The following is a 57,671-nucleotide window of genomic DNA, read 5'->3' as shown; positions in this document are numbered from 1 at the left end:
GGCTCCGTCTTTCTTTTTTTAAAACTTCAACCTGTGATATGATAAATAAGCGATTGTGACCTGTCAGAATACCTTATGTCACGACGGAACTCTTAAAAGCGAGGAAATTCACGAATGAGCCAAATTGTGATTTTAACGGATAGCACTGCCTATCTGCCAACTACCTATTGTGAAGAAAACAATGTTCACGTTGCACCGCTTAGTGTCATCTTCGACGGAGATGCGTATCGTGAAGGACTCGATATTTCCGTACCTGATTTTTATCAACGCATTCAGACAGGAAGTTTACCGACGACATCACAGCCGAACATCGGCGATCTTGTTGAATCGTTTGAACAGTTGCCGCAGGGGACGGATATCATCGGCATCACGCTATCGAGCGGAATCAGCGGGACGTACCAGGCACTACATACGATCAACATGATGGTCGAACACGTCGAAGTGCATCCGATTGATTCGCGGATCTCCTGCATGCCGCAGGCTTTCCTGGTCAAGGAAGCAGTTCGGATGCGTGACGCCGGCGCGACGGCACTTGAAATCGTCGCCCGTCTTGAAGCATTAAAAGAAGTCATCCGTGCCTATTTCGTGGTCGATGACTTGGAACACCTCCAACGCGGCGGACGTCTCAGCATGACACAAGCTGTCGTCGGTTCTTTCCTTAAAATCAAACCGGTGCTTCATTTCGTTGACGGGAAAATCGTGCCGTTCGAAAAAATCCGGACGTTCAAACGGGCCGTCAAACGGATTGAGGAAATGATGGATGAGACGATTCAAGGAACCGGTGCCGGTCAAGTCATCGGTGTCATCCATGCGGAAGACTCTTCAAAAGCGGAAGCGGAAATTGCCGTCCTGCAAGAACGGTTCCCGGACGCCCGGATTGAGATGAGTGTGTTTGGTCCTGTCATCGGGACCCACTTAGGACCCGGTGCGATCGGCATCACCTGGTATCAAGAAGCGTAACCCTGTATTATCCATAGGACATACAATGAACAACGGCGTATCTGCGAAAGCAGGTACGCTTTTTTCGTCCCGTTATGCTAAATGGATGCTTCCAGGCGGCGGCAGGAAGTCCGTTCGACTTGCCGAAAAGGAGAGTCAGTCAACGAAAGGAAGTGACTTATGGATTTACGTGGACGATTGATTCCCGACTACCGACTCGACATGTCGGTCGATGCTCCTCTTGAATACCGGCCGGCTGTCACGTGGCGTTGCGAGCGGTGCGGAAAATTACCGACCCGCGGACCGTGTACGTGCGGGAAACGCTGTTATTACTGCCGCCATTGTTTGATTTTCGGCAAACTGCGGACGTGTGACCGCCTTGTCACGGATCCGCGCCCGCTTGACCCCGTCCGTCCCGATTATCATACGGAACTGAATTTGACGAGTGATCAGCAACGGATTGCCGATGCGATTATCCGGACGATTGATCAACAAGAGAAGATGCTTGTCCATGCCGTCTGCGGCGCCGGAAAAACGCCGATGTTGTTTCCGGGCATCGAACGGGCACTTTGTACGAATCGCCGTGTCCTGATTACGACGCCGCGCGCGGACGTCGTCCGGGAATTGACAGGGCATCTGAGACGGGCGTTTCAACAGGCAACCATCGTTTCGTTGTTTGGAGGGTCCGCTGACCGGTTGGGACTCGGCGACATCACAATCAGTACGACCCATCAATTGATTCATTACCGCGCGTGTTTTGACGTCGTCTTCATTGATGAGGTCGATGCCTTTCCGTACCGGACCGATCGGACGTTACACCGCTATGTCCGTCAGGCGACAGCTCCCGGTTCTTCTTTGATTTTACTCAGTGCGACACCTTCGTTGCGCGATCAACGCCTGCCAACGGTTCGTTTGATGCGCCGCTATCATGGTTTTCCGTTGCCGATTCCCCGCCTGCAGATTCCCTATACGAAACAGGATATCGTAGACTGGCTTCGGACGCATGCGACTAAACCACGTCTGTTGTTCGTGCCGCAAGTCGCGGCGCTTGAGACATGGCAGACCTTTTTGCATCAGCAGGGGATCGAGTGCGAAACCGTCCATGCTGCCGATCCGGAGCGGGTCACAAAGGTCGCCCGTTTCCGTCAGACGACCGGTATTTTGTTGACAACGACGATCCTCGAACGGGGCGTGACGTTAGTCGACGTTCAAGTGGCAGTTCTCGATGCCGATCAATCTTTCAGCAGTGCGGCCTTGATTCAAATCAGCGGACGGGTCGGACGAAATGCTGATTTTCCGGAAGGGGACGTCGTATTGTTTGCGAATGACCGGTCCGATGCGATGTACCAAGCGATTCATCACATTAAACGAGCGAACCGGGAGGGATTTCGATGAACTGTTACCTGTGCAGGCAGGACTTTTTACCCGGCTGGACGTTATCAAATGTCTGGACTAGTCAAACCCTGTGTCCGACCTGTAAAATAGAATTTGTAAAAAGAGGGGAATGCGGAGGGTGTGAGGATTGCGGAAAACCGGGACTGCCGCTCTGTTCGGATTGTCAGAACTGGCGCAACCATGGACGACGATTGGTCACGCACCCGCTATTTCTTTATCAGACACAAGCAAAGGCGTTCATGAAACGGTATAAGTTTCTCGGGGACACGGCTTTGCTCGACGTGTTTAAAACAGAGCTCAAAAAGGTAAAAGTCAAACAGGATTGGATTGTCCCGATTCCGCTCAGTCCGGAACGTTTGCGCGAACGCCGATTCAATCAGGCGGAACTGATCGCCCGGATGATGCGGGGACGGGTCCGGCTTGTGCTGGAACGGACGGACGGAGTCGCATTCAGTCATCAGACGAGGCACGAACGACTGGAACGGGACAATCCGTATCACGTCATTCAGCCGGTGACCGGAAAAACGATTTTGCTGGTCGATGACGTCTATACGACCGGAATCACCTTGCACCAAGCGGCTTCACGGCTTTATGAAGCCGGCGCCAAAGAAATTTCTGCGGTAACTTTATTTCGAAGTGTTTAAAAAATCTTCATTCCTGCCGATATTCAATATGAGGTGAAGGAAATGGATGTATTAAACTGCAAAACTTGCGGGAAGTTATTTGTTCGTCAATCTTCTGATCTGTGTGTCGATTGTATCAGAAAAGATCATACTGATTTTGAGAAGGTGCGTGAGTTCCTGCGAGAACGGCGAAAAGTCCGAACCTCACCTAAAGATGTTGAGATGGCTATCGGAGTAAAGAGAGAAACGGTCTTCCGTTACATTAAAGAAGGGCGATTGTTGATCTCTGAAATTTCTCAGATGGAGATCATGTGTGAGAGTTGCGGGAAGCCCTCCCGTGATGGCACGATTTGTGCCGAATGTCGCGAAAAATTGCGACGTGAACTCGCTCAAGCGATGCTTGATTCTTCTGCCCCTTCGAAACCGCGAACGTATCGAACTTGAATTAAGAATCTTGTAGTCTAGAAAGCAGGTGTTCACATGCGAATTGATTCTACGAAGTGGGTTAACATGCCTAAGACGTACGAAAAAAATCAAAAAGTAGAAGGAACAGAACCAACACGCACGAATCGGCCGGATGAAGTGACGATTTCAAGCGAAGCGCGGTTGCGCTTTAACGAAACGACGCCTTCACGGACCGAAAAAATCGAATCCCTTCGACAAGCCATTCAGGATGGAACCTATAAACCGGATGCGAAGAAAATCGCGGAACGTTTCTTGAACTTGTAAGAAGACTAACTTAAACAATAGAGGCGACTCGGGGCACGGATGCGCGGGTCGCTTTTTATATGAACGAACATAGACGGAGGAGGACAGGACGGATGGAACTCATCGATCAGCTGACGGCGGAACATGCCGCACTACTGGAACTGGCGGAAGAAAAAAAACAGGTCTTGATTCAAAATGATATGCCGCGTCTTTCGCAGCTCGTCAAGGAAGAACCGATTCATTTAAAACGAATCGAACAGTTGGAGCAGCAGCGTCTCGCTCAGATGGGGACGATGACGATGACGGAGTGGCTGCAAGCGCACCCGGAGGATGTCGATTCCATGCGTCGGTTGCTTCAAACGATTGGTCAGTTGAAGGTACTGAACGAGTTGAACGCTGACTTACTCACTCAATCGTTACACTATTTAAACTGGCATCTGGAATTGCTGATACCAGAAGCAGATGATTTTACATATGGTCAGTCCGCGCTTGATCGCGCACATTTCAATCGAAATGCTTAAGGAGGCAAATACATGGGTTCAACATTCATGGGGCTTGAAACCGGTCGTCGTGCACTGACGACGAATCAGTGGGCGCTCCAGTCGACCGGAAACAATATCGCCAATGCAGGAACGGCCGGCTTTTCACGGCAACGTCTTGTCATGGCGACGACAGAGCAATTGTCGATGGCAATCGGTACAGGTAAAATGGGACAAATCGGTACGGGTGTAAAAGGTGAACTCCTCGAACGTGTCCGCGATGTCATGCTCGATAAACAATATCGAGACGAGGCGACGAAGACATCTTACTATGGTACAAAAGAAGCAGCATTCGGTCGTATGGAAGATGTCATCAATGAACCGTCGGATACAGGCTTGTCTAAAGCATTTGACGGGTTTTGGGAATCCCTTCAGACCTTATCAACGAATCCCCAGGATTCAGGTGCCCGGAGTGTCGTCCGTCAAAAAGCGGAGACATTGACACAAACGTTTAATTACATGGCGAAGGCACTTAATCAAGTACAAGGTGACCTGAAAAGTGAAATTGAGGTCTCGACTAAAAAAGTAAATGATCTGTTCAAAAAGATTCATAATATCAATGCTGAAATCCATACAGTCGAACCGCTTGGTGTGTTACCAAATGCACTTTATGATGAACGAGACCGTTATTTCGATGAACTCGCAGAGTACGTTGATTTTGAAAAAGTATCAGTCGACGGTGATGCGATTCAGCAAGGAACACTTGGGAATACGGTTAAAACGGCAGAAGGTCGGATTGATGTTCGAATCAAATTACCGAATGGTGATAAGTTGCTTGCAGTGGATTCAGATTTACCAAAAGCAGGAACGTTGACCTTTACAACAGATGACAATGGTCTCTATACAGGATTCAAAACAGATTCACAAACGATCTCATTTGACGCAGCCGGTGGTTTTTCATCAGGTCGATTAATTGGTCTGATTGAGATGTACGGACACGTTGAGGATGGTCAAGCAACGGGTGAGTATGTCAATATGCAGGGACACCTGGATGAGATGGCAGCAACGTTTGCGACAGCATTCAACGAAGCTCATGCGACGAATGTAAAAAAAGACAAAACAGCGGGTACAAGTGAATTTTTTGTTTCTTCCAACGGAGGAGTAATCACAGCAAAGTCGATTACGCTTGGAGCAGACATTAAAAAGAGCCTGGATAACATTGCTACCTCGACAGACGGAAACATCGGTGATAGTGCCGGTGCCTTGAAACTGGCCAACATGAAAACGGCAAACATTCGTTTTGAACGATCCGATACGACGACGACAATCGGTTCGTTTTATCAAAATGTCATTGGAGATATGGCAGTCGCGACGGATCAGGTCGCTCGGCTCGGTCAGAGTTCTGCCGTTTTGATGGAAAGTGCGGAACAGCGCCGTATGTCGGTTTCGGCTGTTTCAATCGATGAAGAGATGACGATGATGATTCAGTACCAACATGCATACAACGCGGCAGCGCGTAATATTACTACGGTTGATGAGATGCTTGATAAAATCATCAATGGTATGGGAATCGTAGGACGGTGATGACTAAATGCGCGTAACACAAACGATGCTGACGAAAACAAATATCGGACATCTTTCCGCCAGTTATCAAAAACTGAGTGCGATGCAGGAACAATTAATCAGTGGAAAAAAGATTCAGCGACCATCTGAAGATCCGGTCGTCGCAATGCAAGGGATTCGTTACCGGACAGAAGTGCGTGAAGTCGAACAGTTCAAAAAAAATGTCAATGAAGCGACAGGTTGGATGGACTTGACGGACTCGGCGCTCAACGAAGTGACATCCGCCATGAGTCGGGTCCGCGAATTGACGACACAAGCTGCGACGGATACGTATGATGCTACGCAACGGAAAGCAATTCAGAGCGAAGTGGGTCAGCTGATTGAACATATCGGGACACTGGCGAACACGAAATATAATGAAAAAGCCATTTTTAATGGAACAAAGACGGATCAACCCTTCATTTCGATGGAAGGTCTGAAAGAATATTTAACAACACCGGGTAAGGCGGTTAATACCGTATTTACAGACGGTGATCCAACTCTAAAAGAAGAAGAAGTCATCCGTTATGAAATCTCTTCCGGAATTGAAGTTCAAGTCAACGTTTCACCGACAAATGTATTTAGTCCGGAAACGTTCACGACGCTCAAAAAATTATACGATGCTCTTGGTGGGGTTTCAGACGCAGGTGCCGTTGATAGTTCAAATAATGGAGCCGAATTATCAGGGATGTTAAAAGATCTTGATAGTATGCTCAATCAGACGGTCGAAACGCGTGCTGACCTTGGGGCGCGGGTCAACCGACTTGAACTGAACGCATCTCGTCTGGAAGATCAAGAAATTATCGCAAAATCGGTCATGTCGGATAACGAAGACATCGAAGCCGAAAAAGTCATCATGGAACTGAAGTCGTATGAAACGTTACATCGTGCGGCACTCAGCGCGGGGGCGCGGATCATTCAGCCAACCTTGCTTGATTTCTTACGTTAAGAAGGAGATGACGGACGGTGAATCTGCCACATCTTGAGATGCGTCAAACGTCAGCGAAGATTGGAATCAACACCACCCGTGCGACACTTGAGCAACATCAGGCACCGGCGACATTATCGATTGAACAACCAAAAGGGAATCTGTCGATTGAAACCGTCGCAGCACGACTCGAAATTGATTCGACCCAAGCGATGATTGAAACGGGACGACTTCCAGCTTTTGAGTCAGTCCAGCGTTATGCAGAATATGGTCGTCAGATGGGGCAACAGGCAGTTGGCCGGGCAGCGTCTGAAGGCGATCAATTGATGCGAATCGAGCAAGGGGGAAATGCGGTATCCCGCGTCGCAAAATCGCGGGACACACCGCCTGCTGAAGTGACGACACTCGGCTTTTCGCCACGCAGTCTCGAACGCGTCAAAATCAATTATACACCGGCGGAAGTGCAACTCAATTACACAGCAGAACGACCGCGAATCGAGGTTCAGGTCAATCGACCGGAGTTGAATGTGACGGAAGGTACGGTCGAAATTTATCTGCGGGAACAAAATCAACTGGATATGTGGCCGGTCGGCGGCATGTTCGATGGGGAAGGATAATCATATGCAAATCATGACTGATTTTTTTGGTCCGGTTCAAGTCGACGAAAGTGAAATCATCACCTTCGCCTCGGAAGTACCGGGTTTTCCGGAAGCACGACGCTTTATCCTCTTACCGTTCGGAGAAGGGATTCCTTTTTGGTCATTCCAATCGATTGACCAGCCGGAGTGTGCGTTTGTCGTGACGAATCCATTTTGGATTGATCCGGATTACGTGTTTGAATTACCGGAATCGGCGAAGGAACAACTTGGGATTCAGGAAACGGCACAAGTCGCCGTCTATACGACGGTCACGTTACGTGAACCGTTCCAGGAATCGACGACGAACTTACGGGCACCATTCGTCATGGAGACGAAACGCCGTCAAGCGAAACAGATCATTCTCGATGAAACGTACGCGAATCGTCGGATGATCGGCAGTTTGACCGAAGTAGGTGGCCGCTGATGCTCGTCTTAAAACGAAAAACGGGAGAAGCGATTCAAATCGGGGATGATATTGAGTTGACGATTCTCGCGATCGAAGGGGATCAAGTCAAACTCGGTATCAATGCGCCCCGGCAAATCGATATCCACCGCAAAGAAATCTATCTGGCGATTCAGGATGAAAATGCGGAAGCTTCGCAAAGTACCGGTCTGATGAGCCAATTATTAAAACAACGAACAGATACATGACCAGGACGGGACGGACTTCAATGTCGGTCCTGTTTTTTCGTTCAACAAAAAAATGCTCAATTCTTTTGAATCGTGTATAGTAATGTAGAGAAAAGAAACCTTTTTGACTAAAGAGGGAGTGTAATGGATGAATGAGACGAAGCAGCTGAAGAAAGATGCGAATCGTGTATTAAAAGCGACGAGCCGGACCTTTTATATACCGATCAGCCGTCTGTCACAGGAACTACAGGAAGCCGTCGGAGCGGCTTACTTATGTATGCGGGCCATCGATGAAATCGAGGACCACGAAGAATTGCCGACCGGGGTCAAGACGACATTATTGCGCGAAACGGCGTTAATGATGCGGGGAACATTCGACGAGCAGACATACCGGACGATGATTGCCCCTTACGCGAATCAATTGCCGGAAGTGACACTGCGCCTGTCAGAGTGGATTGCGTATTGTCCGGCGGGTATTCGAACGAAAGTCCTGGAATCGACAGCCGAGATGGCAGAAGGCATGGCCACTTGGGCAGAACGGGACTGGACGGTCAAAACGGCAGCAGATCTTGACGAGTACACGTATTACGTTGCGGGACTGGTCGGTGTCATGTTATCCGACATCTGGTACTGGAAAGCCGGTATCGTGACGGACAAGCAGCAGGCGATCGGATTCGGACGGGGACTGCAGGCCGTCAACATCCTGCGCAATCAACAGGAGGACGCCGAACGCGGTGTCGGCTATTTCCCACCGGGTTGGACGACGGAGACGATGTTCGAGTATGCCCGGGAGAATCTGGCGGAAGCCGATGCATATCTCGCCTCGATTCCAAGAGAGACGACGATCTATGAGTTCTGCAAGATTCCGCTTGCACTCGCCCACGGAACACTGGATGCGCTCGCGCGGGGAAAAGAAAAACTCAGCCGGCCGGAAGTCCTGAAGATTGTCGGGAGTGCCGTTCTAAAACGATAATGGATAGACGAAAGGAGACATTGTTCCTCGGAACAATGTCTCTTTTTTTAGCGGATATCTTCGAGATACGATAAAATTTTTTCTTCATAGGCTTGCCGGTCATGTTTGTACGACTGGACGTGCCCGCCGTTTTCCGTCACATACAATTCAGACCGTGGAGCCGCTTTTTGCAGCCGCATACTTTCCGTGACCGGAATCGCATCATCGTCCTTCCCGTGAATCATCAAAATCGGATAATCAATCCGGCGGATGGCTTCGAGCGGTTGGACGCGTTCCGGGTTCAGTCCCGTTAAAGGCGGTGTCACCTGGAGGATGACCGGCGTGAACGGGAAGTTCGGCAGACCGCTCCAGACCGGCAGATTCGTCGCAAGATAGTTCTTGAGATCACTGAACGGACTGTCCGCGATGACACCCGCGACTTCGGCTTTCGGTGCCGTGACGAGAGACGTTGCGGCGCCCATCGAGATTCCGTAGAGGACGACGGGTTCTGATGCCCGGGACTTCGCATAGCGGACGGCGGTCAATAAATCATCCTGTTCCTTCGCTCCGACCGTGACGCGTTTGCCTTCCGATTGACCGGAGCCGCGGAAATCAAACGTCAGGACGTTATAACCGGCTTGATGGAACTTTTTGAACAGCGGCAACACCGGGACATCGTTTTGTTCCCGGTTTTTTCCGTACCCGTGGGCAAAGACGATCGTCAACTTGGCGTCTTCACTCGGAATCCACCAGCCGGACAGACGGGTCCGGTCTTTGTAAGAGCGGAACGAGATATTTTCGTACGCCAGATCCTCCGCCTTTTTCGGATTAGTCGTCAACGGTTCCCGGGGCGGCTCCGTTAAGGAAGAACCGACATAAGCAGAAATGCCGACGATGGCAATCAACACTAAGACGATGAGGATAATCAGTCCGGCAATCAATTTCTTGCGATGTTTTTTCAAAAACGACACGGCGATTCTTCCTCTCTGCAGTAGGATACGTTAATGAATATCTTTTTTCTTGAAACGACCGCCATGGACATCATGGATGTTGCCGATCGCGATAAAGGCTTCTTCGTCAAAATCGCGGACGATTTCCTTCAGCTTTGTTTCCTCCAACCGGCTGATGACACAAAAAATGATTTTTTTGTCGTCGCCGGAAAAAGCGCCTTCCCCGTTCAGGTACGTCATCGTCCGGCCGAGCCGGTCCATGATGGCAAGACCGATCTCTTCATGGTTTTCCGAAATGATCCAGACACTCTTCGACTGATCGAGCCCGTCGATGACGACATCAATCGTCTTGAAGGCGATGAAGTAGGTAATTAAGGAATACATGGCTCTGTCCCAACCGAAGACGAAACCGGCAGCCCCTAAAATAAAGACGTTGAAGAACATGACGATTTCGCCGACGGAAAACGGGGTCGAGCGGCTGAACGAGACTGCTAAAATTTCGGTCCCGTCGAGTGAACCACTCGCCCGGATGACGATCCCGACCCCGATTCCGAGAATCAAACCGCCGAAGACGGTTGCGAGGAGATCGACCCGTGTCATCGGACCGATGTCTTCCAGTAACTTCGTCGCAATCGCCATGACGGAAATGGCATAAAGCGTTGATAAGGCAAACGTCTTCCCGATTTGTTTATAACCGAAGAAGATGAACGGGATGTTGAGAAAGAATAACCACAATGCGAGTGTCGAATCGGTCAGTTTCGATCCGATGATGGAAATGCCGACAATCCCTCCATCGATGATACTGTTCGGAACAAGGAATCCTTTGAGTCCGATGGCGAAAATCACGGCACCGATCGTAAGCAACAACAAACGACGGACCAGTTGCCATTTCGTTGAACGGCGGTGTCGTTTGGCCTGTTCAGCTGTGGGCATCGAACCCCTCCTTTTACATACACTTTTCATTACTATAACAAAAAAGCACTAAGGCACGCGAGAACGACCTTAGTGCTTATTTCACCCGTTGTAGCGTAATGTCTGGAAAAACCGTAAGACCAGTTCCGCTTCCTGCGTCGTCGTATAGCGTCCGGCATATTGTCCGTCCTCAAAAGCAGTGACAGTCAAGGTGCAGGAGACCAGCTGCAGACCTTCCGACAACCGGACTTCAAACGTCGCGGTTTGCAGAGGTAAGGGAGTATCGGTCGTAAAGTAGAGGTGACGTGTACTCGTCCGGTGGGCTTGAATCTCGGAAAAACTAAAGTCGAATGTCTGATTTTGATGTTGTAGCATCTTAATTTTGCCTTGGACCGTAAAGCTCGGGACATTATCCGAGGCAAGCGAACAGGCTTCGATCGGATACAAGACTTCCCGGATCAGAAAACTTTCCATGACGGCCGCGGACACCGGTCGGCTGAATAAATACCCTTGGATGTTCGGACATTCAAGCGACCGGAACATCTCCAACTGTTGAATCGTTTCAATGCCTTCCGCGATGACGGCAAGATTAAACTCCTTCGCCATGTAGAGAATACTTTTAACGATCGCTTGTGCTTTCGTGTCTTCCGCGATATGCGTTGCAAACTGACGATCGATCTTGACGACATCAATCGGATAACGTTGCAGGTAGACCATTGATGAATATCCTTTTCCGAAATCATCGAGCGCAATCCGGACACCGAGCCGGCTGACATGTTCCAGCGTCCGGCTGATATTCGGATCATCCATGATCAATGCCGCTTCGGTGATTTCCAGTTCCAACAGCTCGGCCGGCAATTGATACGTAGCCAGTATCTGTTCAATCTGGTGTTCGAACCCGGGAATCAAAAACCGTTTCGGCGAGACGTTGACGGATACCGGGACAAGATCGGCACCGGCACTGGACCAGTCAAGCATCGCCTGGCACGCTGTCTCGACGACCCAGTCGCCGATTGCGATATGCAGGGCACTTTCCTCGGCGAGCGGGATGAAATCATTGGGCGGAATCCGTCCCCATTCCGGGTGTTGCCAGCGGATTAACGCTTCGAGACCGATGATTTTCCCCGTCCAGCTGTCGACTTTCGGTTGGTACTCAAGAAACAGTTGCTTCCGTTCAATCGCATAGTGTAAATCCTGTTCGAGCCGGTAACGGCGGTAATAATCGATATCGAGATTGGACGCATAATGATGGACGGTACTCTGATTTTCACGTCGTGACCGCCGGAGCGCCGTATACGAATGTTTCATCAATTCGACCGGATCGCTGCTGTCGTCCGGAAAACGGCTGATGCCGATCGAAACGCGGGTGAATAAGGCGTACGGATCAATTAAAATCGGTTCGACGGATAAAGACAATAACGTTTCTGCATACGACGTGACATCGTCCTTGAGGCTCGACGGAACGAGGATTGCATATTCGTCGCCTCCGAGGTGTCCGAAAAAGACACCCTCCGGTTTTGAGGTGTTGAGGAGTGCACTTGTCGCCTGAATCCACTGGTCACCGGAAGCATGACCAAACGCATTGTTGATATCCGAAATCCGGTTAAACGAAATCGACAGAATCGAAAATGCCGTGTTCGCCTGCATCCAGTCACGGATCGTCTCCGTCAACGAAAGACGGTTCGGCAGACCGGTGATCGAGTCATACATCGCCAGCTGTTGCAAACGTTCCTCATACTCTTTTTGAAGTGTAATGTCGTGCATGATGCTGTTCGTGTAGGCAATCGAACCGTCCAGCTGGAAGACCGGAATCTGCTGGTCCTCAATCCATTTCATACGCCCATCCGGGAACAGCAGACGATACTGGATCGTACTTGCTTTACCAGACTGCAACTGTAAGATGAAGCGTTTCATTGCCGGTACGTCACGCGGATCGAGTCGCTCGAACAGCCAGTCCTGACTGAGGATCAGATCGTGCGGCAACTCTTCGAAAATCTGGAAAAATCCTTTGGAATGAAACAACAGGCGTCCGGTTGATAAGTCGATTTGTGAAATAGCGGCTTCGAGTGCTTCATAGATTTCACGCGTCTGTTCCCGTTCGCGTGCCAGTTCACGGCGCGCTTCGCTGACTTCTGACAAATCATAAAGAATCAGAGAAATCAATCCGGTCGGACCGTCGCGTCGTAATGCCTTCAGGCGTAACAGTTGATATTCGTAGTCGGCATTCAGGACGGACACTTCCTGTTCGAATGTATCGATTTCTCCGTCAAGCAGGCGAATCATCTGAAAACGGAGCGGATCAAAATCACGCGGATGGATCCGTTGATGCACCTGTTCGTTTGACAGCTGTTTCGGTTTCACCGGATCAAGACCGAGATAGTTGATCAACGACGGCGAATACTCGATTGTTCGGGTTGCTGGATCGTAATGAAAGACGACCAGTTCCGGAATCTGTTCCGTCAGCTCCAGTTGTGACCGGATGTGGACGACGTCATCCTCCAACTGTTTTTCGCGGGTGATGTCCCGTGCAATCCCGTACACCCCGACGATTTGTCCCTCCTGTTCGATCGGCATGTTCGTAATTTTGAGCGTCACCCGGTGTTGATCGGCATGCAGACCTTGTGCCGTATAGTGGACCGTCTCACCGGCCAGGGCCCGCTCGAAAAACGCCGTGACGGACGCATGCTGTTCCGGTGGATTAAAGACGGCGAAATGATTATATAAAGTTTCCTTCGAATAACCGAGCATCCGTGGAAGTTGTTCGTTGAAATAGATGATTTCACCAAGATGATTAAAGAAAAAGACAGCATCTGTACTTTGCTGAAAAAAAGGTTCCACACGTTCTGGGCGTGACAGTTCTAACCCGCCAATCAGCAGAGGGGATGTAGATGAACGGCTCAGCCGTTGCATCGCGTCGAAAAAAGTCATAGACAAATCTCCTCACTCGAATTTTTTCTCTCACTCTTAGTATCGGAGTAAACGAAGAGCAATTGCAATCAAAGTTCGAAGAATAGACTTTTTTTCAAAAAAAGCGAATCATTTTTTGGAGAATGAGAGGAAGTGGAATGGAAAAGAAGAGGGGGGGATTGGAAGTCTGCTTTCTTTCGCTCGCTTTTCTCGGGCGGAACGGAAGCCGCGGTCATCGTGACCGTCGACCGGGTCTTCCTTGTTCCTGTCGGAAGCAAAGCTTCCTTTTCCCGTAGAAATCGAGCTTCGAAAGCAGACGTACCCGAATCATTCGATCGGGCAAAAAAATATAAAAAATCATCAACGAAGGAAACGTACAAAAAGACAGAAAGACAAAAAGACAAAAAGACAAAAAGACAAAAAGACAAAAAGACAAAAAGACAAAAAGACAAAAAGACAAAAAGACAAACCCCGCCGATGCCTGTTGAATGGCATATGCTGGAGTTTGTCCGTGCTTTACATATTAAATGGCAAGATCAACAGAAGTCTCGCTGGCATTGGGATCAGCCTGATCCGGTCGGTCGGCATCGTTCATGCCATGATGGCGTCCCGGTCCATGTCCGCGCGGTCCTTGTTGTAAGTCGTCATAGCTTGAGACTTCATCGGCCCGTTCCTGCATCCGTTCCTTGATCGCCGTCGCTTGTTTTTTCGTGATGGCACCGCTTTTGACTTTCGCATCGATTGCTTTCGTTTGTTCGGCAAGGACAGCCTTCTCAAAAGCAGCGAAGGAGATGTTGTTCGCTTCCGCAAATTCCGGTAACGGTTGGTTCGCTGCCTTGAACTTCGTCGCATCGAGATTCAGCCGTTTCAAGATAGCGGACGTTGTATCACCGAAGACGTCATGACCGGGTCCACCGTGTTCGCCTGGTCCATGTTGACCGCGGTCCGGTAAGTCATCGTAACTGTTAGCATCCGAGAACTCTTCTGTCAGGCGGGCTTTGATCTCAGTCGCCTGCTTTTTCGTCATCTTCCCGTCTTTGACGAATTGATCGAGCTGTGTCGTCTGCGCCGCAAGCAATGCTTTTTTGTAATCTGCGAACTTGATGGACTGGGCTTTCGCATAAGCAGCGAGCGATTGGTTGGCTGCATCGAATTTATCTTGGCTCAGACCGAGTGCCTTCAAGACGTCGGCAATCAACGATTCGTTGAAGAAGCCGCCTTTGTCACCGCGATGTCCTTTTGGCATCTGTTCTTTTAAATCGGCATAACTCGAAACCCCGCTAAAACGTTCTGTATGATGTTTTAACATATCCGCTGCCTGCGACTTCGTTAAGTCACCTGATTTGACGAGTGAAGCGAGCTGTTCTTTTGCGGCGGCGAGTTCCGCCTTTTTATAGTCACTGAACGAAATTCCTTTTTGTTTGGCCAAATCTGCGATCGATAAACCTTTTTCATGGGCCGCATCGACCTGCTTTTCCGTCAGATTCAATTTTTTGAGCAGTAATGTAAAATCGAGTCGTTTCATCCCTTCGAAATGCGGACGTTCTGATTTCGTTTCTGTTGAGCTGTCGTCATTGGTTGCAGCATAAGCAGAAGCTCCTCCTACTGTTAAGGCGCTGATTGTCAGTGCGGTGATCCATTGTTTTTTGAATTGCATGGGTGATCACTCCTTTCACCCTTTATGTTAGCGGGACACGCCTGCGAAGTTGTGAGGAAGTTGCAAGGAAATCGCAAAGAAACGTCAACCGTTCAAAAAAGACGGTACACTACAAGTGGAGGGATGAAGATGCACATATTAGTGATAGAAGATGAACTAAAGCTGGCACAGGTGACGGAACGGTTCCTTCGTCATCACGGCTATACAGTCACACTCGCGGCATCGCTTGCGGAGGCTAAAACAAAACTTGCGGGTACGTCGTTTGACGCTGCCCTCGTTGATGTCCGCCTGCCGGACGGGGACGGCTGGTCGCTTGTCCCGGATATCAAAGCGACCGTCCCGGCTCCTGTCGTCTTCATGCTGACGTCACGCGGGGAAGCGGACGATCGGGTGTTCGGACTGGAACTGGGAGCAGATGATTATCTCGTCAAACCGATTGTCCTCAAGGAATTGATCATCCGACTCGAGCGGGCGTTGAAGCAACGGTTGCCGGTCGGTCGGCAGTTAGGTGACGTGACGATTGATGAGAAGGCGCGCCGTGTCCAAAGTGGACCGGACACCGTCAGTCTCGCGAAGATGGAATTCGAACTGTTGGTCTATTTCTTTGAGCACATGGGCGAAGCACTAACGCGCGATCAAATTCTCGATGAAGTCTGGGGCTATACGTTCGGAGGCGATACGCGGACGGTCGATACACACGTCAAACAGTTGCGGGATAAGATGCCGACGATAAAACAACAGTTGAAGACGGTCCACCGGGTCGGCTACCGGTTGGAGGCAATCGAATGAGTAAGTTGATGCGAAAGTTTTTGCTGGCTGTCATTGCGCCGTTATTGATTATGGGTATACTCAGTTTCGGTCTGACGGCGTTCCTCGTCAACCGGTTTGCGGAAGATGAACGTTACAGTCAGTTGATGCGGGAAGCAAATATCATCGAGGAAGCACTGGCGGAAAATCGTCCGGTCCCGCGGGAAATCCAAGGGTTTATCACGCGTGACGGGGGGACGGAACGAATCGGGGGACGGGGACGGCAAGTCATCGAACTGCCGATTCTTGACGATCTCAAACAAAAAGACATCATCGAAGTCCAAGGGAACAGGCTGTTGACGTATCAGTTGAAGAGCGGCGATACGGTCATCACGACGATTCGCGAAGCACCGCTCGCAAGCAGTGCCCTCGATGGCGTCTATCTGGCGATTGGTGTTGCGTTACTTGCCGCCTTACTGCTGGCAACCGGGCTGGCCTATTACATGGGACGGCAATTCATCCGACCGATCATGGAACTGCGGACGGTCGCCAAACAGATTGGCGACGGACAAAAAGACGTGCTTTTACCTGACCGCCCGAATGATGAAGTCGGTGATCTGATTCATGCGGTCGATGAGATGCAGGAACAGCTTGTCCAAAAAGAAGCATTACAAAAATCGTTTATTGCCGGAATCACGCACGATTTACGGACACCGCTCGCCATCATCCGCAACGAGACGGAAGCTCTGGCGGCCGGAGTGATTCCAGTCGACGAACTGCCGGACGTCACAACCAGTATCATCGAAGAAACGGATCGGCTTGGGCTGTTGATTGACGAGACGCTGGTCTATTCGAAACTCGCCGGCGGAATGATGCCGCTGGACCGGACGGAGGTGGCCGTGGATCAATTAGTCGAAGAAACGGCGGAACGGTTACGATCGACGTTCAAAAAAGACGGTCTTCGTTTAACGGTCGAGACAGCACCGGTCCTGTTCTCGCTTGATCGGCGGATGTTCGAACGGGTTCTCGTCAATTTTCTGATGAACGCCCATGTCGCTGCCCCGAGCGGAAGTGAAGTGTTCGTCCGGCTGACAGCAACCGAATTGACGGTGGAGGACGCCGGAAGCGGTGTCGCAGAAAACGACCGGTCAACGATCTGGGATTTGTATGTCAAACAGACCGGCGGCTCCGGGCATGGTCTCGGTCTTGCGATCAGCCGGTTGATTCTCGACAGCCACGGGCTGAAGTACGGTGTCCGGGACAGCGCGCTTGGCGGTGCCTGCTTTTATATCCGGTTCAAATAGGGCGAAAAAAGGTCCCGTCCTTCACCTGAGTGAAGAGCGGAACCTGTTGGTTATTCAGAATCGTTGGCTTGAACGAGACTCGGTTTGACGAGCGTATAGAACTCATCGCTCATCCCGACGCGGCTGCCCATCTGACAGGCGAGCTCAAGTGTCTCCTGGTAGAATTTCGCGACCAGACTATGATTTTTGATGTGCATGTCCTTCATTGCCTTTTCGACACCAAGGACGACTTTCGCAATCTGGTCATCGGCGTCATTGCGAACCGGGACAACGTTTTCCGGCAGATCCACTTCTTTGTCGTGTCCGTTAAAGCGGAACGACGCCCCGAAACCGAGATGCTCGAGGAAGAAGTGCGGTAACAATTTACCGGCGAAGAACTGGTGCCACTCTGATTCTTTCATCGTATCCATGTCGCGTTTGAACGATGTCGTTGCAAGTGCATAGCGGTCATGTGTATCTTTCATGAACTTCTCGAGGATTGGTACCTGCATCGCAAACGAATTCTTCAGCAGATTATCGAGCTGTTCTTGCGTTAATAGTTCTTGTTCAGCCATCAGTTTAACCCCATTTCGTTTCGTTAGTTCTATCGTAAGAAATTTAGACAATTCCGTCAAATCTTTTTCAAGAATAGAGTTTACCTATTTCGCAAAAGGGAATTCCTCTACTATCGAAGAGTTAAGGGGGAGTTAGCATGAAACGAGTAGCAATGACAGGGGTATTAATCGGAGCATGTCTAATTCCGGTGACAGCTTTCGGCGCAAGTAACGTAACGTACAAAACAGGTACGATTCAAAACAAGGACTTCGGCTATTCCGTCAAGGCGACGACCGCCTTGCAGACAGCAATCAAGCAGGATAAGGTCGATGTCGTCAAAAACAAAACCGTCAAGACGAAATACGGCACCGTGACACGCAGCGGGACGTTTTCGCTCTACTATAAAGTAAAGGGCAAAGATCAAATGCTCGTCAACTTGAACTTTGAACCGAAAAAATTAACGAAAAAACAATTTGAGAAGCAGGTCGGGTTTGGAACGTATCTCGGCACAAAAGGCAATAAAACATACTATTATGTGCAACCGACGGAAGCTGTCAAAGGTGCAGCCGGAAAGCAAAAGATTGCCGACCTGATCACACGCGACGTTCCGGCGATGATGAAGACATTCAAATTAAAATGAGGAAACTGCAAGGAGCACTAGCTTTTGCTAGTGCTTCTTTTGATGGTCCGATATAGTAAAGGTTGAGGTGAAGTGAAATGGAATGGACAGTAACAGAAGTTAAACAAACAACAGAAGTCTTGCAACTTGAGAAATGTGTCAACGATCACGATGGCATTGAATTGAAAGTCGCCGCGGATTGGGTCGGGCAAAATGATTTCGCGATTTATGACGATACGAAATTGATCGGTTATCTGCAAGCCTTTGCCTACTTACCGACGGAATGGGAAATCAATGTCTTCGTCGATCCGGATTACCGAAAGCAAGGTGTCTTTAAGACACTTGTCGAAGCGGCGAAAGAAGCAGCTCGTCCGCAAGGCGTCGAAGCGTTTACGTTCGTCATTGATGATGAAAGTAAATCTGGCCAAGCCGTCCTGGGTCAGCTCGGTGCCGAGTATCGGATGACGGAATACAACATGGTCTTGAAAAAAGCGCAATTGTTCCTAAAAGCGGACCCGGATTTTGAACTGCGGGAAGCGACAGCGGACGATCGTCCGTTCATCGTCGAGACACTAGGTTCGTCATTCGGCAATACAGCCGATGAAGCGGAATCGATCTATCAGGCGATTGAGTCGAATGATCGTGTCACCTATATCGGTGTCGCAAACGGCAAACCGGTTGGTGTCATTCGGGCGTACTTGGCGTCTGAGACACAAGCGAGCATCCATGCGTTTGCCGTTCGTCCGGAAGCGCAAGGCAACGGATACGGCAAAAAGATGCTGAAGCTGATGGTCCAGGCGATGTTCCGCACAGGTCGGACGCAGCTTGAACTGGATGTCGAGACAGATAATGCCCGGGCACTTGATTTGTATAAAGAGGCCGGGTTCGTCGTCGGACGCGGTTACCAGTTCCATGTACTCGGCTTATAATTGTTTTGCAGAAAGTCCACGCGAGTGGGCTTTTTTTGTAGAATTCAAAGACCACAGGTCTGTCCGCTATTTAAAGAAATATGATATCGTTTCCTGTCGTCCGTTGGCGCGCTTTCCTCGGGCGGAACGCAAGCCGCAATCGTCCTCTTCGGACGACCGGGTCTTGCCTGTTTCTGACGGAAGGGACAAGCCCTTCCTTTTCCCGCAGAAGTCGCGCCTGGACGACGGACACTTTTGGGAGATTCCATAACATAAAAACAAGTTCACATTCTAAAAGAAATCTGAAACCTTCTCGATGTTTTGTCGTATACTAAGCATATGGAAAAAAAGAGGAGGCGACGTCATGGACGGTCGACAGGATTCATTACGGACGTTGAAGTGGGTATCAGGTGGTTTAGAGGCAGTGCTCGGAATTCCAATTTTAGGCGGATTGATTGTTCTCGGGACAGGTTATAATGCGCTTTGGTTGATGCTCGCATTCCATATCGTGGTCGTCGTCTTGACGGCGCGAGCGGGTCGGGTCTCAAAAGGAAACATCGTCGGAATCGTCGCGTCGACAGTCGGCGTCATCCCGGTCGTCGGCATGTTGTTGCATATGGCAGCCGCCATTACGATCTTGCTGGATGCGGCATTCGGGAACCGGGTTATCACGCGGACACACGTCGAACGCGTTGAACCGATTCGCCCCCGTCCGGTCCGAAAAGAACAGGAACGCAAAGAGGATCATCCGTTCTAAGTTTTTTTCGTTGACAGGACAAAACAAGCCGTGTAAAGTAAACAACAAGTTAAGCCATATCAAACAAATCAACGACGCGGAGTAAGTACCGTCAACACTGCCGACAAAGCGAGTCAGGAAAGGTGAGAGCCTGACGCGGTAAGCTGATCAGGGAATGGACCGCTGAGAGCCTGTTGAACGATTCAGTAGACAGGACGGTTGCCCCCGTTACCGGGCTAGCTGGTTGTTGGACCAGCGACAAGAGGAGATTTTTAATCTCAACTAGAGGTGGCACCGCGCGGATACAGGCGTCCTCTATGCATTAGCTTTTGCTATGCATAGAGGGCGTCTTTTGTTTACGTCAAGGAACGCCGAATCATCCAACGCACATTATCTTTAGGAGGAATTTTTGATGAAAAAGACATTGATCGCGGCGGCAAGTACGGCGTTCCTGCTTGCAGGATGCTCCACAACGGATACGGAAACAGCAGCACCAAATAAAAACGAAAAGAAAGTTTTACACACGATGGAAAGTTATGATCTCCTGTCGGTCGACCCGGCAGATGCTATCACATCAAATATCTTTAACCAGATTTATGAAGGACTCTACCGCTTTGATGCAAACAATGAACTGGTCCCGGCAGCAGCGAAGTCGCACAGCGTGTCGGAAGATGGCAAAGTCTATACGTTTAAGTTGGACAAAAACGCTAAATGGTCTGACGGCAAACCGGTCACAGCGGAAAACTTCCGTTATGCCTACGAGCGCGTCATCGAAACGAATTCACCGTTCGCGTACCTGCTTGAGCCGGTTAAAGAAACAAAGGTCATCGACGATCAGACGTTACAAATTGAACTCAAACGTCCGACACCATACTTCCTCAGCATGACGACGTTTGGTACGTATATGCCGGTCCGGGAAGACATCGTCAAAGCACAAGGCGAAAAGTTTGGAACAGATCCAAAAACAAACGTCTACAACGGACCGTTCACGTTCAAGAAATATCAGGCGGAGCAAGGCTACACGCTGGCGAAAAACGCAGACTACGCCGACCGAAAAAACGTCAAGATTGACGAAGTCGATGTCAAAATCATCAAGGACCCGATGCTCGCGATCAACCTGTTTGAAACAGGCGAACTCGACGTTGCACCACTCAACTCAGAAAACGTCGTCACGTACAAAAATAAAAAAGAGTACAACACGTTCAGCGACTCACGGATGTTCTTCATCCGGATGAATCAAAAAACGGACGCGCTGAAAGATCAGAAAACACGCCAGGCGATTGACGCGGCGTACGATAAAAAAGCACTGACGGAAACGTTACTCGGAAATGGTTCATTGCCGGCCGATTACATCGTCCCGCAGGACCTTGATCCGAAGTACGACAAGACCCGTCAGATTGAATTGTCGTTTGACGCAACTCAAGCAAAACAAGTGCTCGCTGATCAAAACCTCGAGCTGACGATGATCATTGAAGACGACGATGTCTCGAAAAAAATCGGTGAGTACATCCAAGGCTCATTGAAACAACAAAACGTCGACGTTAAACTGCTGTCACTGCCGAAAAAAGAACGATTGGCGCGTGAAGGTCGAGGGGATTACGACCTGTCACTCGCGAGCTGGGCTCCAGATTATCAAGATGCAACAACGTACCTGAACTTGTTCATGACAGGAAATCCGTTTAACATGATGGACTACTCGAACAAGAAGTATGATACTCTCCTGAAACAGGCGGAAAATGAACTCGATCAGGACAAACGCCTTGCGCTGTTAAGCAAAGCGGAAACGATGTTGCTCGATGATCAAGCCATCTCACCGGTTTACCAACGGAAAAATGCCTTCCTTCAAAACACGGAAGTCAAAAATCTCGCCCGTCACAATGTCGGAACAGATATTTCATATAAATATGTTGAGATTGACCGCAATTAAGGTGAAACCATCAGGCATCCAATCAGCTGTCTTCTTCTATAAGAAGCGTTGATTGGGTGTTTTTTTTGTTATGTCTATTATCGATGTGGCGAAAGTATGAAGGCGTGAACTACAAAATCAGGTCAATTCTATTAAAGCGTTCTCAGAAGTGACCGATAAAGAGGGTGATGAGATTTGAAACAGGAAAGGGAGTTTCGAAGATGAGTATGCTACGGAAAAATTTAAAAATGCGGTTGTTTGTCTGGGTCTTGGCGATTTCAGTCATTACCGGTGGGATTTCAGCACAGTTGACGTTGTTTTTAAACCGAGGACTTGATGTCGCGGACGGACCGTCGATTTGGTTAGGTGCCGGGATTGGCTTAGTTTTATCCATCATTGGTTCAGCATTGATCCAATTGATTCTCCGTCAACCAATCAAAGCGATTGAAAAAGCGACGGAAACAGCACGTGAAGTCGCAAACGGTAATTTCAACGTCGATTTCGAAGAAGCAAAACGCGGCGACGAAGTTGATCAGTTGATGCATGAACTCGAAGTCATGGTCTTACATATCCGCAAACAGGCAACACAGATGGGCAATTCCAGTGATAAATTGACGGCGTCAGCGCAGGAAATCGCGGCTGCTGTTCAGGAAGGTAATGCATCAGGCGAAAGCATCCGCTCTGCGATGGCAGAGCTCTCAACGAAGATGAATGAAAACGTCGATCAAGCTTATCTGTCGATGGATGCGCTCGGCGCCGTCAAACGGACGATGGACGAAGTCGCCAAAGAAATGAACGAAGCATTGAAATCAGCAACGGTCATGCAGACGGAAGCGGAGAACGGGAAGACGCTGGCGACAGACTCGGTCGAAGCGATGCATATGATTTCAAGTAAGATGGAACAATCAGCGACATTGAACAGTCGACTGACCGGTATGACAGGTGAAATCTCACGGATTACCGATGTTATCAGTGACATCTCAGCCCAGACGAACTTACTCAGTCTTAATGCCTCGATTGAAGCAGCACGGGCCGGTGACGCCGGGCGTGGATTTGCCGTTGTTGCAGCGGAAGTTAAGAAACTCGCCGAACAGACCGCAACGTCGGCAAAAGAAATCACCGATTTGATTTCCGGTGTTAAACGTCTTGTTAACGATACAGCTAATGCGATGACGGACGTCCAAAAAGAAGTTGCAACCGGTGTCGGACTCGTCGAACAAGCCGGTTCGTCGTTTGAAGAGATTCACCAGTCGACAGAAAGTGTTTATTCACGTGTCCAGTCGGTTGATCAACTTGTCATTAAGTCAGACAAGGAAATCGATCAGGTTGGTTTAACGACGGCGAATATTCTCGCGATGGTCGAAGAAGCATCGAAACATGCGGAACAGGTCTTGCAGGCATCAAGCCATCAAGCGGCTTCACTTGGTGAGGTTAACGGCGCGATGGAAGAGTTGGTTGCAGTTGCAGAACAATTACAGGAAGAGACAGGTGCGACGCGTCTGTAAATCAGAAATCATAGACGGAAGTAGCGTCTGCGATTTTTGTTTGAAGTTTTTTATTTTTTTTGAGAGAAACTGTTAAACATTTCGGTACGGCGACGATATATAGAGTGGAAGCAGTCATCGACTACAACCATCGTGCTACTCTTGGGCCGGCCAGGGGGCACATCTCGGAGAAGAAGGATCTTCAAAGAGACAAAAAAATTATTCCTATGGAGGGAAATTACAATGATTATCAATCACAACATTACAGCACTCAACACACACAATAAACTTTCGAGCGCAACTGCAGCTCAAGGTAAATCAATGGAGAAACTGGCTTCAGGTCTTCGCATCAACAAAGCGGGTGACGATGCAGCTGGTCTTGCAATCTCTGAAAAAATGCGTGGACAAGTTCGCGGACTTGATCAAGCGTCGCGTAACTCGCAAGACGGTATTTCATTGATTCAAACAGCTGAAGGTGCATTAAACGAAACACATGATATCTTGCAACGTATGCGCGAGCTTGGTAACCAAGCTGCCAATGATACAAATACATCTTCTGACCGTGGGGAAATTCAGAAAGAAATTAACTCGTTAACTTCTGAAATCAACCGTATCGGAAACACAACTGAGTTCAACACACAAAAACTTCTTGATGGCGGAAAAAATGGTGCTGGAAGCGCGGCAGTCGCTGCTGTAGCTGGTAAGTTTACTGTTGGTGTTACAGATACAGTTAGTGCTGGTATTACAGTTGATGGTACTAATTTCAAAGGTGCAACCTTAGCAGATGTTGAAACTGCAATGAATGCTGAAACAGATTTCACTGATAAATACTCAGTAGCTGTAGTCAGTGGTAAGCTTGAAATTACTCAAAAAGCAGGAGAAGAGTCTTCGACGAACCCTACTATCGCTGGTGGAACGATGACTGTTGATAACGCTGGAGTTGCAGCTAAGGCAGAAGTGATTGCAGATTCTTCGAAAAGCTTGAAATTCCAAATCGGTGCTAACGAAAATCAAAGCCTTACTCTTGATATCGCTGATATGCGTGCGTCTGCTCTTGGAATCACAACTGCAGGAACAAGCGACAAATTAGCAGTTACTGATGGAACAAACAACACAACTACTGAGCAAGCATTAGATGTCTCAACACATGCTAACGCTGCAAGTGCAGTTACAAAAATTCAATCAGCAATCGATACAGTTTCTGCTGAACGTTCAAAACTCGGTGCGAATCAAAACCGTCTTGAGCACACAATCAACAACCTTAAAACTTCTTCTGAAAACCTAACAGCAGCTGAATCACGTGTACGTGATGTCGACATGGCAAAAGAAATGATGAACCAAACTAAGAGTTCAATTCTTGCACAAGCAGCACAAGCTATGCTTGCACAAGCGAACCAACAGCCACAAGGTGTTCTTCAATTACTTCGTTAATCATATTTTTTACTTAAAGGTCATGGACTTGTTCCATGGCCTTTTTCTATTGAATTTTAAAAACAGGTATTACAAGTTACTCGAATATGCCGATATACTACATAGAGAACAAAAAGGAGTGTTTGTCCATGAATTCCATCAATACGGAAATCCGGCTTCACCTGCCTGAAAATGTCTTGCCTTACGAAGCGACACGAAATATCTTTGTCGAAGCGAATCAAGAGGATTTGGCAGAGGATGGCATCGTCATTTTACCAACGCCGCAACATATCACGAAGCTTGAAACCGCTATTGAAAAGGCAAACGTGCAGCTCGAAGCGCAACGCACTGGTTTAAAGTTTGTTAAGCATGAGAAATTGAATGAGTTTTATATTCAAGTTGTCGATACAAATAATAATGTCGTTCAAGAAATTCCAAGCAAAAAGGAACTCGATTTTTTTGCAGCTTTCATGGAATTTAATCAACTGATCGATAAACGAATTTAAGGGAAAGGACTGGTTGGATGGCAGGAATACGTCTTAGTGGTCTCGCAAGTGGAATTGATACAGAAACGATGATTAAACAATTGATGCAAGCAGAACGTGCACCTGTTGACCGTCTGTCACAAAAGAAACAAACGTTGACATGGCAACGGGATGCTTACCGCGAAATGAACCGTGGTTTACTCGATTTACGAACGGCAGCAAGTGATATGTTGCTATCCAAAAACTATACCGCGAAAACTGCCACTAGTTCGGATACATCGAAAGTCGTCGTTACAGCAAGTACAGTCGCAACAGCAGGGAGTGTAACGATTGATAAGGTTGGTCATTTGGCGTCAGCTGCCTCTGTAACAATGACGACAACAGCAGGAAAGTTATCCGATACAACGCTTGCTGACAGTGGTATGTTTACAGTGACGGATGGAAAAATAAACATTCAAATCAACAGCTTTTCTGCTGACGGAACAGCAGTCAGTGAAACCATTTCGCTAGATGCAACACAAAAAATATCGGATTTAACATTAGCCATCAATGCTAAATCAAGCCTCGGAATGAGCACAGTCTATAACGACATTACAGGTAAGCTGGTTTTCACGAAAACAAGTACCGGAAAACTGAATTCAAGTGGGGCAGATATAACGATTCGTGATGCGAATGCCAATGTTGATATTGTAAATTCACAGTCATCGACGATGGGGCAAGACGGTAAAAATGCCAAGTACACGATTGGTGGGCAAGAGCTTGAACAACGGACGAATACGTTCACCCAAAATGGTCTGACGATTACGTTGAATGGAACGTCTACAACTGCCACAACAATCAATACAAAACTCGATACGCAAGCAAATTTTGATTCGATTAAGAAGTTTGTTGATAAATATAATGATTTAATCGACAAGATGAATAAGAAAGTACGTGAAGAAAAATATCGTGATTTTCAACCATTGACGGATGCGCAACGTAAAGATTTAAGTGAAGACGAAGTCAAGAAGTGGGAAGAAAAAGCGATGAGCGGTGTACTCAAAAATGACACTTTCCTTCGTGACGGGATGAACTCGTTCCGAAGTGCGATTTCTGCGAAAATTGATACAGGCTATTCGTATATATCAGGTGCGGATACGATTCAATTGCAGTATATGTCACAAATCGGCATCACTTCAACAAGTGACTTCCGGGATGGTGGAAAGCTGAAAATTGACGAAACGAAACTCAAAAAGATGCTTGAGGAACAGCCGGAAGGGGTCTATAAACTGTTTACGGCGGATGCACCGGAACCGGTAAAAGATGCTCAAGGAAATCCAATCCCGAGTACAGCTGGACTAGACGGATTTGTTCGTCAAATCCAAGGTTTCGCGACAACGATGCGCGATAAAATTTCGAAGGTCGCAGGACTTGATGGGGCCGTCGCGACGACATACCGTCTCGGAAAATCATTAGCTGATCTAGATAAAAGTATGCTGACGTGGGAAGATAAGTTAACAAAAAAAGAAAATGCTTATTACCGTCGCTTTGCAGCGATGGAACAGGCAATGAATCAGGCGAACAGCCAATCAGCGACACTCGCTTCATACTTAGGACAATAAGGAGGACTTCAGATGGCGAACCCATACGCAACGTACCAAACGAACTCTGTGACAACCGCTTTACCTCAAGATTTAACGTTAATGCTGTATGAAGGACTGATCAAGTTCTCGATGCTTGCGAAACGCGCGATTGAACAAGGGTTGATTGAACAAAAAAACATGAATATTCAAAAAGCTCAAGCAATCATTCTAGAGCTTCAATTAACACTTAACCAATCGATTTCCTTGTCAAAAGACTTGAATAATCTCTATGACTATATGCAGGGACGTCTGATTGACGCTAATGTCAAAAATGATGTTGTTGCAATCGATGAAGTGATTGGTTTTGCAGAAGAGTTTCGTGAAACCTGGAAAGAAGCGATGAAGCTCGCGCGTCAACGATGAGTCCGCTCGATCCGCTTCTTCTGAAAACGAAACACTTGATGGAACTGCTTGAGCAGACGCCGGACGAAGACATTTATGACGAATGGTTACTGAAAATCCAGAACTTGTTGAACGAACGGGAAGCGTTCATCGCCGCTCATTCGAACTTACTAGCCGGCGCCAATCAAGCCGTCATTCAAGAGCTGGTTGCAGAAAGTCAAAAAATCGACTTGAAATTATCGTCAGAAACCGCTAAATTAGGGGTACAAATCAATCAATTGCGTCAGACGAAAACAAGTCGGAAATCGTATATCGATCCGTACGAAGAAGTCGAAGGTAGTTTTTCACCGTATTTTGATTCTCGTCAGTAACTTTCTAGACGTAGGGAGGGATCTCGCGTGCCAAAACGTGAAGACAAGAAACGAAAGGTCGTCAAACCATTTTACCGTTCCGATGGATCGTACGATCAGTTCATCGAACCGGATGTCGAGTCGGAATCCTGGGAAGAAGCCGAACGTCCGATTTCCGATTTACCGGATGCGTATGAAGAAGAAAAATATCGGCGCGAGTCGTTGTAACGAAAAAGACTTTCCATCGCGGAAAGTCCTTTTTCATTTAAAGCGATAAGCATTTTTCTCATGCTGTTTGACGCTGTACATCGCTTCGTCCGCTTGAATCAGTAACAAAATTGTCGTTACGCCGTCTTCCGGGTAACGGGCAATCCCGATCGACGGCGTGACCGATATTGCTGTCCCGTGGAACAAAAACGGCTGATTGAGCTGATTGATCAAGTCTTCAGTATAGTGAACTGTCTCAGATTTCGAACGGGGTAAGAAAACAATGAACTCGTCTCCGCCGAGCCGGGCAGCAACTTCATCTTCCCTGAGATGAAGCCTGAGCCGGTTCGCCGTCTCCTGCAGGACATAATCGCCGGCGTCATGTCCGTACCTGTCGTTGACTTGTTTGAACCCGTCGAGATCAATGAACAGCAACGAACCGGCTTCAATCTGCGTCAACCGGTCCTGCAGGAAGTCTTCGAAATACCGACGGTTCGGTAACCGCGTTAAGGCGTCATGATAGCCAAGTTCTTCGAGCCACTGTTGCTGTTCGAGCGTTTCAGTAATATCCGACAGCAGGACGTAGACATATTCGTGATCCGGAACGGGAATCAGCGTCGTATCGTATGTTCTGGTTCCTTCATGCAACAACAGCTTCCTGCTTGTCTCCAGGCGCACGACTTCTCGACGGAGTTGTGACGACAGGTATTCCGGGAGTTGCTGACCGAAATGCTGCAAGGCCGGCGGATTCATCGTTTGGAGGGTCCCCATCCGGTTGACTTGAAGAATCGGTTCCGGATGATCGAGAAACAATCGCCGGTACTCTTCTTTCCGCAGTTCGAGGAGGGATGTCTGTTCCTTGACCTGCTGCGCGAGATCAAGCTGGATGACTTCGTATTCTTCTAATAAACGCCGGTTTAGCCGTTCTGAAAAGTACTGACGAATTAAAAACAACGAAAACAATAAGGCGATTGACAAAATGTAAACGAGAAGCGGAACTTGGAAAAAGGAAATCCAGACGAGCAACAGCATCAGGCTGACGTACGGTAAATACGGACGCGACAACGTATATTTTCGTGTCGTCGATGCCGGGACGCGGCGGAAGTAACGGATGAGTTCAAACAAGCTGAGTGGATAAAGCGGTAAGAAAAAAACGGCAAGATCAAACTGGCCACGAATCAAAAACGTGTAGTAACCGAAGTTCGCCACACAAAACAGGGCAATGGCCTGGATGAGCGTCCGGTGACGTACTGTATCGCTTAGCCCCGTCGTGTAGAGGATCAGAGAAAACAAAATCAGTGCCATGAAACAGAGCGAATAGATGGTCATCGCAATCAGTTCGACGGTATTTCGGGAAAAATCAGGCACATTCTGTAAAATCATCACGTAACCGAAGACGAACGACATGCCGAATAAAATAAAGCCATCAAGATAAAGCAACCGATTTTGACGGAACGAGGACCAATCGATTAGTTGGGCCAAGGTCATCGCGGTCAAGAATAAGAAAAGTGTCAGTGTCACATTTGCCAAGGCGTCAGACCAAACAGGGTGGAACCGGTCGGGTAACGATGCTAAAACAGAGTTGATGACAATTCCGAGCCAAAATAACACAATCGCCTGACCGATTCTACGGTACGGATGATTCGGTCGTCTTAAAAAATGAACCAACGCTGACCAGGAACAGAAACTTAAGCCGATTAAGGTAATACTGCCGGCGATGGCATGGGTCCACGTCTGGTCAAACGTCAATGCTAGAATCAGATAGGTCACAAGTAAATAAAGACTGGTTGCGTAAGGTCTCGTCATGTGTTCGCCTCCTTCCTCGATGTCTTATATGTATGGATTTCGTCAACCAAAAAGAAAACCCCTGTTTCGTCCAACACATCGCAGACAAACAGGGGAGAAAATTAAATGGGATGTTGTTCGCGGTACAGTTCCCAGTGCTCGCGGGCTTCTTTTTTAATTCGATCGGAAACCGTTTTACTTTGGAAAATGAGACCGTACCATTGTTTGGCGTTATCTGTATCGCCTAACGTCGCATACAAATCACTGATCCGTAAAAGTAAGACATCGTGAGGAATACCCGTTCGGACCGCATCCGAATACTCTAAATAGATGGTTTCGTATTTTTGGACAGATCGCATCGTCCAAGAAAGTTCCTGTTCCAAATCTTCCAGCAACCGATACATCCATGAAATTCGAATACCAAGCATCGCTTGGATGCTGTCTTTTTGTAACGTGACTTGTGCCATATACAAACATAGTTTGTATAGATACAGTACCTGTTTCACAGAACGTTCTGTTGCAGAGAAAGGTAAGACCGGAAGCATTGATAAGATGTCCGTTTCTAGTAGCGTTCGGACATCAGGCCGTAGTTTTTCAAACGCTTCATGGAAAATGAAACGACAGTGGCTACATTGGATGGGTTCGTAAAAATAGACGTTAGGTCCCTGATAATGAACGAAGCCATCCATATCGGTGTGTTCGACACGAATATGGCGGCTCAGAACACGTTTCGTCTCCGTTTCTTTGAGACAGTAGGGGCAACGGCATTTTTTAAGATAAAGATCAGGCATGATACGTGCTCCTCAAGATGAATTTAGACAAAAACGTTGACGAGCATTCCTTTGATTTCACCTACCTGGTCGAGAATCTCGAGTCGACGGGATTCGCCTGAAATGACGTTGTCGGTCAGTTGCAGCAACTTCGCATCGACCTGTTCGACAACCTTGTAGATTTTCGTTCGTCCACGGCGATTGAAGCCACGCTTTTCTTCGAGTTGTTGTGACTGATCGAGGGCATCTTTTAAGAAGTCCTTAATTTTTTCTTTATAAGCTTCGAGGTGTTCGATTGTCTGGCTTTCCGCCAGCAACTGACCGTGCTCTTCGACGAGCATCAACTTTTGTTGTAGACGTTCGTAGCCTTTATGTTCACGCTTATCCTGCATCAAGGCAGAAAACGTCGTCGATGCTTCGACCTCACGTGGTCCGGTCTTCGGTGTCTGCAGGCGGCTTGTTTCTTGGATGCGCCGGATGTCCATCGGGGATTCCTCCTTTGATTAGTTGAGTAGTTGTAAGACGCCTTGCGGTAAGGCGTTTGCCTGGGCGATCATCGCCATACCCGACTGATTGAGGATATTATACTTCGCGTACTCCATCATCTCACGCGCCATATCGGTATCACGAATGCGTGACTCAGACGCCGTCAGGTTTTCTTTACTGACACTGAGGACGGACGATGTTGCTTCGAACCGGTTTTGGATTGCTCCGAGTTTTGCCCGTTGCTGGGAAATCGTATCGATGGCCTGTGTATAACGGCTGATAGCTTCATCGGCGTCGCTGCTCGTCATGACGCTGAGCGCGTATTCCGGTGTTGTGTTGACGCTTGGATAATCGAGTGCCCGGGCGTCGGCATTTGGTTTGACGGTCGTACTGATTCCGATGTTGCGCGCACGCATATCATCAATCGTTAAAGAAATGCCTTCGTTCGCCCCGGCATTCGTCTGAATGAAGACAGCATTGTCTTCTGTACTGAAGCCGCCTGTCAATAGTTTTTTACCGTTGAACTGGGTTGTCTCGGCAATCCGTGAGACTTCATTCGTCAACTGGTTGATTTCTTCCTGGATCGCCGTCCGGTCTTCCGTCGCAAGTGTTCCATTACCGGCTTGAACGGCCAGCTCCCGCATCCGTTGCAACAGATTGTGCGTTTCACTGAGTCCACCTTCGACCGTCTGGACCATCGAAATGCCGTCGAGGACGTTTTGTTCCGCTTTATCAAGCGCTTTAAGACGGTTCCGCATCTTTTCAGAAATTGCGAGACCGGCCGCGTCATCAGCACCGCGGTTGATCTTTTGACCGCTCGACAGTTTATCCATCGTCGTCTTGACGTTCATCTGATTGACACTTAAGTTTCGGTAGGCTTTTAAAGCCTGTACATTGTTTGAAATCCGCATTAATAGTCCATCCCTTCGTAACGCTCATGGTGTGCCGCCCGGACGAGGGGACGGTCTTTCTTCAGACTGGCCGCTTGCCAGGTGACCAACAGTTCTTCCGTCAGTTGTAACAGTTCTTCTAGGCGTGTCGGCTCAAGATAAGCCTGCAACGTCTGTTCCGCTAAGTAATAATACAGTTGATCGAGCTGGGCCGTGATGATGCCGCCTTCGTCGTTCAGACCGGCCTGCAGTTTTTCAAGCAATTGGTAGGCTTTTTGCAGACGGACGTTGACGGTATCGAACCGGCGCTCGTCGCGACCGGTAATTGCCTGCTCATATTGAAAGACGAGACCTTCTAACATCGTCTCCGTCAATTGTTGGGGAGTCATTTGATACAGTTCTTGTTCGGTCATGTGTTCCGTCCTTTCGCGTGATCGAGTTCTTCAATCAACAGTAAAAGTTCTGCCATCACATCATAGAGTTGCGGGGGAATCGCCGTTCCGAGATCCAGGTCAAGCAGATGACCGAGCAACGACGTATCCTGTTCAATCGCTACGCCGCTTGCCCGGGCTTCCTGTAAAATCCGGTCCGCTGCCGCACCCGTCGCCCGGGCGACGACGATCGGGGCATTCCCCGACGCTTCATCGTACCGGAGGACGGCCGCTGATTTCCGGTGTTTTAAGTCAATTTTCTGGTACATAGGGCCTCCTTAAATCCGGTAGTCGTAACCGGTTGGTGTTTCGTCCGGTTTGACGGTTTCCGGTGTCGCATGGTCTTTCGTAAAGGCATCAAACCGGATCCGGACGTCCTGATAACCGGTCGCCTGCAGAGCTTCCGTCGTTCGTTCGAGGAACGGCGTTGCGAGACGCTCGAGGAGCGGGAAATCATTTTCAATCGTAATCTGCATCTTCCGGTTGACCGTTTCGACGCGGACACCGATGTCGCCGAGGCGTGGTGTCTCAAGTTGGACGTACAACGTGTTGTTTTCCCAGTCGATCACTTCATCCGGTCGTTTATTTTGTAAGTGGACGTGCAGTCCGGCCGTCCCTTCGACGAGCTGGACGGGCAGGGCGAGCAATAGTTGCTGCAGTTGCTGGTTGTTATCCGGTTTATTGACCTGTTGCTGCGTGTTCAGAAACGTTTGCAGTTTCGCCGCTTCCGGATTCGCTGCCGGCGTCGCGAGTTTCAACTCCGCCGTTTGTAACTGAAGCGTTTTTTGGACCGTCTCCTGTAAAACCCGTGGACTGTTTTGTCCCGGTTCGTACGGAATCGGTCGTTGTGTGGTTGAAGCCGGTTGGTTTGGTGATGCCGGTTGACTTTGCGGTAAGACCGGTGTTTGTTGCGTATTGGTGACAGCCGGCCGCAAGCCCGGATTCAGTTCCGGTAAGTAGGCGGTCCGGACGTTTGCCGGAGCATAACGGAATGCTTCGAGCGCCAGGCGGACTTCCTGGACGACGGCTTTGGCTTCCGTCCCGCGTCCGAGCAGGGCCAGTTCCGTTCCCCGTTCAAGTTTTGACAACAGTTGGATCAGTTGTTTTTCGTCACGCATGCTCGTATGTAACATCGCGTCCGTCTGCTGGAACGTTTGCCGCAGCCGGTTCGCCGTACTTTCAATGACTTGGGCCATCTGGAGCGGCCGTTCCTCGACGAGCGGTTCGAGTTGCCGCAGTTGTGAAACAATCGTTCGCTGTTGGCTGCGGAAATCATTTGTCACTTCGGCCAGCCGTGGTGTCACTTCAGCAATGACCGTCAAATTCGACCGGACGGGAGCGACGGACGGAGCCGGAATGGTTTTTTCCGTCGGCACTGCTTGCGCCTGAGCGATGACGGCCGTCAATTGTTCGAGTTTACTTGGTGCCGGACGTTCCGCGAGTACCGGTCGTTCACTTGGGAAATAAGACCGGAGTTGTTCCCGTACCGCTGGCAGGTCACCGCGGTCGATCCGGGCGAGGATGTCCGGTCGGACGTCTGCCGGAACATGTGCTGCGATTTGCCGGAGAGCGACCGGTGTCGCCTGATCGATGTCATGGTGTGTCGGAAGTGTCGCGCGGGCGACGTCGAGTGCGATGACGTTGCTGAGCGTCGGTTTCTCGATCACCGCTTGCCGTTCCGGTAAGACGTCGACTAACGAATCGGTTGAGCCGAGCAACTGGGCGATCAGGACGTTGGCGTCAGCCGGCAGTGCACTGTCGGACGGACGTGTGATGAGCTGGAGGACCAGGTCCTTGTAAGTCCCTTGCAGGGCGGCGACGAGTCGGGCGACCGTTTCCGGTGTCTGCGGCAGTTGACCGGTCGCAAGCAGCCGGGCGACGGCCTGTTTTAATTCCGGTGGTAGATTGTCGAGTAAGGTCGCATCGACACCAGACGAATCCGGTTTCGTTGGTCCGGTCACCGGTACATCGGGCTCGGTCTGCTCTGTCACCTGTTCGATCAGATAACCTTCTGTCGTTTGGCCTTTGACCTGGAATTGAAACGTGCCTTCCGGAACATCACCGGTGAAGGTCATCTCGACCTTTTCGCGGCCGACCTGGACGAGAGCTGTATTCGGACCCGTCTTTTCGAGGACGGTCCCGCTGTATGTTTTCGTCTCCGATAAGGTGGTCGTGGGGGCGGAACGGGTCGGACTTGCTGGATTCATCTGGATATTCATCGATGAACCTCCTTTCTTGAAAAATTCTTCATCTTATTATATATCGGCACAAACAAAAAAGGATTGAGCGAAATCATCGCCCAACCCATTTTTTTTACGATTTGATTGCATTAAAGCGGTCCTCTAATGTCATCGCGTTCAATTGCTGGTAACGAGCCATCAGCTCGCCGGTTGCTTTCATTTGGTTGCGGACGATGTAAGGAGAGGCGTTTACGGGAAGGATCATGCCGTTACGAGTTTTGAGTTTAGTCTGTCCGTCTTCCTCGATGACTTCGGACATGTGGCTCCAGGCGTACCACTCGCAATCATCACGTTTTGGTGATTTGGTAGGGAAAAAGACGAGACCGAGTGTCGGTTCGATGACGACAGGGACTTTTCCTTTCACGGAAGCGACACGTTTGGCGGTGACGATCCGTTCCTCGATGGAACTGTTGTACTGTCTGCAAGAGAGCTGCAGGAGTTGATACGGACGAAGCGGTGTCATGATCGTTGATCCGTCTTCTAAGACGATGATGGATTGTTTCATCATGTCATAGCACGGTAAGATCGCAACGGTCCGTTTCGTGATTCGATACTTTTCGTCATTATGGAATGGTCGCATTCGACTACATCCTCCTTAGATAGGACAATGGATAAAATAGGTAATTACTAACGATATAATACAATACTACACCTGTAATGACAATGTAATTTTTTGAAAAATAGAGCAATACATAAGGAAATTTAATTCAATTGAATATTTAATTCAAATTAATCAGAATTTTTAATTGTCAATAATTGCTTCTTTTGATAGTATACTCGGTAGAGAGCTTGCTCTCGCAATCCAGTTTGCGAAGGGAACGTGAATTCGAATGGAACAAGGTAAAGTAAAATGGTTTAATGCTGAAAAAGGTTACGGCTTCATCGAGACATCGGATGCAAAAGACGTCTTCGTCCACTTCTCGGCAATTCAAGCAGATGGCTACAAATCACTTGAAGAAGGCGAAGAAGTAGAATTCGAAATCGTCGACGGCGATCGTGGCCCGCAAGCGGCAAACGTCTCGAAACTGTAATTCCGTTAGCAGCCACCACCGTTTTTAGGAATCTCCTAAAAGCGGTTTTTTTGTTTCATCTCAATTTGTTAAGGGTATATACGCTAATATCAACAGGCAACAACTATTATAGTACGCTAAGTTTAGCAGGAGACGTTCAACAGAATGTCACCGTTTTCATTTCCTTGCAGGGCTTATCGTGGTATAATAATTACGAACCAAAAGAATTTTGAATCTTCAGAAGGAAACGACTGAAACGATGACGAATTCATAGGTTCAACCGGTTACTTAAGGAGGAGTTTACATGATCTACAACATTCGCGGTGAAAACTTGGACGTCACAGATGCTCTCAAGGACTACGTCGAGAAAAAGCTTGAAAAGTTAACTCGTTATTTCACAACTCCTACGGAAGCGCAAACGGCTTATGTCAATCTCAAAGTCAACAATGAGAAACAAAAAGTCGAAGTGACGATTCCAATGCCAAACCTCTTGCTGCGGGCAGAGGATGTCAATGGCGACATGTACGCAGCAATCGACCTCGTCGTCGATAAGCTCGAACGTCAAATCCGGAAACATAAAACGAAAATCAACCGGAGAGGCCGTGCCAAAGACGGCGGTATTGGAGAGTACTTCAAAACGCTCGAAGGACCGGAGGCAGAAGCACCTGTCTACGAAGAGGATGAAGCGGAACTCGAACTCGTTCGGACAAAACGTTTCACACTCAAACCGATGGACACGGAAGAAGCGATTCTTCAAATGGACATGCTCGGTCACACGTTCTTCGTCTTCTCAGACGCGGAAACGGGTAACACGAACGTCGTCTACCGTCGGAAAGATGGCCGTTACGGCTTGATTGAACCAGAATAATGAATCTACAGAGGACTTACTCTCCGGAGTAAGTCCTCTTTTGGTATGATAAAAAACTATTTGTGAATAGAACATGTCTCAGACTAAAGTTGTATTTCATAAGACGCAGTCGCTCCGCTTGTTGAAATTTGACGGCGTATTCGGTACACTGAATAAAGGAAAAATCTCGGAATTCTGTTCGTTTAAAGAATCGTTCGAAGTAAGGGGACTGTAAGGCATGGCTAATTTTCTAAAAGAGTTATTCGCACCGACGAAACGTGTTCTGAAAAAAGCAGAAAAAGCGGCGGATGCCGTGGAATCATTTGAGGCACAAGTCGCTGCCTTATCGGATCAGGAATTAGAAGGAAAAGCGGTCGAATTCCGGACTCGTCTTGAGAACGGGGAAGACCTCGATGATATTTTACCGGAAGCTTTTGCGGTCTGTCGCGAAGTTTCAACACGTGTCCTCGGGATGCGTCATTACCGTGTCCAATTGATTGGTGGATACGTCTTGCACAACGGCGATATCGCCGAAATGAAAACCGGGGAAGGGAAAACGCTTGTCGCGACACTTCCCGTCTATTTGAATGCCCTCGCCGGCAACGGCGTTCACGTCATCACCGTCAACGAATACTTGGCGAAACGTGACCGGGACATCATGGAACCTCTTTACGCAGCACTCGGCTTATCGGTTGGTCTGAACTTGTCGAGCATGTCACGCCAGGAAAAACAAGCGGCGTACAGCTGTGACATCACATACGGAACGAACAATGAGTTCGGTTTTGATTACTTGCGTGACAACATGGTCCTCTATAAAGAAGACCGTGTCCAGCGTCCGCTTTACTTCGCTGTTGTCGATGAAGTCGACTCGATTCTCGTCGATGAAGCACGGACACCGTTGATCATCTCCGGTTCTGCCGAAAAATCAACAGCGCTTTATTCGCAAGCCGATATGTTTGCGAAAATGATGAAAGCAGATGAAGACTATACGGTCGACATCAAGACGAAAAGTGTATTGCTGACGGAACAGGGAATCGACCGTGCTGAAAAATACTTCGGCATCGATAACCTGTTTGCGCTCGATCACATCGCTCTTAACCACCACTTGAGCCTGGCGCTCCGTGCCAACTCGGTCATGCACCGGGACGTCGATTACATGGTTCGTGAAGATGAAGTCATGATCATTGACCAGTTCACGGGTCGTGTCATGGAAGGCCGCCGTTACTCGGAAGGACTGCACCAGGCGATTGAAGCGAAGGAAGGCGTCGAGATTCAACGCGAATCGATGACACTTGCGACGATCACGTACCAAAACTTCTTCCGGATGTACACGAAGCTTGCCGGGATGACCGGGACAGCGAAAACCGAGGAAGAAGAATTCCGTAACATCTATAACATGCACGTCGTACCGGTTCCGACGAACAAACCAATCGTCCGGGATGATCGGGCTGACTTGATCTTCAAGACGATGAACGGGAAGTTTGCTGCAGTCGCAGACGAAATCGAACGTGCCCACCGCGAAGGACAACCGGTCCTCGTCGGTACGGTTGCCGTCGAGACGTCAGAGTTGCTCAGCAGCATCCTCAAGAAACGTGGCATCCGCCATGAAGTCTTGAACGCGAAAAACCATGCGCGTGAAGCGGAAATCATCGAGAATGCGGGACAACCGAACGCGGTCACGATCGCAACGAACATGGCCGGTCGTGGTACCGACATCAAGCTCGGACAAGGTGTCATCGAAAAAGGTGGTCTTTACATCCTCGGGACGGAACGTCACGAATCCCGCCGGATCGATAACCAGCTCCGTGGTCGTGCCGGACGTCAGGGAGATCCGGGGGCATCCCAGTTCTATCTGTCACTTGAAGATGAATTGATGCGTCGTTTCGGATCGGATTCGCTGCAATCGATGATGGATCGTCTCGGAATGGATGATTCGCAACCAATCGAAAGCCGGATGGTTTCACGTGCCGTTGAATCGGCTCAAAAACGGGTCGAAGGAAATAACTTCGATGCGCGGAAACAGGTTCTCGGATACGATAACGTCATGGCCGATCAACGGAAAGTCATGTACGCGGACCGGGCTGCGATTCTTGATGCCCAGTCGGTTTCTGACATCGTCCGTCCGATGGTCGAACAGACGATTGAAGCGGGTGTCCATCAGTACACGCCAATCGAGTTCGTTCCGGAAGAGTGGAGCATCGCTGCATTAGCGGAGTGGGCCAACCAGACACTTGCGCTCGAAGAAAAAGTCTCCGAGCAGGATCTGTTCGGCAAGGAACGCGAAGAAATCATCGAACTGTTAAAAGAACGGACTTTTGCCCATTACGAGCACAAACGCTCGGAAGTGCCGGCTGAAGCGTTTGACGAGTTCGAGAAAGTCATCGTCCTCCGCGCCGTCGACCAGCACTGGATGAACCATATCGATCAGATGGATCAATTGCGTGAAGGGATTCACTTACGCGCTTACGGTCAAAACGATCCACTTCGTGAGTATCAATCGGAAGGTTCGATGATGTTTGATACGATGAACGCAGCGATTGCGGAAGAAGTAACACAGTTCGTTCTCCGGGCGGATCTTGATCCGAATCTGAAACGCGAAAAAGTCGTTAAAGACGAAGTCGCCGTTTCCGGTAAAGAGGACAAGGTCGTCAAGAAAGCACCGGTCCGAAAAAATCCAAATGAACAAATCGGACGTAACGACCCATGTTGGTGCGGATCCGGTAAAAAATATAAGAACTGTCACGGCCGTCAGGCATAAGTGACGAAGCGGCTGAAAGAGGCGGGAGATTCCTGCCTCTTTTGACGGAAAGAGAAGGTGGAACACAATGGAATTAGCAGAAATACGCAATACCGCCGAGTGGATGGAAAAGAAACTCGATGAATACAAAGCATCACTCGATCTCGAGACGAAGATCTCACGCATCGAGGAGCTTGAAAACGAGATGACGTACCCGGACTTCTGGAACAATCAGGAGTCGGCTCAAAAAGTCATCGACGAATCAAACGGTCTGAAAGCGATGGTCGATAAATACCAGCACCTCGCGGACGGTCACGAAAACATCGTCTTGACGTACGAATTGATTAAAGAAGAGCCGGACGTTGAACTCCAGGAAGAACTGGAGTCGGAACTCGGCGACATCAAAAAGAAATTTGATGAGTTCGAACTGCAAATCCTGTTGAACGGCGAATACGATGCGAACAACGCGATTCTCGAATTGCACCCGGGCGCCGGCGGAACCGAGTCACAGGACTGGGCATCAATGTTGTTGCGGATGTACCAACGTTTTTGTGACAAGCAGGGCTGGAAAGTCGAAACAATGGACTATCAGCCGGGTGACGAAGCCGGTGTTAAATCGGTCACGCTCCGGATCCAGGGGCACAATGCCTATGGGTATTTGAAAGCGGAAAAAGGGATTCACCGTCTCGTTCGGATTTCTCCGTTCGACTCGTCAGGCCGTCGCCATACGTCGTTCGTGTCATGTGACGTCATGCCGGAATTCAATGATGATATCGATATCGAGATCCGCACGGAAGACTTGCGTGTCGATACGTACCGGGCATCCGGTGCCGGTGGACAGCACATCAATACGACGGACTCTGCCGTTCGGATTACGCACGTTCCGACAGGCGTTGTCGTGTCATGTCAGCAGGAACGGTCACAAATCAAGAACCGTGAAGCGGCAATGAAGATGTTGAAAGCGAAACTCTATCAACGTGAAATCGAAGAAAAACAAAAGAAACTCGACGAAATCCGCGGCGAAAAATCAGATATCGCCTGGGGCAGTCAGATTCGTTCGTACGTCTTCCACCCATACAGCATGGTTAAGGATCACCGGACGAACTACGAAGTCGGGAATACGCAAGGCGCGATGGATGGGGACATCATGGGCTTCATCGATGCGTACCTGCGCTTAATGAATATGTAAGTGGATATCCCGTCGGCCTTTGTGTCGGCGGTTTTTTTCTACCAATTCGATTGAAGGAGTGCAACAGATGCAGATTCGTACAGAAATATTCAAGGATGCAGCCGGAATCCGGCTTGTTCATCAAGCCGCCTTTGGTCAACGGACGGAAGCCGATCTCGTCGAAGCGTTGCGGGAAGAGGAGGAGTCGCTGCCGCACTACAGCCGCGTCGCCGTCACCGATAAGGGAGAAATCGTCGGTCACGTTTTACTGAGCCGGATTTACATCGAGGACATTCCGTCGCTTGCGTTAGCACCGGTCGGTGTCAAACCACACTGGCAACGTAAAGGCATCGGCTCGGAATTGATCCGTCAAGTGATTGAAGATGCGCGGGAAGCCGGTGAATCGCATATCGTCGTCCTCGGTCATGACAGTTATTATCCGCAGTTCGGATTCGAGCGGGCAGTCGATTACGGCATCGAAGCCCCGTTCCCGGTCCCGACGGACGTCTTTCTGGTCATGCCGCTTGAACGGCAGGCATTAAAAGGAGTCACCGGGATAGTCCGGTACTCGAAACCCTTTAGTGCGGTATAAGAGAACCACTGCGAGTTGCTCAGCCCTTCTAGTCGCTCCTCTGTTTTTCCGCTAAAATGAAAAACGGGTTGTAGAACTTATATAAGGGGAAATGTAACGTTATGACATCAACACGTCAGGAAGTCGTCCGCGACTATGTGTATTTATTACTCGGTTCAGTCTTTGTCGCCAGTGCCTTCAGTTTATTTTTGGCACCGAACCAGTTGGCCTCTGGAGGCGTCAGCGGTCTGTCGATCGTCTTGAACGATCTGTTCGGAATTTCACCGGGTTTGTTTCAGCTGATTGCGAATATCGTTTTGCTAGCCATCGGTTGGATGATTCTCGGAATGGGCTTCGGTGTCAAATCGCTTGTCGGCTCCATTTTTTTACCGGTCGTCATCTTGGTTTATGAACGGTTCGAGGTGCCGGCAGCGACAATGAATCCGATGCTTGCTGCGATTTTCGGCGGAGCCGGCGTCGGGATCGGTCTTGGTCTGATTTTTAAAGCCCGTGCCTCGACCGGCGGGATGGATCTGATTGCCCAGATTCTGCATCGCTTCACGAAAATCCCGCTCCATTTCTGTATCGCATTGCTCGACGGGACGATCGTCATCAGTGCTGCCATCATCTTTTCGCTCGAAATCGGTTTGTATGCCCTCGTCGCCTTGTTCATTACGATCAAGATGATTGATGTCGTGCAACTCGGTATCACGAACGATAAGCTGGCCTATATCATTTCCGATCAACGGGAAGCGCTTGTTAAAGAGATTTTCCAGACGCTCGACCGGGGAGCGACGGAAATCGAGGCCGCCGGTGCATTTACTCGGACGCGCAAACCGATGCTGATGGTCGTCGTCCGCCAAGGGGAAATCACGACGCTTAAAGAAATCGTCAAACATATCGACCCGAACGCTTTTCTGGTCGTCAGCGAGGCCCATGAAGTGCTCGGGCTCGGTTTCTCGGACGACAAACGTTACCGGAATGTGCCGTAAACGTTTAGAAAGAGTGAAGTTTTTGTGAAATCACGCTTAGAAAGTATGGATAACGGTTATACTCTAATAGATAACGATGTCGTTTTGTACTTAACTAAGGGGGAATAAGAATGAAACTGAAAAACCTTTTACTCGCAGCCGGACTCGGTGCGACGCTTGTACTCGGTGCATGCGGCAGTGACGATTCAAGTTCGTCTGATACATCAAAAGACGAGTCGACGATGAGCGATGATTCGTCAAAAACAGAAACAGCAGTTGACGCTGAAAAAATCTTCGCCAACAACTGTGCTTCGTGTCACGGGAATAATCTCGAGGGAAATGTCGGACCGAATTTGACGAAAGTCGGAGCGAAATATTCTTCGGAAGAAATTCAAAAAATCATCAAAAACGGTAAAGGGCAAATGCCAGCCGGTATCCTGAAAGACGACAAAGAAATCGTTGCCGTTGCGGATTGGTTAGCTGACAAAAAATAATTATGTGATAGTATGGGGCTAGAGATGACGAACATGACAAATGTTCGCTGTCCGGCTCCCTTTTTTTATGTAAATCAGCCGGAAATGACATTTGATTGTAATGTGCTTAAAAATTGTTGCCTGTTATAATGGGGGTCGGTAGGCGTTAAGACCTATCTGATCAGCATCAGTAATCAAGTAAGGATGTGAAGTAAGTGATCAAGATGCAACAAGTCAGCAAAATTTATCCGAACGGTGTCACGGCACTTCGTGAAGTCAATTTGACGATCAACCAAGGCGAATTCGTCTATATCGTTGGTCCATCCGGAGCCGGGAAATCGACATTCATGAAAATGATGTATCGCGAAGAACGTCCGACAAGCGGTTCGTTTTTATTTAAAGGAATTGAAGTAGGTAAGTTGAAAAACCGCCAAATCCCCGAACTTCGTCGCCAAATCGGCGTCATCTTCCAAGACTTTAAACTACTCCCGTCCTTGACGGTTTATGAAAACGTCGCGTTCGCCCTTGAAGTTGTCGGTGAAGACAAATCTCAGATCCGCAAGAAAGTGCTTGAAGTACTCGAACTCGTAAAACTGAAGCACAAGGAACGGAACTATCCTGATGAATTATCCGGTGGAGAACAGCAACGGATCTCGATTGCGAGAGCCATTGTCAATCGTCCGTCACTCGTCATCGCCGATGAGCCGACCGGAAACCTCGACCCGGATACAGCATGGGAGATCATGGAAGTGTTTGAAGAGATTTATCGCCGTGGGACAACGGTCGTAATGGCGACACACAACCGAGATATCGTCAATAAGATGCGTCATCGCGTCCTTGCGATTGACGGTGGAAAAATCGTCCGAGACGAAGAGAAAGGAATGTACGGCTATGAAGTTTAATGGATTCCGTCATTTACGGGAAGGGGCAAAAGGTCTCGTCCGAAACGGCTGGATGACATTCGCTTCCGTCAGTGCCGTTACCGTGACCTTATTACTCGTTGGCATTTTTGCCATGGTCATGTTCAACGTCAACAAGATTTCCGATAACGTCGAAAAAGACGTCGAAATCCAGGTGTTCGTCGAACGAGAGTCCGATCAGGCAAAAATCGATGCAGTTGGAAAAAAACTAGAACAGATGCCTGGTGTTGAATCTGTTCGTTACAGCTCAAAAGAAGAAGAACTGGACCGCTTCAAGGAACAGCTTGGCGAAGGATCGCAAGCCTACCAGTCAGTTGAGAAGGATAATCCGCTCCACGACCGGTATATCGTCAAGGCAACTTCACCAAATGAGACAGAAACTATTGCAAATACAGTCAAAAAAATGGAAAATATAGATAGTGTCGAATATGGCGAAGATTATGTTGAGAAGATGTTCAACTTCCTTGAAGGGGTTCGGATCGGCGGTATCATCCTGATTGTCGGTTTGACATTCATGGCGATGTTCCTCATTTCGAATACGATCAAGGTTACGATTTTCTCACGTCGCCGTGAGATTGAAATCATGCGCCTCGTCGGTGCAAAAAACGGCTTCATCCGTGCTCCGTTCTTCATCGAAGGACTGTTGATGGGTGTCCTCGGGGCGTTAATCCCGATTGCTGTCGTCTACTTCGGTTATGAAGTGACGTACAATGCGTTGCAACCGCAACTCGTATCCTTGAATGCGTCGATTTTCACCTTGATTCCACCCGGTGAACTGTCGATTCAAGTGTCTGTCATTCTGCTTGCACTCGGTGCTTTCATCGGTGTCTGGGGATCAACGACGTCACTTGGCCGCTTCTTGAAGATCTAAATTCTAAAAATCAAATAAAAGATAGAGGAGAGATGCTTCTCATGAAGGTCCGATTCTGTTCCACCGTCCTAAGCTTGGCATTGATTGGTTCAAGTGTGTCCGTTCAGGCAACGTCCAAGGAAGATTTGTTGAAGGAACAACAGGAGGTCGAGTCCCGTCTGCAAGAGACGGAACAATCGCAGAATCAGACATCGGAGAAGTTAGTCTTGACGAAACAGGAGCGCAAGGAAGCAAAAGCGCGTCTTGATGAAGTCAACAGCCGTCTGGAAGATTTAGCGAGTAAGATTGCGGATCAACAGGCGGCTGTTTCTGTTGCCAAAGAAGAACTGGCGACTGTCACCCGTGCCGTCGGTCAAACCGAATCAAAACTCCGGGCGCAGGAAAAGTTGATCGGAGACCGTCTGCGGTCCGTTCAACGAGACGGCGACGTCAAATACATCGAAGTACTGCTCGACGCAAAGGATTTTGGAGATCTGATTTCGCGTTTCAGCACTGTCAGTGAAATCATCAAGCAGGATGACGGCGTCCTGCAGACGTATCAGGCAAACGTCAAACAATTAACCGAACAACGGTCCGAACAGGAACTGGTTCTCGGACAATTAAAGAAAGAGCAACGGAAACTGCTGATTCTGCAGACCCGGATCATCGCGGAATCGGAAATCAAACGGACGTTGGTCGTCCGGTTGAACAGCCAGGTCAAACAGTTGCAACAAGAGCAGTTTACGAAAGCGGAAGAAGCGGCGATCCTTGAAGACCAACAACGCCTGATCAGCCGTCAATTGGAAGAGTTGCGGGCAGCCGAACTCAAGGCCCAACAGGAAGCGAAAGAACGGGCGGAAGCGGCACAGAGAGCGGCAGAAGCTGCTGCCCGGGAAGCAGAGGCAGAAGCACAGCGTCAGGCGGAGCAGGAAGCAAAAGAAAAAGCAGACAAAGAACAGCAAGAACAAAAGCAGCCAACGACCCGTCCACCGACAGCTTCGGAACCGGTGACGGAAGCCCCGTCCCAACCGGCGACATCTAGTCCCAGCACGTCGGTCAAACCGTTCCTGTTGCCTGTGACCGGCTACGTCTCGTCACCCTTCGGTCCCCGCAACAACCCGTTGACCGGGAAGTCGGAACGGCATACCGGACTGGATCTCGTTAATGCCAAAGGAACCCCGATTAAAGCAGCGGCCGGCGGGATTGTCCTCCGGGCCGGCAGTGCGACCGGCTATGGAAATGTCGTCATGATTACACACCTGATTGACGGGAGAGTCTGGACGACGGTTTACGGTCATCTCGATTCGGTTTCGGTCAAGGCGGGACAAACGGTCATGCCGGGGGATATCGTCGGCAAACTCGGTTCAACCGGCTGGTCGACAGGGCCGCATCTCCACTTTGAGATCCATCGCGGTGAGTGGGCCGTCGGACAACCAAATGCGGTTGATCCGGCATCGTACATCTTATAACTTCAACGAGCGACTGACGAAAAGATAGGGTAACCTATCTTTTTTTGCTATACTGAAAAAAATAGCAGGTTTACACCAGAAACGAGGAATTACGCGTGAAAAAATCGACAACGGCCGTCATAGCGGTCAGTACGTTTGGTTTGGGTCTTGGAGCAGGGGCTGTCGGGATGTTAGCGGCAGGTGGAACGGATTCAGTGGCGACGAGTTCTTCGTCTAACGCAACGGGAGATTGGAAAAAAATTGATCAGGTCAGACAGATGATTTCCCAAAATTATCTCGAGGACGTGACGGATCAGGAGTTGCTCGAAGGGGCACTGACGGGAATGACGGAAGTCCTCGACGATCCGTATTCCGTCTACATGGACGAATCGGAAACGGCATCGTTCAACACGAATTTGTCGTCTTCATTCGAAGGAATCGGTGCGACCCTCGAACAAAAAGGCGAATCGATTGTCATCGTCTCACCAATCAAGGGATCGCCCGCTGAAAAAGCCGGTATCAAACCGGGGGATATTATTTTAGAAATTGACGGTAAATCAACAAAAGGACAGAAAACGGATCAAGCGGTCAAGAAAATCCGCGGCGAAAAAGGGACGAAAGTCGTCTTGACGATTCAACGCGGCGGACAGGATCCGATGAAGATTTCAATCGTCCGCGATACGATTCCGATTGAAACCGTCTATTCGAAGACGGAAAAAGTCAACGGCAAGACGATTGGTGTCCTTCAGGTGACGCAATTCTCGGATCCGACGGCAAAAGAGTTCGAGGAACAACTCGCAGCGCTCGAGGAGAAAAACATTGATGGACTCGTCATCGATGTCCGGGGAAATCCGGGCGGGCTGCTGACGGCCGTCTCGCAAATGATTGCGCCGTTCATTCCGAAAGAGACACCGATTTTCCAGGTAGAGGACAACAAAGGGGAACGGACGCAGGAATTCGGGAAAGCGGACGAGAAGAAACCTTATAAGCTCGTTGTCCTTGAAGACAGCGGATCGGCCTCGGCTTCGGAAATTCTGGCCGCCGGATTAAAAGAAGGCGCCGGTGCCGAAGTGGTCGGGACGAAATCGTTCGGAAAAGGAATCGTCCAAAGCGCTTATGATTTAAAAGACGGCAGTGATTTGAAGCTGACGACGAATAAATGGCTGACACCGGACGGCAACTGGATTCATAAAAAAGGCGTCAAGCCGACGGTCGAAGTCAAACAGCCGGATTACTTTAACGTCACGAAGATTTTGACGGATGACAAGACGCTGGCGACTGGAGATTACGGCAAGCCTGTCGAAAACGCACACCTGGTTCTTGAAGCGATCGGTTTTGATCCGAAAGGACAGGACGGTTACTTTGGCGATACGATGAAACAGGCGGTCGAGCGTCTCCAAAAAGACGCGAAGCTTGAGGTGACCGGCAAAATCGATCAGGTGACGGCTTCCGAGATGGAAACGCGTCTCCTGAAGAAACTGGAAGACGAAAAAAATGATGTCCAGCGTATCAAGGCGTTGGAAGTCGCTGCACAATAACTTACAGAAAGAGGTCTGAATGGGCGTGGAATTACTCGATGGAATCGGTTGGACAGTGATTAGTCTCTTCGCTAGTCCAATCTTGTGGTTAGCAATTCTAGTCAGTTTTTTACTCAGTATGCGACGTGTCAAACGCGAACGGAATCTGTTCCGCTCACGCACGCGTAGCAAACGGACCGATGTCTTCGAAACGCTTGTTCCAGGCTTCGTCGTTGGTCTTGTCTTATCCGTCATCAGTGTAAGTCTGACATTGACGGTCTCGTCAGAGTTTCTGATTGCCTTCATGGTGTTGACGTTCCTGATTTTGTTGACAGGTATCATCCGCTTCAATTTACCGCTCGGACCGCTTGTCATCCTGGTAGGTCTCACCTGGTTCATGACGAGTGACCGGATTGAAGGTCTCCGCGATGTCAGCGTCAGCGATTGGATGCTGCTTGCGACCCTGTCGTTAGGTGCCGAATTGCTGTTGCTGATCTGGCGGGGGAAAAAGAATTTATCGCCGTCGCTCGTCTTATCGAAACGGGGACGTTACATCGGCGGGCTGTCGTCCAACAAACTGTGGCTGATTCCACTCATCGTCTTCGTGCCGGGAAGCAGTCTCGAAGTCTTGATTCCGCAATGGTCGTTTCCGGAATTCGTTCCGATTGTCTTGTTCCTGCCGATCGGCTTCAGTTTCCTCTTTACCGGCCAGTTGCCGGACCAGCTGATCCGTCCCCTGATCCAAGGGCGGCTGATCACGTTCCTGTTGTCTGTCGTGCTCGCGGCAGGCGCCTTCCTGACCGGACAGGACATCTGGTTGTACGGGTTGCCGGTCCTGCTCATGATTCACCTGATTCTGCATCAGCGGACGAAACGACTTAATCGGTCCCAGACCCCGTTGTTCCTGAACGGTAAACGTGGCGTCGTCATTCTCGGAACGTTACCGGAGAAACCGGCTTCCGAGATGGGGCTTGTTCCGGGTGAAGCAATCTATAAAGTCAACGGAGAGTTCGTCGAGTCGGAGAAATCGTTTTATGAAGCGATTCAAAAACATAAACCGTACCTGCGTCTCGAAGTCATGAATCATAACGGAGACGTCCGGTTCGCACAGCGGGCCTTTTATGAACAGGATCATCACGATCTCGGGATTTTGTTCGTCAGTGAGCCCGGTAACAAACGGACGAAAATCCGGACGCTTCAGTGAGTCAAAATCAAAATCCAGCTCAAAAAACAGTTCAGCCTACGGGCTGGACTTTTTCTTTTGGCGAAAAACGGGTAACTTCTAAGAGGAGCACTTCAAAGTCGAATATTTGTTCGTAAAGTGGTACAATAAAAATAGATTTTGTGAACTGGATGAGGGGGAAGAATACGATGGATTTTGAGTTAGTATCACCATTTGAACCGGGTGGCGATCAGCCGGAAGCGATTAAAAAATTGATTGAAGGCGTCAAGAACGGTGAACGCCATCAGACGTTGCTCGGCGCGACAGGGACAGGGAAAACCTTTACCGTCTCGAACGTCATCAAAGAGATTAAGAAGCCGACGCTGGTCTTGGCACACAATAAGACGCTTGCCGGTCAGCTGTATTCGGAGTTCAAAGAGTTCTTCCCAAATAACGCGGTCGAATATTTCGTCAGCTTTTATGATTATTACCAACCGGAAGCCTATGTACCGTCGACAGATACGTTCATCGAAAAAGACTCATCAATCAACGATGAGATTGACAAGCTGCGTCACTCGGCGACAGCTTCCCTGTTCGAACGGGAAGACGTCCTGATTGTCGCGTCGGTGTCGTGTATCTATGGTCTCGGTAATCCGGAAGAGTACAACAACCACGTGCTGTCGTTGCGTGTCGGAAACGAGATGGGACGAAACGAGATGTTGCGTCGTCTGATCGACATTCAATATGAACGAAATGATATCGATTTCCAGCGCGGGCGGTTCCGTGTTCGGGGGGATGTCGTTGAAATCTTCCCGGCGTCCCGCGATGAACAGTGTGTCCGGATCGAATTTTTCGGAGATGAGATTGAACGAATCCGTGATATGGACCCATTGACAGGGGAAATCATTGCCGACCGGGAACACATATCGATTTTCCCGGCATCCCACTTCGTGACGGGGGATACCCGTCTGCAAAAAGCGATTACGAACATTGAGGCTGAGCTCGAAACGCAACTCGCGAAGATGCGGGAAGACGGTATGCTGCTCGAAGCCCAGCGGCTCGAACAGCGGACGAATTATGACCTTGAGATGATGCGCGAGATGGGTTACTGCTCGGGGATCGAAAACTATTCCCGTCACTTGAACTTAATGCCCCCGGGCTCGACACCGTACACGTTGATCGATTACTTCCCGAAAGACTTTTTACTGGTCGCCGATGAGTCGCACGTGACGTTGCCGCAAATCCGCGGGATGTACAACGGGGACCAGGCCCGGAAACAAGTCCTCGTCGACCACGGCTTCCGTCTGCCGTCAGCGAAGGACAACCGGCCGCTCCGGTTCGAGGAATTTGAGGAAAAGGTTAGCCAAGCGATTTATATCTCGGCGACACCCGGTCCTTACGAAATCGAACATACAAAAGAGATGGTCGAACAAATCATCCGTCCGACCGGACTCGTTGATCCGACGATCGAGATTCATCCGATTACCGGTCAAATCGACTACTTGATGGATAACATCCGCGAACGTGTCGCGAAAAATGAACGAGTGCTCGTGACGACATTGACGAAAAAAATGTCGGAGGATTTGACGGATTATCTGAAGGAGCATGGCGTTAAGGTCAACTACATGCACTCGGAAATCAAGACGCTTGAGCGGATTGAAATCATCCGCGATTTACGGCTCGGGAAATACGATGTCCTCGTCGGGATCAACCTGTTGCGGGAAGGACTGGATATTCCGGAAGTCTCACTCGTGACGATACTTGATGCCGACAAGGAAGGATTCCTGCGTTCGGAACGGTCACTGATTCAGACGATCGGTCGGGCAGCCCGAAACTCGGAAGGGCACGTCATTCTGTTTGCCGATAAGATGACCGACTCGATGCAGCGAGCGATTGATGAAACGGAACGGCGGCGCAACATTCAGCTCGCCTTTAATAAAGAACACGGTATCACGCCGAAAACGATTCAAAAGGATGTCCGTGGTGTCATCAGTACGACGATCGAGAGCGACGATACAGTCGAAAAACTCGAAAAGTTCAACAAACTGAAAAAACCGGAACGCGAAACGTTGCTCGAACAACTCGATCAAGAGATGCGTCAAGCGGCGAAAGACATGCAGTTTGAACGGGCAGCTGAATTGCGTGACCTTATCTTAGAATTGAAAGCAGGTGCCTAAGTTGGCAGAAAAAAAGAACAAGATCATCATCAAGGGCGCTCGTGTCAATAACTTACAAAACATCGATGTCGAAATCCCGCGCGATCAGCTTGTCGTCCTGACAGGCTTATCCGGGTCCGGGAAATCGTCTCTCGCATTTGATACGATTTATGCGGAAGGACAACGGCGGTATGTCGAAAGTCTGTCCGCCTATGCCCGCCAGTTTTTAGGACAGATGGACAAACCGGACGTCGATGCGATCGAAGGACTCAGTCCGGCCATTTCGATTGACCAAAAGACGACCAGTAAAAACCCGCGTTCGACGGTCGGGACGGTTACGGAAATCTATGACTATCTCCGTCTGCTCTATGCCCGGATCGGAAAACCGATTTGTCCGAATCACGGGATTGAAATCTCAAGCCAGACGATCAGTCAGATGGTCGACCAGGTGATGGAACTGCCGGAGCGCAGCCGTCTGCAGATTCTCGCACCGATCATTTCCGGCCGCAAAGGCGCCCATGTCAAAGTCTTCGAAGACCTGAAAAAAGAAGGGTTCGTCCGTGTTCGCGTTGATGGCGAAACGATCGATTTGACAGATGACATCGAACTCGAGAAAAATAAAAAACACTCGATCGAAGTTGTCGTCGACCGGGTCGTTGTCCGTCCGGATGTGGAAGCCCGCCTCGCGGATTCGCTCGAGACGGCACTTCGTCTTGCGGACGGTCGTGTCATCGTCGATACGATGGATGGAAACGAACTGTTGTTCAGCGAACATCATGCCTGCCCGATCTGCGGTTTTTCAATCGGAGAACTCGAACCACGGATGTTTTCGTTTAACTCGCCGTTCGGAGCTTGTACATCGTGTGACGGACTCGGGACGAAACTCGAAGTCGACGTGGATCTCGTTGTACCGCATCCGGATAAATCGTTGAACGAAGGGGCGATCATCGCCTGGGAACCAACCAGTTCACAATATTATCCGCAGTTGCTTGCGGCTGTCTGCAGCCACTTCAACATCGACATGGATACACCGTTCGAACAGCTGTCGGACGAACACCGCGATATTCTGTTGAACGGTAGCACGAAGGAAGAAATCCAGTTCCGTTATGAAAATGACTTTGGGATGGTCCGCAATACGTCATTATTCTTTGAAGGTGTCCTGAACAATTTACAACGACGCTTCAAAGAGACATCGTCCGACTACATCCGGGAACAGATGGAAGGGTACATGGCGAAAAAAGCCTGTCCGACGTGTAAAGGACACCGCTTGAAACGCGAATCATTGGCAGTCAAAGTGTCAGGAATCCACATCGGTGATGTGACGAAGATGTCCGTCAAACAAGCTGTCGTCTGGTTTGAAGAGTTACCAAGCAAACTATCGGAGAAGGATCAGACGATTTCGCGGATGATCGTCCGCGAAATTCATGAACGGTCTTCATTCCTCGAAAACGTCGGCCTTGATTATCTGACAATCTCGCGTGCCGCCGGAACATTATCCGGTGGGGAAGCGCAACGGATTCGTCTGGCGACACAAATCGGTTCCCGGCTGACAGGAGTTCTCTACGTCTTGGATGAACCGTCAATCGGACTCCACCAACGCGATAACGACCGCTTGATCAATACGTTGAAGACGATGCGCGATCTCGGAAACACGTTGATTGTCGTCGAACATGATGAGGATACAATGATGGCAGCGGACTACCTGATTGATATCGGACCGGGAGCCGGTGACCACGGCGGATTCGTCACGGCAGCGGGACGTCCGGAAGAACTGATGCAGGATCCGAATTCTTTGACGGGACAATACTTATCCGGCAAGAAATTCATTCCCGTCCCGTCTGAACGGAAACAACCGGACGGTCGGGCGTTACGGATTCACAAAGCGTCGGAAAACAATTTGAAAAACGTCGATGTCGACATTCCGCTTGGTTTGTTCGTCGCCGTGACCGGGGTATCCGGTTCCGGGAAATCGACGTTGATCAATGAGATACTCTACAAGACGATTGCCCATGAGATGAACCGGGCGAAGGAAAAACCGGGCGCCCATAAAGGAATTTCCGGACTCGACCAAATCGATAAAGTCATCGATATCGATCAGTCACCGATCGGTCGGACACCACGTTCGAACCCGGCGACGTATACCGGCGTCTTTGACGATATCCGCGACGTCTTTGCCTCGACGAACGAAGCAAAACTTCGCGGGTATAAAAAAGGCCGCTTCAGCTTCAACATCAAAGGCGGACGTTGCGAGGCCTGCCGCGGCGACGGCATCATCAAGATTGAGATGCACTTCCTGCCGGATGTGTATGTGCCGTGTGAAATCTGTCACGGCAAACGCTACAACCGCGAAACGCTGGAAGTAAAATATAAAGGCAAGACGATTGCCGATGTGCTCGAGATGACAGTTGAAGATGCGTTGGAATTCTTTGAAAAGATTCCGAAAATCAGTCGGAAACTGCAGACGATTGCCGACGTTGGTCTGACCTACATGCGTCTCGGACAACCGGCGACGGAACTGTCCGGCGGAGAAGCACAACGGGTCAAGCTGGCATCCGAGCTGCATAAACGTTCGACCGGGAAAACAATTTATATTCTCGATGAGCCGACGACCGGGTTACACGTCCACGATATCGCCCGATTGCTGAAAGTCTTGCAACGACTCGTCGACAACGGAGACACGGTGCTCGTCATCGAACACAACCTGGATGTCATCAAAACAGCTGACTATTTGATTGATCTCGGACCAGAGGGCGGAGACGGCGGCGGGAAGATTGTCGCGACCGGAACACCGGAAGACATCGCAGCGGTCAAGGAATCCTATACCGGTCATTACCTGGCTCCTGTTCTCGAACGAGACACGGCCCGAATCAAATCATGAAACTTTTTTGATTCAGGAATCGTAAAAAGGGAAGTAAGGAAAGTAGAACGAAGTAAATAAGCAAGTCCCATCGATTAACGTGTACCAGATCAGAGGAGGGAACTATTGATGAAGCAGGATATGCGCCAACTGATACTTGAACAAGTGAAAGAAGGAAAGCTGACGATTGACGAAGCACTTGATAAACTCGAACGCCTTGAAGCCATCGATCAGAAACCGTCGTCTTCAAGTGAGCATAAATACGTGGACGAACCGGAACAATACGACCGGGTCGACCATTATACGGTCGACTCCTTGACATCAAAAGTCATGTCAGCTTTTGACGGCCTCGTCAACCGGATCAAAGAAAGTGACTTGTCACTCAATCAAACGTCCGGACCGAACGTCACGTACGTCAAACAATTCCCGTTCAGCGGTGAGACGATTCATTTGGATTTATTTAATGCCAATGCCATCGTCGAACCGGGTGACTTGGAAGAGTGTGAGTTGACCGTTACCGGTCGCCCGCTCCGTCAAGTGAACGAAGAACAAGCGCTGGAGCAACTGCAGGCAGCACTTCAGCACTCTGTTTCTGCGAACACGTTATCGATTCGTCTGAAGGATAAACGCGTTCGCGCGACGGTTCACTTGAAGATTCCGCGCCGTCACTATGAATCACTCGTCTTGCAGACGTTAAACGGTGAAGTCACGTTATCGTCGCTTGATGCGACGTCAGTGCAACTGATGACAGCGAACGGACGAATTCATGTCCGTGACCTGTTCAGTGAAGAAGTGAAGACGTCAACCGCCAACGGTTCGATCGAAATCGAAGAATCGGAAATCAAGTCGTTAAGAGCGAAAACGGCCAACGGTCAAGTCATTGCGACCGGCGTGTTTGAGCGGTCTGATCTGAAGACGGCGAACGGTAACGTCCGGTGTGAACTGAAGACAGTCCAGGATGCGAAGATCCAAGCGTCGTCGCTTGCCGGAAGCATCGCCTTGATGTTGCCGCACGGTGCAGAAGTCTACGGTGAACTGGAAACGAACTTCGGCGGTCTGAACTGTAACCTCGACGAAATGGAATTGATCCGCGATCAAAAAGAAGTCGTCAACCGGAAACTCCACTTCCTGTCAGGTCGTGGTCGGACTCCGAAGATTGAAGTCGCCGCTGATACGAAGACGGGCACGATTTCCGTCACGCACGGTGTTCACTTAAGTCCGCAAGCTTTATAATCCGAGTCCTGTCCCTTGATTCATAAGGGGCAGGATTTTTTTGCCGAAAAAAAGACGACCCGCTATCAGAAGATAGGGAGTCGCCGGATGAAATGCCGGTACGAATTAATAATTGTAGTCTTGATCCATCATCGGATCGTCAAAATTCATGTTTTCGAAGTTATTCATGTCATATCCAAACGATAAAAGTGTGACGACACCGACAATGGCAAGAACGATCGAGAGAATGATCAAGCCGATTCCCATCCAGCTCTTGCGGCGTGAGCGGTTCCAATAGAAAATGATAGCTAAAATGTACGAGATAAACGAACCGCTGATGAAGATTCCGATAATCGAGATAATGAAGAATAATAATGCCGTTTGGTCCTGATTGCGCGAATAGGCTTTCCACATATCGATCAAGGCGATGATCAGGTAAACAAAGCCGACGATGGCGAGAATTGCGAATAAAATCATGATGATAATAATGCCGATTCCGCTGCCTGTTGATTCCATCATAATAAAACCTCCTTTTTTTCCTATCTGTACTCCATTCCCAAGATTGTCCACTTCTAATCGAAATCCTTGATTTTGAGAAAAATATGGTACAATACTTCAAGTGAAAGGGGCTGATTGAGCGTGCAACCAAAAGTGCGAACAGCTGAAATCGTAAAGCAATTCAATTTAAAAATCGTCACCGGAGAAGAAGGACTGCATCGTCCGATTCTGACGGCTGATCTTTGTCGACCGGGTCTTGTTCTCGCCGGCTATTATGCCTATTACCCGGCAGAACGTCTGCAGATTCTCGGGAAAACGGAATTGACGTTTTTCAACAACCTGACGTATGAGGAACAGCTCGAGCGGGCAAACGTTCTCTGTACGGATGAGACACCGGGAATTTTGATTACACGTGGTTTTGATGTACCGGAAGCAATCGTCAAGGCGGCGGACGAAACGAACGTCCCTCTTTTGACGACGAAGGGACATACGACATCGGTCGAATCACAAATTACGAACTTCCTCGAAGCGGAGCTCGCACCGACAACGGCAATGCACGGCGTGCTCGTCGATATCTACGGCGTCGGTGTTTTCATCAAAGGGGCAAGCGGCGTCGGGAAATCCGAGACAGCTCTTGAACTCGTCAAACGGGGACACCGTTTAGTCGCCGATGATTCGGTCGAGATTCGTCAGACCGGCGACGGCATCCTTGTCGGGACCGCTCCGAAATTGATTCAGCATCTGCTTGAGATTCGCGGAATCGGTATCATCGATGTGATGACGTTATTCGGTGCCGGTGCCGTTCGTTCGCACAAGAAAATCAGCCTCGTCTGTAATTTGGAAATCTGGGATCAGGCGAAAGTCTACGACCGCGTAGGACTGGACCAGGAAACCTTACAAATCATCGATACGGAAATCCCGTTCTTGACGATTCCGGTTCGTCCCGGACGAAACCTGGCTGTCATCATCGAGGTGGCTGCCATGAACTATCGTCTGAAAAACATGGGCATCAATACAGCAGAAGAATTTGCAGGGCGTCTCGCGCAAGCGATTGAAGATGGGAACGGTGGTCTTTGATGGGAACATTAGCGAGTGTCCAACCGACGTTTGACCGGGTAGCCATCGAACTGGGCCCGATTCCGATTTATTGGTACGGGATCGTCATCGCGCTTGGAGCGGTCGTTGGTCTGATGATTGCAATCTTTGAATCCAAACGGATCGGCTTTAACGAAGAATATGCCGTCGATGTCGTCATCTGGTCGATTCCGATCAGTATCATCTGTGCCCGGATTTACTACGTGGCGTTCGAATGGGATTATTATGGTCAGAATCTCGATCAAATCATCAACATCCGCCAGGGCGGCATTGCAATTCATGGTGCCATCATCGGTGCGATTTTGACCGTCCTGATTTATACGCGCAAGAAAAACATCTCGTTTTGGCAAATTGCCGATATTCTGGCACCGTCACTCTTGTTCGGACAAGCGGTCGGACGCTGGGGCAACTTCTTTAACCAGGAAGCGCACGGCGGCGAAACGACCTGGACTTTCCTACAGGATACGTTGCACTTACCGGACTGGATCGTCAATCAGATGTATATTGACGGGGTCTATTACATTCCGACGTTCTTATATGAAAGTATCTGGAACATCATCGGTGTCATCCTGTTGATTGTCTGGCGGATGAAGTTTAATCCGCGACGCGGTTATGTCTTCCTCGGTTACCTGATCTGGTACTCGATCGGACGTTTTTACATCGAAGGCTTACGGACGGACAGTTTAATGATGGGCGGCGGTCTTCGGACGGCGCAAATCGTCTCGATCTGTCTGATCATCTTCGGCGTCATCATGCTGTTTATCCGAAAAAATGCTGTCCGTTATTTGGACGGAACAAAACGGGAGGCGAAATGAACCGATGATTCAAACGATTCTCTTTGATCTCGACGGGACGTTGATTGATACGAATCCCCTCATTTTAAAAAGTTTTGCTCATACGCTCGATTATTATTATCCGGACCGGACCTTTACGGAAGCAGAACTGCTTCCGTTCATCGGACCGACGCTTGAAAAGTCATTCTCGGAATTAAATGCGGACCAATGGAAAGAGATGGTCGCGTTTTACCGGAGTTACAACATCGCGATGCATGATGCACTTGTTCTTGAGTATCCGGGTGTGCTCGACGGATTACGCCGCTTAAAGGAACAAGGCTACAAGATGGCAATAGTCACTTCAAAAAGCCGGCGCGTGGCGTTAAAAGGAATCGAACTGTTTGGACTTTCGCATCTGTTTGACGCGGTCATTGCGGCAGACGACGTGACGGAAGAAAAACCGGCCGTCGAACCGTTTGAGAAGGCGATGGCCTTGCTCGGTTCAACACGGGAAGAAACGATCATGGTCGGTGACAACGATACGGACATCCACGGCGGGAAAAATGCCGGTCTGAAAACCGTTGCCGTCGGCTGGGCAATCAAAGGACGTCCGTATCTCGAAGCGCTCGAACCGGATTTGATCATTGATTCGATGGAACAGTTGGGTGACTGGATCGAGGCCGAAAATGCCACGGCGGACTGACCGGTATCACGTCGGAGCGACAAATCCGCTCTGGCACATGTATCGGACGGTATCGTTCTTTAAAGTCATGTGGTGTTTCATCATCATTACGATTGGCCGGTTCTCGCCGTCGCTCCGCTTCAAGAAC

The 57,671-nt window shown here is 49.2% G+C and carries 59 protein-coding genes and 1 other annotated feature (1 of these 60 cut by a window edge); of the genes, 45 read left to right on the top strand and 14 right to left on the bottom strand.

Annotation, left to right across the window (positions count from 1 at the left end):
• Window positions 1-114: 114 nt before the first annotated feature.
• The 13 genes from KNP91_RS08465 to KNP91_RS08410 all read left to right on the top strand — a co-directional run bounded on the left by KNP91_RS08465 (window position 115) and on the right by KNP91_RS08410 (window position 8,915).
• Window positions 115-960, top strand: coding sequence for a DegV family protein (locus tag KNP91_RS08465; protein ID WP_214849587.1), 846 nt, complete (start codon window positions 115-117; stop codon window positions 958-960).
• A gap of 159 nt (window positions 961-1,119) precedes the next feature.
• A complete protein-coding gene (locus KNP91_RS08460; protein WP_214849586.1) occupies window positions 1,120-2,334 on the top strand; it encodes a helicase-related protein in 1,215 nt (404 codons plus the stop codon).
• Window positions 2,335-2,461: 127 nt separating this feature from the next.
• Window positions 2,462-2,587, top strand: a complete 126-nt coding sequence (locus KNP91_RS15815) for a hypothetical protein (RefSeq protein ID WP_285801095.1) — start codon at window positions 2,462-2,464, stop codon at window positions 2,585-2,587.
• A complete protein-coding gene (locus tag KNP91_RS15725; protein ID WP_251135966.1) occupies window positions 2,574-2,978 on the top strand; it encodes a ComF family protein in 405 nt (134 codons plus the stop codon). Before KNP91_RS15815 ends, KNP91_RS15725 begins: the two co-directional genes overlap by 14 nt.
• A gap of 42 nt (window positions 2,979-3,020) precedes the next feature.
• Window positions 3,021-3,401 carry a hypothetical protein gene (locus KNP91_RS08450; RefSeq protein ID WP_114595068.1) on the top strand — a complete coding sequence of 127 codons (381 nt, stop codon included), beginning with the start codon at window positions 3,021-3,023 and terminating at the stop codon, window positions 3,399-3,401.
• 36 nt (window positions 3,402-3,437) lie between these two features.
• Entirely contained in the window at window positions 3,438-3,686 is a 249-nt protein-coding gene (flgM, locus tag KNP91_RS08445) for a flagellar biosynthesis anti-sigma factor FlgM (RefSeq protein WP_114595069.1), read from the top strand.
• 92 nt (window positions 3,687-3,778) lie between these two features.
• A complete protein-coding gene (locus KNP91_RS08440; RefSeq protein WP_114595070.1) occupies window positions 3,779-4,186 on the top strand; it encodes a flagellar protein FlgN in 408 nt (135 codons plus the stop codon).
• Between the two features lie 12 nt (window positions 4,187-4,198).
• Window positions 4,199-5,728, top strand: a complete 1,530-nt coding sequence (gene flgK / locus KNP91_RS08435; RefSeq protein WP_114595071.1) for a flagellar hook-associated protein FlgK — start codon at window positions 4,199-4,201, stop codon at window positions 5,726-5,728.
• 7 nt (window positions 5,729-5,735) lie between these two features.
• The gene (gene flgL / locus KNP91_RS08430; RefSeq protein WP_131502233.1) at window positions 5,736-6,695 is read left to right on the top strand and encodes a flagellar hook-associated protein FlgL; all 960 of its coding nucleotides are present in this window, start codon (window positions 5,736-5,738) and stop codon (window positions 6,693-6,695) included.
• Window positions 6,696-6,712: 17 nt separating this feature from the next.
• Complete coding sequence (locus KNP91_RS08425; RefSeq protein ID WP_114595073.1) at window positions 6,713-7,291, top strand: DUF6470 family protein; 579 nt, start codon at window positions 6,713-6,715, stop codon at window positions 7,289-7,291.
• Between the two features lie 4 nt (window positions 7,292-7,295).
• Complete coding sequence (gene fliW, locus KNP91_RS08420) at window positions 7,296-7,736, top strand: flagellar assembly protein FliW (protein ID WP_233494500.1); 441 nt, start codon at window positions 7,296-7,298, stop codon at window positions 7,734-7,736.
• Complete coding sequence (csrA, locus tag KNP91_RS08415) at window positions 7,736-7,963, top strand: carbon storage regulator CsrA (RefSeq protein WP_026827533.1); 228 nt, start codon at window positions 7,736-7,738, stop codon at window positions 7,961-7,963. The genes fliW and csrA overlap by 1 nt, the downstream gene beginning before the upstream one ends.
• A 127-nt stretch (window positions 7,964-8,090) precedes the next feature.
• A complete protein-coding gene (locus KNP91_RS08410; protein WP_131502230.1) occupies window positions 8,091-8,915 on the top strand; it encodes a squalene/phytoene synthase family protein in 825 nt (274 codons plus the stop codon).
• 47 nt (window positions 8,916-8,962) lie between these two features.
• On the opposite strand, the gene KNP91_RS08405 is transcribed toward KNP91_RS08410, so the two are convergent.
• The 4 genes from KNP91_RS08405 to KNP91_RS08390 all read right to left on the bottom strand — a co-directional run bounded on the left by KNP91_RS08405 (window position 8,963) and on the right by KNP91_RS08390 (window position 15,320).
• Complete coding sequence (locus KNP91_RS08405; RefSeq protein WP_214849584.1) at window positions 8,963-9,865, bottom strand: alpha/beta hydrolase; 903 nt, start codon at window positions 9,863-9,865, stop codon at window positions 8,963-8,965.
• A gap of 30 nt (window positions 9,866-9,895) precedes the next feature.
• Complete coding sequence (locus KNP91_RS08400; RefSeq protein ID WP_214849581.1) at window positions 9,896-10,777, bottom strand: YitT family protein; 882 nt, start codon at window positions 10,775-10,777, stop codon at window positions 9,896-9,898.
• 81 nt (window positions 10,778-10,858) lie between these two features.
• A complete protein-coding gene (locus KNP91_RS08395; RefSeq protein ID WP_214849579.1) occupies window positions 10,859-13,684 on the bottom strand; it encodes a sensor domain-containing protein in 2,826 nt (941 codons plus the stop codon).
• Window positions 13,685-14,186: 502 nt separating this feature from the next.
• The gene (locus KNP91_RS08390; RefSeq protein WP_214849576.1) at window positions 14,187-15,320 is read right to left on the bottom strand and encodes a hypothetical protein; all 1,134 of its coding nucleotides are present in this window, start codon (window positions 15,318-15,320) and stop codon (window positions 14,187-14,189) included.
• Between the two features lie 129 nt (window positions 15,321-15,449).
• On the opposite strand from KNP91_RS08390, the gene KNP91_RS08385 reads away from it, so the two are divergent.
• Window positions 15,450-16,109: a response regulator transcription factor gene (locus tag KNP91_RS08385; RefSeq protein ID WP_214849574.1), complete on the top strand. Its 660-nt coding sequence runs from the start codon at window positions 15,450-15,452 to the stop codon at window positions 16,107-16,109.
• Window positions 16,106-17,371 (top strand): HAMP domain-containing sensor histidine kinase, encoded by a 1,266-nt coding sequence (locus KNP91_RS08380; RefSeq protein WP_214849572.1) that lies wholly within the window; start codon window positions 16,106-16,108, stop codon window positions 17,369-17,371. Before KNP91_RS08385 ends, KNP91_RS08380 begins: the two co-directional genes overlap by 4 nt.
• A 50-nt stretch (window positions 17,372-17,421) precedes the next feature.
• Here KNP91_RS08380 and KNP91_RS08375 read toward each other — a convergent pair whose 3' ends face one another.
• Window positions 17,422-17,925 carry a hypothetical protein gene (locus KNP91_RS08375; protein WP_114595083.1) on the bottom strand — a complete coding sequence of 168 codons (504 nt, stop codon included), beginning with the start codon at window positions 17,923-17,925 and terminating at the stop codon, window positions 17,422-17,424.
• A 137-nt stretch (window positions 17,926-18,062) separates the two neighbouring features.
• Between KNP91_RS08375 and KNP91_RS08370 the strand changes: the two genes are divergently transcribed.
• The 11 genes from KNP91_RS08370 (at window position 18,063) to KNP91_RS08320 (ending at window position 27,995) form a co-directional block, all read left to right on the top strand.
• Complete coding sequence (locus KNP91_RS08370; RefSeq protein WP_114595084.1) at window positions 18,063-18,545, top strand: hypothetical protein; 483 nt, start codon at window positions 18,063-18,065, stop codon at window positions 18,543-18,545.
• Window positions 18,546-18,622: 77 nt separating this feature from the next.
• Entirely contained in the window at window positions 18,623-19,453 is an 831-nt protein-coding gene (locus KNP91_RS08365; protein WP_214849570.1) for a GNAT family N-acetyltransferase, read from the top strand.
• A 343-nt stretch (window positions 19,454-19,796) separates the two neighbouring features.
• Window positions 19,797-20,189 carry a hypothetical protein gene (locus KNP91_RS08360; protein ID WP_214849569.1) on the top strand — a complete coding sequence of 131 codons (393 nt, stop codon included), beginning with the start codon at window positions 19,797-19,799 and terminating at the stop codon, window positions 20,187-20,189.
• 62 nt (window positions 20,190-20,251) lie between these two features.
• Window positions 20,252-20,487: a binding site (T-box leader), on the top strand.
• Between the two features lie 93 nt (window positions 20,488-20,580).
• On the top strand, window positions 20,581-22,095 hold the full coding sequence (locus KNP91_RS08355; protein ID WP_214849567.1) for a peptide ABC transporter substrate-binding protein: 1,515 nt from the start codon (window positions 20,581-20,583) through the stop codon (window positions 22,093-22,095).
• Between the two features lie 200 nt (window positions 22,096-22,295).
• Window positions 22,296-23,579 (top strand): methyl-accepting chemotaxis protein, encoded by a 1,284-nt coding sequence (locus KNP91_RS08350; protein WP_188004686.1) that lies wholly within the window; start codon window positions 22,296-22,298, stop codon window positions 23,577-23,579.
• A gap of 222 nt (window positions 23,580-23,801) precedes the next feature.
• Complete coding sequence (locus tag KNP91_RS08345) at window positions 23,802-24,989, top strand: flagellin N-terminal helical domain-containing protein (RefSeq protein WP_214849565.1); 1,188 nt, start codon at window positions 23,802-23,804, stop codon at window positions 24,987-24,989.
• A gap of 128 nt (window positions 24,990-25,117) precedes the next feature.
• A complete protein-coding gene (locus tag KNP91_RS08340; protein ID WP_214849564.1) occupies window positions 25,118-25,474 on the top strand; it encodes a flagellar protein FlaG in 357 nt (118 codons plus the stop codon).
• 17 nt (window positions 25,475-25,491) lie between these two features.
• The gene (gene fliD, locus KNP91_RS08335) at window positions 25,492-27,054 is read left to right on the top strand and encodes a flagellar filament capping protein FliD (protein ID WP_214849563.1); all 1,563 of its coding nucleotides are present in this window, start codon (window positions 25,492-25,494) and stop codon (window positions 27,052-27,054) included.
• Window positions 27,055-27,066: 12 nt separating this feature from the next.
• Window positions 27,067-27,438 carry a flagellar export chaperone FliS gene (gene fliS / locus KNP91_RS08330; RefSeq protein WP_214849561.1) on the top strand — a complete coding sequence of 124 codons (372 nt, stop codon included), beginning with the start codon at window positions 27,067-27,069 and terminating at the stop codon, window positions 27,436-27,438.
• Complete coding sequence (locus KNP91_RS08325) at window positions 27,435-27,788, top strand: hypothetical protein (RefSeq protein ID WP_214849560.1); 354 nt, start codon at window positions 27,435-27,437, stop codon at window positions 27,786-27,788. Before fliS ends, KNP91_RS08325 begins: the two co-directional genes overlap by 4 nt.
• Window positions 27,789-27,815: 27 nt before the next feature.
• On the top strand, window positions 27,816-27,995 hold the full coding sequence (locus KNP91_RS08320; RefSeq protein ID WP_026827549.1) for a hypothetical protein: 180 nt from the start codon (window positions 27,816-27,818) through the stop codon (window positions 27,993-27,995).
• Window positions 27,996-28,028: 33 nt separating this feature from the next.
• Here the strand turns inward: KNP91_RS08320 and KNP91_RS08315 are convergent, their stop codons facing one another.
• The 8 genes from KNP91_RS08315 to KNP91_RS08280 form a co-directional block, all read right to left on the bottom strand.
• A complete protein-coding gene (locus KNP91_RS08315) occupies window positions 28,029-29,780 on the bottom strand; it encodes a diguanylate cyclase domain-containing protein (RefSeq protein ID WP_214849559.1) in 1,752 nt (583 codons plus the stop codon).
• A gap of 101 nt (window positions 29,781-29,881) precedes the next feature.
• Window positions 29,882-30,550, bottom strand: coding sequence for a DUF2225 domain-containing protein (locus KNP91_RS08310; RefSeq protein WP_214849558.1), 669 nt, complete (start codon window positions 30,548-30,550; stop codon window positions 29,882-29,884).
• A 23-nt stretch (window positions 30,551-30,573) separates the two neighbouring features.
• Window positions 30,574-31,014, bottom strand: coding sequence for a YaaR family protein (locus KNP91_RS08305; RefSeq protein ID WP_114595095.1), 441 nt, complete (start codon window positions 31,012-31,014; stop codon window positions 30,574-30,576).
• Between the two features lie 18 nt (window positions 31,015-31,032).
• Entirely contained in the window at window positions 31,033-31,926 is an 894-nt protein-coding gene (locus tag KNP91_RS08300) for a flagellin N-terminal helical domain-containing protein (RefSeq protein ID WP_214849557.1), read from the bottom strand.
• The gene (locus KNP91_RS08295; RefSeq protein WP_214849556.1) at window positions 31,926-32,318 is read right to left on the bottom strand and encodes a flagellar export chaperone FliS; all 393 of its coding nucleotides are present in this window, start codon (window positions 32,316-32,318) and stop codon (window positions 31,926-31,928) included. Before KNP91_RS08295 ends, KNP91_RS08300 begins: the two co-directional genes overlap by 1 nt.
• Complete coding sequence (locus KNP91_RS08290) at window positions 32,315-32,605, bottom strand: EscU/YscU/HrcU family type III secretion system export apparatus switch protein (protein WP_214849554.1); 291 nt, start codon at window positions 32,603-32,605, stop codon at window positions 32,315-32,317. The genes KNP91_RS08295 and KNP91_RS08290 overlap by 4 nt, the downstream gene beginning before the upstream one ends.
• Before the next feature lie 9 nt (window positions 32,606-32,614).
• Window positions 32,615-34,555, bottom strand: a complete 1,941-nt coding sequence (locus tag KNP91_RS08285; protein ID WP_214849552.1) for a serine/threonine-protein kinase — start codon at window positions 34,553-34,555, stop codon at window positions 32,615-32,617.
• A 94-nt stretch (window positions 34,556-34,649) separates the two neighbouring features.
• The gene (locus KNP91_RS08280; RefSeq protein WP_026827557.1) at window positions 34,650-35,156 is read right to left on the bottom strand and encodes a competence protein ComK; all 507 of its coding nucleotides are present in this window, start codon (window positions 35,154-35,156) and stop codon (window positions 34,650-34,652) included.
• 250 nt (window positions 35,157-35,406) lie between these two features.
• Between KNP91_RS08280 and KNP91_RS08275 the strand changes: the two genes are divergently transcribed.
• From KNP91_RS08275 to KNP91_RS08205, 15 genes are all read left to right on the top strand, one after another.
• A complete protein-coding gene (locus tag KNP91_RS08275; RefSeq protein ID WP_012371294.1) occupies window positions 35,407-35,607 on the top strand; it encodes a cold shock domain-containing protein in 201 nt (66 codons plus the stop codon).
• A gap of 283 nt (window positions 35,608-35,890) precedes the next feature.
• The gene (gene hpf, locus KNP91_RS08270) at window positions 35,891-36,454 is read left to right on the top strand and encodes a ribosome hibernation-promoting factor, HPF/YfiA family (protein WP_012371293.1); all 564 of its coding nucleotides are present in this window, start codon (window positions 35,891-35,893) and stop codon (window positions 36,452-36,454) included.
• Between the two features lie 217 nt (window positions 36,455-36,671).
• Window positions 36,672-39,191: a preprotein translocase subunit SecA gene (secA, locus tag KNP91_RS08265; protein ID WP_214849551.1), complete on the top strand. Its 2,520-nt coding sequence runs from the start codon at window positions 36,672-36,674 to the stop codon at window positions 39,189-39,191.
• Between the two features lie 67 nt (window positions 39,192-39,258).
• Window positions 39,259-40,359: a peptide chain release factor 2 gene (gene prfB / locus KNP91_RS08260; RefSeq protein ID WP_012371291.1), complete on the top strand. Its 1,101-nt coding sequence runs from the start codon at window positions 39,259-39,261 to the stop codon at window positions 40,357-40,359.
• A gap of 67 nt (window positions 40,360-40,426) precedes the next feature.
• Window positions 40,427-40,930 (top strand): GNAT family N-acetyltransferase, encoded by a 504-nt coding sequence (locus KNP91_RS08255; RefSeq protein WP_214849549.1) that lies wholly within the window; start codon window positions 40,427-40,429, stop codon window positions 40,928-40,930.
• Window positions 40,931-41,031: 101 nt separating this feature from the next.
• Window positions 41,032-41,901: a YitT family protein gene (locus tag KNP91_RS08250; RefSeq protein WP_012371289.1), complete on the top strand. Its 870-nt coding sequence runs from the start codon at window positions 41,032-41,034 to the stop codon at window positions 41,899-41,901.
• A gap of 110 nt (window positions 41,902-42,011) precedes the next feature.
• On the top strand, window positions 42,012-42,374 hold the full coding sequence (cccB, locus tag KNP91_RS08245) for a cytochrome c551 (protein ID WP_214849546.1): 363 nt from the start codon (window positions 42,012-42,014) through the stop codon (window positions 42,372-42,374).
• Window positions 42,375-42,568: 194 nt separating this feature from the next.
• Entirely contained in the window at window positions 42,569-43,255 is a 687-nt protein-coding gene (gene ftsE / locus KNP91_RS08240) for a cell division ATP-binding protein FtsE (protein WP_214849545.1), read from the top strand.
• On the top strand, window positions 43,245-44,144 hold the full coding sequence (gene ftsX, locus KNP91_RS08235) for a permease-like cell division protein FtsX (RefSeq protein WP_012371286.1): 900 nt from the start codon (window positions 43,245-43,247) through the stop codon (window positions 44,142-44,144). Before ftsE ends, ftsX begins: the two co-directional genes overlap by 11 nt.
• A 41-nt stretch (window positions 44,145-44,185) precedes the next feature.
• Complete coding sequence (locus KNP91_RS08230) at window positions 44,186-45,592, top strand: M23 family metallopeptidase (protein ID WP_214849543.1); 1,407 nt, start codon at window positions 44,186-44,188, stop codon at window positions 45,590-45,592.
• Window positions 45,593-45,687: 95 nt separating this feature from the next.
• A complete protein-coding gene (locus tag KNP91_RS08225; protein ID WP_214849540.1) occupies window positions 45,688-47,109 on the top strand; it encodes a S41 family peptidase in 1,422 nt (473 codons plus the stop codon).
• A gap of 19 nt (window positions 47,110-47,128) precedes the next feature.
• On the top strand, window positions 47,129-48,292 hold the full coding sequence (locus tag KNP91_RS08220; RefSeq protein WP_214849537.1) for a PDZ domain-containing protein: 1,164 nt from the start codon (window positions 47,129-47,131) through the stop codon (window positions 48,290-48,292).
• A 167-nt stretch (window positions 48,293-48,459) separates the two neighbouring features.
• Entirely contained in the window at window positions 48,460-50,427 is a 1,968-nt protein-coding gene (gene uvrB, locus KNP91_RS08215) for an excinuclease ABC subunit UvrB (RefSeq protein WP_483297833.1), read from the top strand.
• Window position 50,428: 1 nt separating this feature from the next.
• Window positions 50,429-53,284 carry an excinuclease ABC subunit UvrA gene (uvrA, locus tag KNP91_RS08210; protein ID WP_214849535.1) on the top strand — a complete coding sequence of 952 codons (2,856 nt, stop codon included), beginning with the start codon at window positions 50,429-50,431 and terminating at the stop codon, window positions 53,282-53,284.
• Window positions 53,285-53,392: 108 nt separating this feature from the next.
• A complete protein-coding gene (locus tag KNP91_RS08205) occupies window positions 53,393-54,496 on the top strand; it encodes a DUF4097 family beta strand repeat-containing protein (protein WP_012371280.1) in 1,104 nt (367 codons plus the stop codon).
• Window positions 54,497-54,601: 105 nt separating this feature from the next.
• On the opposite strand, the gene KNP91_RS08200 is transcribed toward KNP91_RS08205, so the two are convergent.
• Window positions 54,602-54,994, bottom strand: coding sequence for a hypothetical protein (locus KNP91_RS08200; RefSeq protein ID WP_012371279.1), 393 nt, complete (start codon window positions 54,992-54,994; stop codon window positions 54,602-54,604).
• Window positions 54,995-55,114: 120 nt separating this feature from the next.
• Here KNP91_RS08200 and hprK point away from each other — a divergent pair, with 120 nt between their 5' ends.
• The 4 genes in view from hprK to KNP91_RS08180 are tightly spaced (at most 4 nt apart) and all read left to right on the top strand, a layout consistent with a single transcriptional unit that may run on beyond the window.
• Window positions 55,115-56,050, top strand: a complete 936-nt coding sequence (gene hprK, locus KNP91_RS08195) for an HPr(Ser) kinase/phosphatase (RefSeq protein ID WP_012371278.1) — start codon at window positions 55,115-55,117, stop codon at window positions 56,048-56,050.
• Window positions 56,050-56,883, top strand: a complete 834-nt coding sequence (gene lgt / locus KNP91_RS08190) for a prolipoprotein diacylglyceryl transferase (protein WP_214765782.1) — start codon at window positions 56,050-56,052, stop codon at window positions 56,881-56,883. The genes hprK and lgt overlap by 1 nt, the downstream gene beginning before the upstream one ends.
• A 4-nt stretch (window positions 56,884-56,887) precedes the next feature.
• Window positions 56,888-57,544, top strand: a complete 657-nt coding sequence (ppaX, locus tag KNP91_RS08185; RefSeq protein WP_012371276.1) for a pyrophosphatase PpaX — start codon at window positions 56,888-56,890, stop codon at window positions 57,542-57,544.
• A protein-coding gene (locus KNP91_RS08180; protein WP_012371275.1) for an acyltransferase crosses the window boundary here: on the top strand, window positions 57,528-57,671 show its start. The gene runs 339 nt beyond the window's last position; 144 of the gene's 483 nt are visible here — the first part of the coding sequence; the start codon lies at window positions 57,528-57,530; its stop codon lies off the right edge, out of view. The genes ppaX and KNP91_RS08180 overlap by 17 nt, the downstream gene beginning before the upstream one ends.

Origin of the sequence: Exiguobacterium sp. s138 (genome assembly GCF_018618775.1) — a bacterium.
Taxonomy (GTDB): Bacteria; Bacillota; Bacilli; order Exiguobacteriales; family Exiguobacteriaceae; genus Exiguobacterium_A; species Exiguobacterium_A artemiae.
This window is presented reverse-complemented; position numbering and strand designations above follow the sequence as displayed.

What these genes read in the sequence shown, in the direction of transcription:
- secA (WP_214849551.1), top strand. Translation starts at nt 36,672, where the DNA reads ATGGCTAATTTTCTAAAAGAGTTATTCGCACCGACGAAACGTGTTCTG.
- KNP91_RS08345 (WP_214849565.1), top strand. Translation starts at nt 23,802, where the DNA reads ATGATTATCAATCACAACATTACAGCACTCAACACACACAATAAACTT.
- prfB (WP_012371291.1), top strand. Translation starts at nt 39,259, where the DNA reads ATGGAATTAGCAGAAATACGCAATACCGCCGAGTGGATGGAAAAGAAA.
- KNP91_RS08250 (WP_012371289.1), top strand. Translation starts at nt 41,032, where the DNA reads ATGACATCAACACGTCAGGAAGTCGTCCGCGACTATGTGTATTTATTA.
- fliS (WP_214849561.1), top strand. Translation starts at nt 27,067, where the DNA reads ATGGCGAACCCATACGCAACGTACCAAACGAACTCTGTGACAACCGCT.
- KNP91_RS08325 (WP_214849560.1), top strand. Translation starts at nt 27,435, where the DNA reads ATGAGTCCGCTCGATCCGCTTCTTCTGAAAACGAAACACTTGATGGAA.
- lgt (WP_214765782.1), top strand. Translation starts at nt 56,050, where the DNA reads ATGGGAACATTAGCGAGTGTCCAACCGACGTTTGACCGGGTAGCCATC.
- KNP91_RS08200 (WP_012371279.1), bottom strand. Translation starts at nt 54,994, where the DNA reads ATGATGGAATCAACAGGCAGCGGAATCGGCATTATTATCATCATGATT.
- KNP91_RS08440 (WP_114595070.1), top strand. Translation starts at nt 3,779, where the DNA reads ATGGAACTCATCGATCAGCTGACGGCGGAACATGCCGCACTACTGGAA.
- KNP91_RS08205 (WP_012371280.1), top strand. Translation starts at nt 53,393, where the DNA reads ATGAAGCAGGATATGCGCCAACTGATACTTGAACAAGTGAAAGAAGGA.
- KNP91_RS08450 (WP_114595068.1), top strand. Translation starts at nt 3,021, where the DNA reads ATGGATGTATTAAACTGCAAAACTTGCGGGAAGTTATTTGTTCGTCAA.
- KNP91_RS08230 (WP_214849543.1), top strand. Translation starts at nt 44,186, where the DNA reads ATGAAGGTCCGATTCTGTTCCACCGTCCTAAGCTTGGCATTGATTGGT.
- KNP91_RS08295 (WP_214849556.1), bottom strand. Translation starts at nt 32,318, where the DNA reads ATGACCGAACAAGAACTGTATCAAATGACTCCCCAACAATTGACGGAG.
- flgK (WP_114595071.1), top strand. Translation starts at nt 4,199, where the DNA reads ATGGGTTCAACATTCATGGGGCTTGAAACCGGTCGTCGTGCACTGACG.
- KNP91_RS08355 (WP_214849567.1), top strand. Translation starts at nt 20,581, where the DNA reads ATGAAAAAGACATTGATCGCGGCGGCAAGTACGGCGTTCCTGCTTGCA.
- KNP91_RS08410 (WP_131502230.1), top strand. Translation starts at nt 8,091, where the DNA reads ATGAATGAGACGAAGCAGCTGAAGAAAGATGCGAATCGTGTATTAAAA.
- KNP91_RS08340 (WP_214849564.1), top strand. Translation starts at nt 25,118, where the DNA reads ATGAATTCCATCAATACGGAAATCCGGCTTCACCTGCCTGAAAATGTC.
- KNP91_RS08465 (WP_214849587.1), top strand. Translation starts at nt 115, where the DNA reads ATGAGCCAAATTGTGATTTTAACGGATAGCACTGCCTATCTGCCAACT.
- KNP91_RS08460 (WP_214849586.1), top strand. Translation starts at nt 1,120, where the DNA reads ATGGATTTACGTGGACGATTGATTCCCGACTACCGACTCGACATGTCG.
- KNP91_RS08300 (WP_214849557.1), bottom strand. Translation starts at nt 31,926, where the DNA reads ATGCGGATTTCAAACAATGTACAGGCTTTAAAAGCCTACCGAAACTTA.
- fliW (WP_233494500.1), top strand. Translation starts at nt 7,296, where the DNA reads ATGCAAATCATGACTGATTTTTTTGGTCCGGTTCAAGTCGACGAAAGT.
- KNP91_RS08315 (WP_214849559.1), bottom strand. Translation starts at nt 29,780, where the DNA reads ATGACGAGACCTTACGCAACCAGTCTTTATTTACTTGTGACCTATCTG.
- KNP91_RS08285 (WP_214849552.1), bottom strand. Translation starts at nt 34,555, where the DNA reads ATGAATATCCAGATGAATCCAGCAAGTCCGACCCGTTCCGCCCCCACG.
- KNP91_RS08395 (WP_214849579.1), bottom strand. Translation starts at nt 13,684, where the DNA reads ATGACTTTTTTCGACGCGATGCAACGGCTGAGCCGTTCATCTACATCC.
- KNP91_RS08390 (WP_214849576.1), bottom strand. Translation starts at nt 15,320, where the DNA reads ATGCAATTCAAAAAACAATGGATCACCGCACTGACAATCAGCGCCTTA.
- KNP91_RS08350 (WP_188004686.1), top strand. Translation starts at nt 22,296, where the DNA reads ATGAGTATGCTACGGAAAAATTTAAAAATGCGGTTGTTTGTCTGGGTC.
- KNP91_RS08360 (WP_214849569.1), top strand. Translation starts at nt 19,797, where the DNA reads ATGGACGGTCGACAGGATTCATTACGGACGTTGAAGTGGGTATCAGGT.
- KNP91_RS15725 (WP_251135966.1), top strand. Translation starts at nt 2,574, where the DNA reads ATGAAACGGTATAAGTTTCTCGGGGACACGGCTTTGCTCGACGTGTTT.
- KNP91_RS08275 (WP_012371294.1), top strand. Translation starts at nt 35,407, where the DNA reads ATGGAACAAGGTAAAGTAAAATGGTTTAATGCTGAAAAAGGTTACGGC.
- flgM (WP_114595069.1), top strand. Translation starts at nt 3,438, where the DNA reads ATGCGAATTGATTCTACGAAGTGGGTTAACATGCCTAAGACGTACGAA.
- fliD (WP_214849563.1), top strand. Translation starts at nt 25,492, where the DNA reads ATGGCAGGAATACGTCTTAGTGGTCTCGCAAGTGGAATTGATACAGAA.
- KNP91_RS08365 (WP_214849570.1), top strand. Translation starts at nt 18,623, where the DNA reads ATGGAATGGACAGTAACAGAAGTTAAACAAACAACAGAAGTCTTGCAA.
- uvrB (WP_483297833.1), top strand. Translation starts at nt 48,460, where the DNA reads ATGGATTTTGAGTTAGTATCACCATTTGAACCGGGTGGCGATCAGCCG.
- KNP91_RS08375 (WP_114595083.1), bottom strand. Translation starts at nt 17,925, where the DNA reads ATGGCTGAACAAGAACTATTAACGCAAGAACAGCTCGATAATCTGCTG.
- ppaX (WP_012371276.1), top strand. Translation starts at nt 56,888, where the DNA reads ATGATTCAAACGATTCTCTTTGATCTCGACGGGACGTTGATTGATACG.
- KNP91_RS08380 (WP_214849572.1), top strand. Translation starts at nt 16,106, where the DNA reads ATGAGTAAGTTGATGCGAAAGTTTTTGCTGGCTGTCATTGCGCCGTTA.
- csrA (WP_026827533.1), top strand. Translation starts at nt 7,736, where the DNA reads ATGCTCGTCTTAAAACGAAAAACGGGAGAAGCGATTCAAATCGGGGAT.
- KNP91_RS08290 (WP_214849554.1), bottom strand. Translation starts at nt 32,605, where the DNA reads ATGTACCAGAAAATTGACTTAAAACACCGGAAATCAGCGGCCGTCCTC.
- KNP91_RS08370 (WP_114595084.1), top strand. Translation starts at nt 18,063, where the DNA reads ATGAAACGAGTAGCAATGACAGGGGTATTAATCGGAGCATGTCTAATT.
- KNP91_RS08220 (WP_214849537.1), top strand. Translation starts at nt 47,129, where the DNA reads ATGGGCGTGGAATTACTCGATGGAATCGGTTGGACAGTGATTAGTCTC.
- cccB (WP_214849546.1), top strand. Translation starts at nt 42,012, where the DNA reads ATGAAACTGAAAAACCTTTTACTCGCAGCCGGACTCGGTGCGACGCTT.
- flgL (WP_131502233.1), top strand. Translation starts at nt 5,736, where the DNA reads ATGCGCGTAACACAAACGATGCTGACGAAAACAAATATCGGACATCTT.
- KNP91_RS08305 (WP_114595095.1), bottom strand. Translation starts at nt 31,014, where the DNA reads ATGGACATCCGGCGCATCCAAGAAACAAGCCGCCTGCAGACACCGAAG.
- KNP91_RS08280 (WP_026827557.1), bottom strand. Translation starts at nt 35,156, where the DNA reads ATGCGACCATTCCATAATGACGAAAAGTATCGAATCACGAAACGGACC.
- KNP91_RS08385 (WP_214849574.1), top strand. Translation starts at nt 15,450, where the DNA reads ATGCACATATTAGTGATAGAAGATGAACTAAAGCTGGCACAGGTGACG.
- KNP91_RS08310 (WP_214849558.1), bottom strand. Translation starts at nt 30,550, where the DNA reads ATGCCTGATCTTTATCTTAAAAAATGCCGTTGCCCCTACTGTCTCAAA.
- KNP91_RS08400 (WP_214849581.1), bottom strand. Translation starts at nt 10,777, where the DNA reads ATGCCCACAGCTGAACAGGCCAAACGACACCGCCGTTCAACGAAATGG.
- hpf (WP_012371293.1), top strand. Translation starts at nt 35,891, where the DNA reads ATGATCTACAACATTCGCGGTGAAAACTTGGACGTCACAGATGCTCTC.
- ftsX (WP_012371286.1), top strand. Translation starts at nt 43,245, where the DNA reads ATGAAGTTTAATGGATTCCGTCATTTACGGGAAGGGGCAAAAGGTCTC.
- KNP91_RS08255 (WP_214849549.1), top strand. Translation starts at nt 40,427, where the DNA reads ATGCAGATTCGTACAGAAATATTCAAGGATGCAGCCGGAATCCGGCTT.